Source organism: Bacteroidota bacterium (assembly GCA_016711505.1).
GTDB lineage: Bacteria > Bacteroidota > Bacteroidia > AKYH767-A > 2013-40CM-41-45 > JADKIH01.
Genome location: JADJSV010000020.1, coordinates 230,687 through 288,357, shown reverse-complemented (window position 1 = coordinate 288,357; position 57,671 = coordinate 230,687). Strand labels below are relative to the sequence as shown.

The following is a 57,671-nucleotide window of genomic DNA, read 5'->3' as shown; positions in this document are numbered from 1 at the left end:
TTCACTTTTCACTTTTCACTTTTCACTTTTCACTTTTCGCTATAAAGAAGATATTTCTTTCTGATCACCTTAAAAGCATCCAGATCACTTTTCCAACTTTCTCTGATCTGTTCCGGACTTAAATTATTTTTGATCTGCTCTTTCAACTCTGAATTTCCTGCAAGTTTATTGAAAAAATTATTGAAGAATTTTTCCTTATCAGGAAAACGCTGATACATGGCAATAAGAATATTCAGATCTATTTCAGGTTTGGCGAAAACAGTAAAACCTTTTCCACTCAGATCAATTCCGTTGCATAAGGTATCTTCATAGGGTGGATTAGCCGCTACACCTTTTATTTCTTTTGGAGTAAAGAAGGTGTCTTTTTCGTTTGCTTCCCCTTTATATCCGGGAAATCCTATCAAGCGGAATGGTTTTGAAGTGCCTCTTCCTAGGCTCACATGCGCTCCTTCAAGCAGACATGTACTGGGATAAAGATAAATTGCATCCATGTCAGGCAGATTTGGAGATGGAGAGATTCTGATCACAGCTTTTTTATAGTGGTCATAATTGATCAATGAAACAACTTTTAGATTGCATTTAACTTTATTAGTAAGCCAGCCTTCACCATTCAACATTAATGCATATTCTCCTATTGTCATTCCATAAACAATAGGCACGGGCTGCATTCCTACAAAACTTTTAAACTCTTTTTTTAAGACAGGACCATCAACATAAAAACCATTTGGATTTGGCCGATCCAGAACGATCAGTTGGATCTTTAATTCTGCACACGCTTCCATTACATATTGCAACGTTGATATATAAGTGTAAAAACGTACTCCCACGTCCTGAATGTCGAAGAGCACAATTTTAACACCTTCAAGATCTTTCGCAGTCGGTTTAAGATGCTTTCCGTACAATGAAATGATTGGAATCCCTGTCTTTGGGTCCTTTCCTCCTGCTACCTTGTCGCCATTACCGCTTTCACCTCTGAACCCATGCTCCGGAGCAAAAACACATTTAACTTTGAATCCACTGTTCTTTAACGAATCGACAAGATGATTGTGCCCAAGTATAGCGGTGTGATTTGCAACTACAGCAACCTTTTTCCCTTTTATCAACGGAAAATATTGCTCTGTGCTTTCCGCTCCGGAAACGATCCTGAATCTGTCTTTACCATTAACCGAAACTCCGGTAAGGGTTAAAAACATGCCTAGTAATATATAGCCTGCAACTCTCTTCATTTTAGGTTTATTCATTATCATTGCAAAAATACAATTTAGATTGAATCTCGAACTCTTCATAGCAAAACGACTGGCTTACAGTAAAGATAAAAAAACCTTTACTTCCCGTCCGATCATACGTATTGCTTTGGCAGGAGTTGCAATAGGTTTTTCTGTGATGATCATCGCTGTTGCAATCGTTACAGGATTTAAAAAAGAGATCAGGAATAAAGTTATCGGTTTTGGTTCTCACATTCAGATCAGCAATTACGATGATAATAATTCTTACGAGAGCAGGCCAATTGAAAAGGAACAGAAGTTTTTGAATGTTCTTAAATCAAACCCGGAAATAAAACACATACAAGTCTTTGCAACAAAACCTGCTATCGTAAAATCTTCGGATCAGATCGAAGGTGTGGTCTGCAAAGGAATTGGATCCGATTTTGACTGGACATATTTCAGAGATCATTTAAAAAGCGGAAAAATATTTTCTGCAAATGATTCGCTTGCTTCTGATTCAGTTGTGATAAGTGAAATGCTTGCAAAAAAACTTAAGCTGAAAGCAGGAGATGATCTGATAACTTTTTTCATTCAGCAACCTCCTCGCGCAAGGAGATTTCATATCGCCGGAATTTATAACAGAGGATTAGAAGAATTTGATAAGTTGTATATGTTCTGCGACATAGGACAAATTCAAAAACTTAACGATTGGGACAAATCACAGATCGGTGGATATGAAATTGCAATTAACAATTTCGACAACGTAGATTATGTTGGTGAAGAAGTATATCATCTGGTTCCTTCAGAGCTGAATGCCCGGACGATCAAAGAAATATATCCGCAAATTTTTGACTGGCTTGGATTACAAAACATCAATGCGATAATTATCATAACACTTATGATAGTTGTTTCAGGAATGAATATGATCTCTGCATTACTGATCATTATTCTTGAACGGGTAAATATGATTGGAATGCTGAAGGCTTTGGGAAGTCCGAATTTCAGTATCCGGAAGGTATTTATTTATCTCGCAGCTTTTCTGACAGGTAAAGGATTGCTTTGGGGAAACATTATCGGATTGAGTTGCATCTTTGTTCAAAGTCATTTCAAACCGATTCTGCTTGATGAACAATCATACTATATTTCATATGTCCCTATCGATTTTTCCTGGACGTATTTGGCGATTCTGAACCTGGGAACGCTATTGGTTTGTATCCTACTGATGACCATTCCGACCCTTATAATCACGAAAATCAAGCCTTTAAGTGCAATTCGATATTCTTGAGGTGATTCCACTGACTTTTGTAAATTTGCCCTCCATTTAATACCCTTAAACAAAGCTCATAATTATGGCAATGAATCCCAATAAAAAAACTTGCGACAACGTATTAGAATCAATCGGAAACACTCCAATGATCCGATTGAATAAAGTTGCCGAAAGTATTAAAGCTACTGTATATGCTAAAGTAGAAACTTTTAATCCTGGAAATTCTATCAAAGACCGGATGGCATTGAAGATGGTCGAAGATGCAGAGAAAGCCGGAATTCTAAAACCAGGCGGAACGATCATAGAAGGCACTTCCGGAAATACAGGAATGGGTCTTGCTATTGCTGCAATTGTTAAAGGTTACAAATGTATTTTTGCAACTACAGACAAACAATCAAAAGAAAAAGTTGATGCTCTTAAAGCATTTGGCGCTGAAGTTATCGTTTGTCCAACAAATGTTGAACCGGAAGATCCTCGTTCATATTATTCTGTAGCTGCCAGACTGAATAAAGAAACACCGAATTCATTCTATCCGAATCAATACGATAATCCGTCGAATGCAGTAGCGCATTACGAACAAACCGGTCCTGAGATCTGGGATCAGACAGATGGAAAGATCACGCATTTTGTTGTAGGTGTTGGTACAGGCGGAACAATTTGCGGTACTGCAAAATATCTGAAAGAGAAAAATCCAAACATCAAAGTCTGGGGTATCGATACTTATGGTTCCGTATTTAAAAAATATAAAGAAACCGGAATCTTTGATAAGAATGAAATCTATCCTTATGTAACTGAAGGAATCGGTGAAGATTTTCTTCCAAAAAATGTCAACTTCGATCTTATCGATCATTTCGAAAAAGTAACTGATAAAGATGCTGCTTTGATGACCAGAGAGATTGTTCAGAAAGAAGGTATCTGGGTTGGAAATTCAGCAGGTTCTGCATTGGCAGGATTGATTCAGATGAAAGATCAGTTAACAGAAAAAGATGTTGTGGTTATTGTATTCCATGATCATGGTACACGTTACCTTGCAAAGATCTTTAATGACGACTGGATGCGCAAGATGGGTTACATTGACAAAAAAGGAATGACTGCGAAAGATGTACTTGCAAACAGAAAGAATATTGAACTGGTAACATTGGATAAAAAAGAAAGTATTTCACATGCCTTGAAGATAATGAATGAAAATAATTTTTCTCAGATACCTGTTTCATCTGATGATAGAATTGTTGGCGCTCTTTATGAGAATCAGGTCTATGATTACGTTTTGAAAAATCCGCATTCTAAAGACGAACCAATTGAAAAGATCATGCGTGAAGCACTTCCTTTTGTAGACATCTCTACTCCACTTGATGAATTATCAGGAATGATCACGGGCGACAGAATGGCTGTACTTCTGAAAGACTTTAAAGCCGGCAGAACTTTCATTCTGACAAAAAGCGATATCGTTGATGCTTTAGTGAAATAAAATAAAAGCAAATTATCACAGAGACCTTCTTTCACAAATTCATTTTTGCTAAAGAAGGTCTTTTTTATTTTAGTTAGTTCTGCAATTTTATTAGAAATAAAATGATTTATTCTGATCAAATCGGTAACAAAATAGTTCTCGCGGAGCCCCCGACGAGAATTGTTTCTGTTGTTCCTTCTCAGACTGAATTACTTTATGATCTCGGACTGGATCAGGAAGTTGCAGGCATTACAAAATTTTGCATTCATCCCGATAAATGGTTTCGTACAAAAACAAGAGTTGGTGGAACAAAGAACCTGGATATTGAAAAAATTATCGGACTCAAGCCTGATATTATTTTTGCAAATAAAGAAGAAAACAATAAAGATCAGATATTAGAATTACAAAAATATTTTCCGGTATGGACTTCCGATATCAATAATTTGAAGAGTGCTCTGGAAATGATCAATAGTATTGGAGCGATCTGCAACAAAACTCCGGAAGCAAAACGAATCATCGAAACAATTGAGAAAAATTTTCAGTCGCTAAACAAATACAAGTATTTAAACTGCGTTTATCTGATCTGGAATAAGCCAATCATGACAGTTGGAGCTGATACATTCATAAGCGAAATGCTCGATCATGCAGGATTTAATAATCTGATGTCAGCATTAACCAGGTATCCGGTTCTTGATGAAAAAGATCTGACCGGGATGAAACCGGCTTATCTACTTCTCTCATCTGAACCATTTCCATTCAAAGAAGAGCATATTGAACATTTTCAAAAATTATTACCTGCTTCCACCATCTTAAAAGTGGATGGCGAGATGTTTTCGTGGTATGGTAGCAGGCTGATGAAGTCTGCCGGTTATTTTTCAGAATTGCGTTCAAAAATAGAAAATGCTTCGTAAATTAGCAGAATCCAACAACCATTTTATATTGTGATCAAAGACCTTTTCGTCAAGCTCTGTTTAACTTTAATACTGATTGCATTCTCACTTCATGCGCAAAGCCAGAAAGTTGGTCTGGTCTTAAGTGGTGGCGGTGCGCGGGGAATGGCACATATCGGTGTCATAAAAGCGATGGAGGAATACAATATTCCTATTGATTACATAGCAGGAACTTCGGCAGGTGCAATTGTTGCAAGTATGTATTCAATGGGATTTTCTCCCGAACAAATGGATTCTATAGTTCATACCGACGATTTTTTTAACTGGGCGAATGGTATCATCGATGAAAACTATTTGTACTACTTCAGAAAAAAAGAAGAAAATGCATCCTGGATAAGTTTAAAGTTCTCGCTCGACTCTATCATCTCCACCTCTCTTCCGACCAGTATCGTAAGTTCTGTTCCATACGATTATTCATTGATGGAAAATTCAGCAGGACCAATTGCTAAAGCAAATTACAATTTTGATTCTTTGTTCATACCATTTCGTTGCGTTGCTGCTGATATAGAAAATAAAAAAACAGTCGTATTCAAAGACGGTGACCTTGCAACTGCAGTAAGAGCTTCGTCAGCTTATCCTTTCTATTTCAAACCTGTTTTATACAATGGAACTATATTGTATGATGGTGGAATGTATAACAACTTCCCTGCAGACATTATGTTGAGTGAATTTCAACCTGATATTATCATCGGATCCAATGCATCGGGAACCACTACTCCTACCACTGAAGGAAATATAATTTCTCAGATCAGAGCGATGATGACGACACCTACCAGTTTTTCTGTTATCTGTGAAAATGGAATTTTAGTAGAATCCAATACTGACCGTTTTGGTTTGTTTGACTTCTCCAGGATAAGTGAAATTATCGAAGAAGGTTATGTTTCAGCCAAGCGCGAGATCGTTAGAATGAAATGGAATATTCAACGTCAACAGGATAAAACAGAATTGAATGAAAGAAGAAAAGCTTACAGAAATTCCTTTCCTGATGTGAAGATCGATAAGGTTCATATTGTTGGTTTGAATTCGGGACAATCTGAATACATTAAGAACATTCTCAAACCTGGAATTGATCCAATACCATTGAGCAGATTGAAATCACAATACTATCAGGTTGTTTCTGATCCAAATGTAAAGTCTATTTATCCCATGTTGCTTTTTAATAAAGAGACAGGATATTTCGACATGACAATTACGTTGAAAAGAGAAAAAGATTTTATCACTCAGTTTGGCGGGAATATTTCTACTAAGCCGGTAAGTATGGCTTTTGTCGGATTACAATATAACATCTGGAATAAAAACTCCTACAATTTCAATGGAAATTTTTACTTCGGGAAATTATATACCAGCGGACAAGTACGGATCAGATTGGATTCACCACGGAAATTTCCATTCTTTGTTGAAGCAGAAGCTACGATCAATCAGTACGATTTCTTCAAGAGTAGTAACAATTCTTTTTTCACTGAACAAAAGCCATCTTACATATTGAAATCAGATAATCTGTTTGGTTTGAATATTGGAATCCCTTCAAGAAATAAAGGAAAGGTTGTATTCAATGGTTCGTGGGCTACAATTTCTGACGACTATTATCAGACAAAAAATTTTTTGGCAACTGATACTGCTGATAATACATTCATGGAAGGACCCACGGGATCTGTATTATTTGAAGTAAATACTCTGAACAAAAAAGAATATCCCAATCAAGGAACCTTTTTTAGCATGAAAGCTCAATATGTGAACTTCAGTGAATTTACAATTCCCGGCTCAACATCAGTTGACCGTTCTGTTCAAAAAGATTATCACGACTGGTTTCAATTTAAATTGGTTTACGAAAATTATTTTAAGCGTTTCGGACGATTGAAACTCGGCTTCTATAGCGAACTAGCAATTTCAAATATGCGGTTTTTCGCCAATTACACCAGCACGGTTCTTAACAGTCCCGGGTTCACTCCTATTCAGGAATTGAAGACGATCTATTTGCCGGCTTTACATGCACACAACTTTGCTGCAATCGGAATGAGAAATGTATATACATTAAGAAACAACATTGATATACGCTTAGAAGGTTATATGTTCCAGCCATACCAGGAATTATATGAAACGGATGACAAGAAAACTGTTTATGGTAAAGAATTTCAGGACAGAAACTTTATTGCAAGTACTGGCATGGTATTTCATTCACCTCTTGGACCGATCGCTTTGATAGTAAATTATGCTGACATGAGAAAAGATTCGTTTTCATTTCTCTTTCATTTCGGGTATTTTATTTTTAATAAAAGTGCGGTGAATTAGTTTGGATCAATGGTGAAAAGTGAAAAGTGAAAAGTGAAAAGTGAAAAGTGAAAGGTGAAAAGTGAAAAGTGAAAGGTGAAAAGTGAAAAGTGAAAAGGGGGGAAAACTTTATTATTAAAAACAATATAAAAAATGAAACTAATAATGTTACTATTAACAATATCATTATTTGCGGATCTTAATGTATACGACTTTAAGTTAAAAAGTATCGACAATAAAGAAATTGATCTTTCTTCATATAAAGGAAAAAAGATCCTGATTGTAAATACAGCTTCTGAGTGCGGATATACATCACAGTATGCAGGGCTACAGGAACTTTCAGACAAATACAAAGACAAGTTAGTTGTCATTGGATTTCCTGCAAATAATTTCGGAGAGCAAGAGCCCGGAGATAATACAGAGATCAAAGGATTTTGCACTAATAATTATGGTGTAACATTCCCATTATCATCTAAAATTTCCGTTACCGGTGAAGATATCGATCCGCTTTTCAAATGGCTGACTGAACAACCGAATCCTGATTTCACAGGACCCATTAAATGGAATTTCGAGAAGATATTGATAGATGAAAATGGGAAGGTGATTCACAGATGGAAGAGTAAGACTACTCCTATGAGCAGTGAAATAACTTCTGCAATTGAAAAATAAATTCTGATTTAATTTGCCTTTGCTTTTTCAGATCATTGTTCGTTAGTTTGTTCCGGTTGAAATTAATCTGTTCGCAGAGAATCCATCCGACTTAAAAACATGAATAATGATAAATTCCCGAACAAGAAAAACTGAAAATTTCCATATCCTCCTCTGGCTCATTAAAGACTTGTGCTGGGCATCTCTTTCAAAGACCTTGGGAATGATCATGATCGTTCCTACAATTGGCTTGGCCTTTTATATAACCTATCTGAACAGATCAGAGAGATCTGAACTGGTTCACAACTTAGCTGTTTGTTTCTGGATCCTGGCGAATTCAGTCTGGATGATCGGTGAGTTTTATCTTGAAGATTCATTAAGACCCTATGCAATTGGTCTGTTTACGCTGGGATTGGCTATGATGGTGAGGTACTATGGCAAGGAAATTCTCAGACTTTTCTCCGGTCAAAAGAATGGGAAATCAGTTTAAACATTTCTGTAATTTCTTAGACGAAAAACGTGTCGAACCAGAAATAAGGATTTCAGCATGACTAAGACTCGCTCTTTCTTATTTTTAATATTAAGAAATAATAAAAAGTCAAAAAAATGATAGCAAAATCCAATTTTTCAACCTAATATTGTAATGGATCAGATCTTTTGACATTACTCTGACCAACTGCGGAACATCATGGAGCAAACTTATCTTTACTATCCGGCGAGAAAAGTGCACCGTATTTTATCTACTCTTGAAGTAGGTAAGAAAGGATTCCGTGTCGTCTTTTCAGACCCTGAAGAAATGAGTTTGATCTTTCGTAAAGAAAATCTTTTCAAGCGTAAAAAGTTTTTTGAAGTAAAAGTAACCAACACCGACCAAGATAATATTGCCTGCGTTCGTATTTCACAAATCTATACCGACAAACCAAGCAATGATGTGGAAGCGGATCTGATACAGGTAATTCTAAAAGTGTTTTAAGAACTAATAACGAATAGTTGATAACGAATAACGGGCAATCTGGAAAGTACTTTCTAAATTGCCCGTTATTCGTTATTCGTTATTCGTTAAGCTTGCGCTGTCGGTCCACCAAAATTCATCGGCAATCCCATTGATTCAGTTTGCTTAATTGCACCATGAACCGCTTCATACTTTTGAATATTTTCTGCTAATGCAGCCATCAAACGTTTTGCATGTTGTGGTGTAAGTAATATTCTTGATTTTACTTTTGCTTTCGGAACTCCGGGCATCACTTTTACAAAGTCAATTACAAATTCACTTGTGCTGTGTGTTATAATTGCAAGATTGGAATAGATACCATCTGCAATTTCTTCTGTCAGCTCGATATTAAGCTGGTTCTGATTTTGATTTTCGTCCATTGGATTGTTCTTCTTTTATACTACTAAATTACATAAAATATATTCGCCGTCAGATTGACTTGAAAAATAAAAAATCCGCCCCAATGGAGCGGATTTTTATTATTTCGATGAATGAACGATTAATGCTCACTCACTGCTTCTTGTTTTGAAGCCATCAACAGATCATATTCTTCCTGTGATCCAACGATCAAACGATCGTATTCACGCAAGCCTGTACCGGCAGGAATCAAGTGACCAACGATTACGTTCTCTTTCAATCCGAGAAGATCATCGATCTTACCATTCACTGCTGCCTCATTCAATACTTTAGTTGTTTCCTGGAACGATGCCGCAGAAATCCAGCTCTTAGTATGTAATGATGCCTGTGTGATTCCCTGAAGCACCGGTGACGATGTAGAAGGTATTGCATCACGAGCTTCGATAGGCTTAAGATCCTTACGTTTCAATACAGAATTTTCTTCACGCAACTTACGAAGCGTAATGATCTGTCCTGTTTTCATTTCCGCAGAATCACCCGGATCAAGTACTACTACTTTATCCATGATCATATCGTTCTCTTTAATGAAATCTACACGATCAACAAATTCTCTTTCAAGGAACATTGTATCACCCGGATCTTCGATAACAACTTTACGCATCATCTGACGAACGATTACCTCAAAGTGTTTATCATTGATCTTCACACCCTGTAAACGGTAAACTTCCTGCACCTCGTTAACAAGGTACTCCTGAACCATACTTGGTCCTTTGATAGAAAGGATATCGCTTGGAGTGATCGCACCATCTGATAACGGATCACCGGCTTTTGTAAAGTCATTATCCTGTACAAGGATGTGTTTCGAAAGTGGAACAAGATATTTTTTCACTTCACCATCACGTGATGTAATGATCACCTCTCTGTTACCACGTTTGATACCACCATAAGATACAATACCATCGATCTCAGATACTACAGCCGGGTTACTTGGATTACGTGCTTCGAATAATTCCGTTACACGAGGAAGACCACCGGTGATATCACCTGATTTACCTGTAGTACGAGGAATCTTAACCAGGATATCTCCTGACTGAAGTTTTTGTCCTTTGTTAACCATGACGTGAGCACCAACCGGAATGTTATATCCTTTGATCATCTCTTTCTTATCGTCTAAGATGCGGATAACAGGGTTCTTAGTTTTATCACGTGTTTCGATAATCACTTTCTCCTTGTAACCAGTTTGTTCATCGGACTCTTCACGGAAGGTAATACCTTCTTCGATATGTTCGAATTCAACTTTTCCAGGGAACTCAGTTAAGATAACGGCATTGAACGGATCCCAGTCACAAATGACATCACCCTTTTCAACCATTACTTTATCTATCAGATATAACTTCGCTCCATAAGGAATATTTGCAGTCATCAATACAACTCCGGTATTCGGATCAACGATTCTGAATTCACCTGAACGGCCAATTACAACTTCGTAAGTCTTGTTACCATCTTTGAAAGAAACTGTTTTTACTTCTTCTAATTCAAGACGACCACCGAATTTCGCTTTCAATTCTGATTCAGATGCACCTTTCTGAGCAACACCACCGACGTGGAACGTACGGAGTGTAAGCTGTGTTCCCGGCTCACCGATGGACTGTGCGGCAATTACACCAACAGCTTCACCTTTCTGAACCATTCTTCCTGATGCAAGGTTACGGCCATAACATTTAGCACATACTCCTCTTTCTGATTCACACGTCAACACTGAACGGATCTCTACTGTTTCAATAGGAGATTCTTCAATGATCGTTGCTTTTTCTTCTGTGATCTCTTTTCCGTTCTCAACGATCAATTCGTTTGTAAGCGGATGGTAAATATTGTGTAACGAGACACGACCCAAAATACGATCGTACAACGATTCAACAACTTCTTCATTATTCTTAAGTGCTGTCTCAGCAAGACCACGCAATGTTCCACAATCAGTATCAGTAATGATAACGTCCTGTGCAACGTCAACAAGACGACGTGTAAGATAACCAGCGTCAGCAGTCTTAAGAGCTGTATCGGCAAGACCTTTACGTGCACCGTGAGTAGAAATGAAATACTCAAGGATTGAAAGACCTTCCTTAAAGTTAGAAAGGATCGGGTTCTCGATGATCTCTCCACCTGAAGATCCACTCTTCTGAGGCTTGGCCATCAATCCACGCATTCCACCTAACTGACGGATCTGTTCTTTCGAACCACGGGCTCCGGAGTCAAGCATCATGAAGATGGAGTTGAAACCTTGTTTATCTGTTGACAATTGTTTCATCAACGTTTCTGTGATACGTGAACTTGTACGTGTCCAGATATCAATGATCTGATTGTAACGCTCGTTGTAAGTGATGAATCCCATGTTGTAGTTTGCCAACACTTCTTCCACTTCTGCATTTGCTTTACCAACCAATTCCTGTTTAACATCAGGGATCTTAACGTCTTCAAGATTGAACGATAACGCTCCTTTGAAGGCCATTTTAAATCCTAGATCTTTGATATCATCAAGGAACTTCGCTGTCTTAGCAACGCCACATTGTTTCAATACATCACCGATGATATCACGAAGAGCTTTCTTCGTCAACAAAGTATTGATGTAACCGGCTTCTTCAGGAACAACCTGATTGAAGAGGATACGACCAACAGTTGTTTTGATCATCGTAGGTTTGTATCCATCCGGAGTCCATAATTGAATACGCACTTCAATGGCAGCGTGTAATTCAACACGACCTTCGTTCAATGCGATAATTACTTCTTCAGGAGAATAGAACTTCATTCCTTCACCTTTTACAACCCGGTCTGCATCCGTTTTTCTTTCTTTCGTGATGTAGTATAATCCGAGTACCATGTCCTGAGAAGGAACTGTTACCGGAGCACCGTTTGCAGGGTTAAGGATATTATGTGATGCAAGCATCAACATCTGTGCTTCAAGGATAGCCGCATGTCCTAATGGAACGTGAACGGCCATTTGATCACCGTCGAAATCGGCGTTGAAGGCAGTACAAACCAATGGATGTAATTGAATCGCTTTTCCTTCGATCAGTTTAGGCTGGAATGCCTGAATACCTAATCTGTGGAGTGTCGGGGCACGATTCAGAAGAACAGGATGTCCTTTCAGAACGTTCTCTAAGATATCCCACACAAGAGGATCTTTACGGTCAACTATTTTCTTCGCAGATTTCACTGTCTTTACAACACCACGCTCGATCATCTTACGGATGATGAATGGTTTGAAAAGTTCAGCTGCCATATCTTTTGGCAATCCGCATTCGTGTAATTTTAATTCAGGCCCAACGACGATTACAGAACGAGCTGAATAATCGACACGTTTACCTAATAAGTTCTGACGGAAACGACCTTGTTTACCTTTCAATGAATCAGAAAGTGATTTCAAGGCACGGTTAGATTCAGTCTTAACTGCATTCACTTTACGTGAATTGTCAAACAATGAATCGACAGCTTCCTGCAACATACGCTTCTCATTACGAAGGATCACATCCGGCGCTTTGATCTCCAATAATCGTTTCAAACGATTGTTACGGATGATCACACGACGATAAAGATCGTTCAGATCTGAAGTTGCAAAACGACCACCATCCAGAGGAACGAGTGGACGAAGTTCAGGTGGAATTACAGGAACAACTTTTACGATCATCCACTCAGGACGATTTTCAATGTGCTCCACTGCCGAACGGAATGCTTCAACAACATTCAAACGTTTCAATGCTTCGTTCTTACGTTGCTGAGAAGTTTCATTGCTCGCCTGGTGACGAAGGTTATAAGATAATTCATCAAGATTCAATCTTGATAAAAGATCATACAATGCCTCTGCTCCCATCTTAGCGATGAAACGATTCGGATCGTTTTCATCAAGATGCTGATTATCTTTTGGAAGATTTTCAAGAATCGTTAAATATTCATCCTCTGTTAAGAAGTCAAGATAGTTGATTCCATCAGCTGCTTTTACACCTGCCTGAATAACTACATATCTTTCATAATAGATGATCATGTCAAGCTTCTTTGTAGGAAGTCCTAACAGATAACCGATCTTATTCGGCAATGAACGGAAGTACCAGATATGTGCAACGGGAACGGTAAGGGTAATATGACCCATACGCTCACGACGTACTTTTTTCTCTGTTACTTCTACTCCACAACGGTCACAAACAATTCCTTTGTAACGGATGCGTTTATATTTACCGCAATGACACTCCCAGTCTTTTACCGGTCCGAAGATACGCTCACAGAATAATCCGTCGCGCTCCGGTTTGTATGTCCGGTAATTGATGGTTTCAGGTTTCAACACCTCGCCGCTTGACTGCTCCAGAATATTTTCCGGAGAAGAAAGGCTGATGATTATCTTACTGAAATTCGATTTAATTTTTATTTCTTTTCTGCTTGCCATCTGTGTTAATTTTTTGGTTGATGATTAAAATGAATGATGAAAAAGTGTTCAACACTTTATTTTTTCATTCAACCTTATTCAAGTGTTATCTTCAGACAAAGTCCACGAAGTTCATGTAACAATACATTGAATGATTCAGGGATTCCCGGTACCGGAAGATTATCACCTTTAACAATTGCTTCATAAGTTTTCGCACGGCCAATAACATCATCAGACTTCACTGTGAGGATCTCTTGTAGGATATTTGCTGCACCGAATGCTTCGAGTGCCCAAACCTCCATCTCACCGAAACGCTGACCACCGAATTGTGCCTTACCACCCAACGGTTGCTGAGTAATGAGAGAGTATGGTCCGATTGAACGAGCGTGCATCTTATCATCAACCATGTGACCAAGTTTCAACATATAGATCACACCTACTGTTGCAGGTTGATCGAAACGATCACCGGTTCCACCGTCGTATAGATAAGTACTTCCGAATTTAGGAAGATTGGCTTTAGTTACATATTCATCGATCTGCTCAATTGAAGCACCATCAAAGATCGGAGTAGCGAACTTCACTCCTAATCTTAATCCTGCCCAACCTAAGATCGTTTCATAGATCTGTCCAAGGTTCATACGGGAAGGTACACCAAGTGGGTTAAGAACGATATCAACCGGTGTTCCGTCTTCAAGATATGGCATATCTTCATCGCGAACGATTCTGGCTACGATACCTTTATTTCCGTGACGACCGGCCATCTTATCACCAACTTTAAGCTTACGTTTTTTAGCGATATAAACTTTCGCTAACTGAACGATACCCGCAGGTAGTTCATCACCTACTGTTAAAGCAAATTTCTTACGCTTGAACAAACCGGAGATATCATTAAACTTAATAGTATAGTTATGCAGTAATTGCTTGATCTGATCGTTCTTCTCTTTATCAGTTGTCCACTTATCAGCATTAACGTTATCATAGTTAATTTCTGAAAGCATCTTCTGAGTGAACTTCGCACCTTTAGCAATGATCACTTCTTTGAAGATGTCAGTAACACCCTGAGAAGTTTTTCCGCTAACGAGTACGAATAATTTATCGATCAGTTTTTCTTTCAGATCAGCGATCTCAATTTGATATTCTTTATCGAGTTTTTCGATCAGAACTTTCTCATCGTTCTTCTGAGTCTTGTCTTTAGCAACAACACGTGAGAACAAACGCTTGTCGATAACTACACCTTTAACTGAAGGTGGAACTTTCAACGATGCATCTTTCACATCGCCTGCTTTGTCACCAAAGATCGCGCGAAGTAATTTCTCTTCCGGTGAAGGATCAGTTTCTCCTTTTGGAGTGATCTTACCGATTAGGATATCACCTTCTACAACATCAGCACCTACGCGGATCAAACCGTGTTCATCAAGTTCGCGGGTTGCTTCTTCACTTACGTTAGGAATATCAGCAGTCAATTCTTCCATTCCACGTTTTGTATCGCGCACTTCAAGACTGTATTCATCAACGTGAATTGATGTAAAGATATCTTCACGGATAACTCTCTCAGAGATCACGATTGCATCCTCAAAGTTATTTCCTTTCCAAGGCATGAATGCAACCTGTAGGTTACGTCCAAGTGCTAATTCACCATTTTGTGTTGCATAGCCCTCGCAAAGTACCTGACCTTTTTTCACCTTTTGTCCTTTGATGACAATTGGTTTTAAGTTGATACAAGTATTCTGATTTGTTTTCTGGAATTTGATAAGGTTGTATGTCTTCACATCATCTTCGAAGCTCACCAGTTTTTCGTTCTCCTTACGGCTGTAACGAATAGTGATCTCAAGTGCGTCAACATATTCAACCACGCCATCACCTTCTGCATTGATCAATACACGTGAGTCGCGGGCAACCAAACCTTCAAGACCTGTTCCTACGATTGGAGCTTCAGGACGAAGTAATGGTACAGCCTGACGTTGCATGTTCGATCCCATCAGGGCACGATTGGCATCATCATGTTCAAGGAATGGAATCAGTGAAGCGGCGATTGATGCGATCTGATTAGGAGCGACATCCATTAGGTTTACCTTCGATGGTTCAAGAACCGGGAAGTCACCTAATTCACGAGCTTTCACTTTAAGATCGATAAAGTTTCCTTTATCATCGATCTTAGCATTCGCCTGAGCAATTACTTTATTATCTTCTTCTTCTGCTGTCAGATAAATAACTCCTTTTTCAACATCTACTTTTCCTTCCGTAACAGTACGATAAGGAGTTTCAATGAAACCTAGGTTATTGATCTTAGCATAAACGCAAAGTGAGGAGATCAAACCGATGTTCGGACCTTCCGGAGTCTCAATTGTACACAAACGACCGTAGTGGGTATAGTGAACGTCACGAACCTCGAAACCTGCTCTTTCGCGAGAAAGACCGCCGGGCCCAAGTGCAGACAAACGACGCTTGTGAGTGATCTCAGCAAGTGGGTTGGTCTGATCCATGAATTGAGAAAGCTGATTGGTTCCGAAGAATGAATTGATAACCGAAGACAAAGTCTTCGCATTGATCAAATCTGCCGGAGTGAACACTTCATTGTCACGTACGTTCATTCTTTCACGAATAGTACGAGCCATACGTGCAAGTCCGACACCGAACTGAGAATATAATTGTTCTCCAACGGTACGTACACGACGGTTTGACAAGTGATCAATATCATCGACCTCCGCTTTAGAGTTGATCAACTGGATCAACTGGCGAATGATCTCAATGATATCTGATTTGGTAAGGACACGCGTATCTTCTGCGATCTCCAGACCTAATTTTTTATTGATTCTGTAACGACCTACGTCACCAAGATCATATCTTTTATCTGAGAAGAATAACTTGTCGATAATTCCACGAGCTGTTTCTTCATCAGGTGGCTCCGCATTACGAAGCTGACGATAGATATGTTCAACGGCTTCTTTCTCAGAATTCGATGTATCTTTCTGAAGCGTGTTGTAGATGATTGCGTAATCGTTTGTATTCACATCCTCTTTATGGAGGATGATCGACTTGACACCTGATTCGACGATAAGTTCTAAGTGATGATCTTCAACAACGGTTTCACGTTCGATGATCACTTCATTTCTTTCGATAGAAACTACTTCACCAGTATCCTCATCTACGAAATCTTCCACCCATGTTTTCAAAACACGTGCAGCTAGACGGCGATTAAGAGCATTTTTAATTCCGGATTTAGTCACTTTGAATTCATCGGCAAGACCGAAGATCTCAAGGATATCTTTATCCGTTTGGTAGCCAATGGCACGAAGCAAAGTCGTAACCGGGAATTTCTTCTTACGGTCGATGTATGCATACATGACATTGTTGATATCTGTAGCGAATTCGATCCAAGAACCCTTGAATGGAATTACACGAGCAGAATAAAGTTTAGTTCCGTTTGCATGGCGACTTTGTCCGAAGAACACGCCTGGAGAACGGTGAAGCTGAGAAACAACTACACGTTCAGCACCATTGATAACGAATGTACCTTTTGGTGTCATGTACGGAATAGTTCCCAGATACACATCTTGAACGATGGTTTCGAAATCCTCATGCTCAGGATCTGTACAATACAATTTCAACTTAGCTTTCAGCGGAACGCTGTAAGTTAGTCCACGCTCAATACATTCTTCAAGAGAATATCTTGGCGGATCGATAAAGTAATCGAGAAATTCCAGTACGAAATTATTTCTTGAATCAGTGATTGGAAAATTTTCACTGAAAACTTTGTACAAACCTTCTTTTTGTCGGTTGTCGGAAGTGGTTTCAAGCTGGAAAAAATCCTGGAAAGACTTTAGCTGTATATCCAGAAAATCCGGATAATCGATCGATTGTCCGATCGTTGCAAAGCTGATTCTATTTTTTTGAATAAGATTGTTGGACACGGGAGTTTTTTTGATTTAAAGTTAATTTCTAATGGAATTCAACACGTCTGAAGAATCACCTATTAAAAAAGGATATAGACCTTACCCGATTTTTGGTCCGGTAAGGTCTATAAATATTAGCAATTAGCAGCCGATACCTTATTTAACTTCAATCTCAGCTCCTGCTTCTTCTAACTGTTGTTTAATTGAATTTGCTTCTTCTTTAGAAACTCCTTCTTTAACTGCTTTTGGTGCACCATCAACCAGATCTTTAGCTTCTTTCAAGCCTAGACCAGTCATTTCTTTTACAAGCTTAACGATGTTAAGTTTTGCTCCACCCGGTGCTTTTAAGATCACATCAAAAGATGTTTTTTCAGCTGCAGCTTCTCCGCCACCGCCACCACCTGCAGCAACAGCTACAGCAGCAGCAGCAGGCTCGATGCCATACTCATCCTTCAGGATCTTTGCTAGTTCGTTAACTTCTTTAACAGTCAGGTTAACTAACTGATCTGCGAATGCTTTTAAATCTGCCATTTTTATAGAATTTAATTTGTTTGTTTTTTCGTTTGATTTGATTAATTGTTTATTGGGTACTGGAAGCATTAGGGTATTAACAGCTTATCCTTATGCAGGACGCTCAGATAATGTTTTAAGAATTCCTGCAAGTTTACCACCGCTGCTTTTAAGACCGGAGATAACATTTTTAGCAGGAGATTGTAACAGACCGATGATTTCACCGATGAGTTCATTTTTAGATTTGATGTTGGCTAGTGTCTCTAATTGATTGTCGCCTAAGAACACAGCTGTGTCGATATAAGCGCCTTTCAAAATAGGACGGTCACCTTTTTTGCGGAAGTCTTTGATCAGTTTCGCAGGACTGTTTCCAATTTCTGAAAACAACAATGCGCTGGTTCCTTTCAATGCAGCGAACATACCTTCGTATGCATCAGCATTGTTCTTCTCCATTGCTTTGCGGATCAGTTTATTTTTTGCAACCAGCATCTTTACGTCTTTGTTGAAACAAAGGCGGCGAAGGTCATTGATCTTCGATACCGGCAATGCTGATGTATCAGCAATGTATACGTTTGGATATTTATTGAGGAGTTCCGCAATCTCTCCAATGATTACGTCTTTTTCTTCTCTTTTCATTTTTGTAATGTGTTAAATGATTAAACCCTACGGGTGATTAAGAAATTGATTTTGTATCGATCATAACTGAAGGACTCATTGTGCTCGACAGGTATACACTTTTCATGTAAGTTCCTTTCGCAGCAGATGGTTTCAATTTGAGGATCGTGTTGAGTAATTCAGATGCATTCTCTTCAAGTTTTTTAGCATCAAAAGATACTTTTCCAACTGAAGCATGAATACTTCCCTGCTTGTCAACTTTGAAATCAATTTTACCGGCTTTCACTTCTTTAACTGCTTTACCAACATCTGTTGTAACAGTTCCGGTCTTCGGATTCGGCATCAAGTTACGTGGCCCAAGTACTTTACCCAGTTTACCCACTTTACCCATTACACTCGGCATAGTGATCACTACGTCGATGTCTGTCCAGCCTTGTTCAATTTTCTGAATGTAGTCGTCCAATCCAACGAAATCTGCTCCGGCTTCTTTCGCCTCAGCTTCTTTGTCAGGAGTACAAAGTACAAGTACTTTTTTCGTCTTTCCTGTTCCGTGTGGAAGTGTTACAACACCACGAACCATTTGATTGGCTTTCCGTGGATCTACGCCTAAACGAATGCTTAGGTCTACTGATGCATCAAACTTTGTATACGTTACGTCTTTGATGATCTTTGAAGCTTCTGCTAAAGAGTATGACTTTGTCTGGTCAACTTTTGCAATTGCTTGCTTTCTTTTTTTACTGACTTTTGCCATTGAATTAAAGTTTTGAAGTAGTAACGGGTTTGATAGGATCGCCCCCTCCTTCGGTGAGATTCCAGGTCTCTGACCCGGAATTAATATTTTTTATTTCAGAGGACTGTCACCTGTTACAGTAACACCCATACTCCGTGCAGTTCCTGCTACCATGCTCATTGCTGATTCAATTGTGAAACAGTTTAAGTCAGGCATTTTATTTTCAGCTACTGAACGAATTTGTTCCCATGTAACAGATCCAACCTTATTACGGTTTGATTCTTTCGAACCACTTTTGATCTTTGCAAGGTCCATGATCTGAACTGCTGCAGGTGGAGTTTTGATTACAAACTCAAATGATTTATCTGTATAAACAGTGATGATAACCGGAAGAACTTTTCCAGGTTGGTCCTGCGTACGAGCGTTGAACTGCTTGCAGAATTCCATGATGTTTACACCCTTTGCACCTAAAGCCGGTCCGATCGGAGGTGCAGGATTTGCTGCTCCACCTTTTACCTGCAATTTTATGTATGTGCCTATTTCTTTTGCCATTGGAATATTAAATTCTGTATGATGATCGGATCTCTCTTTTCATCAGTACATATTTGTTTAACTGATTATATACCGAAATTGGATCCATCTCTTATGACTTGCGGGGAAGGATTGGAAGCAATCCGCCGATCATGAAGTAATGAATCAATTCATTTACTCTTTTTCTACTTGCATATAGCTAAGTTCAAGTGGAGTTTTTCTTCCAAAGATCTTAACCATTACTTTCAATTTCTTTTTCTCTTCGTTGATCTCTTCAATAACTCCTGAGAAGCTGTTGAATGGACCATCTATTACTTTCACTGTTTCACCAACTACATAAGGAACTGACATTACCGCTTCACTATCGGCCAATTCATCCATTTTACCCAGTATGCGATTTACTTCAGACTGACGTAGCGGAGCAGGTGGTTCGCCTTTGGCACCAAGGAAAGAGATCACACCTGTGATATTTTCAATGATGTGAGGGATCTCACCGGTAAGAGCAGCTTCTACTAATACATATCCGGGAAGGATATTTCTTTCTTTGCTAACTTTCTTTCCGTTTCTGATCTGATAGAACTTTTCAGTCGGTATTAAAACCTGAGCGACATAATCGGTCAGTTTTAAGCGGCTGATCTCAGATTCGATATACTGTTTTACCTTCTTTTCTTTTCCACTGATGGCGCGAACAACATACCATTTGCGAACCAGTTCCTTTTGTGATTGTGCTTCTGCCATGGTAATTGGTATTATCCGATCATTTTATAGAATAGATTCATGATTGCCTGAAACCCGGCGTCCATGAGAAAGATCATTACACCGATGATTACAGTAGAGACCATTACGATGATTACACTGCTTTGCAGTTCTTCACGTGTCGGCCAGCTGACTTTCTCAACCAGTTCAGTATAACTATCTTTTATATAAGCGGTTATTTTGCTCATTTGAAGTTTTTTCGAGCTCCTATGGAGTTCTTGGTTTAGCACGGGTGGAGAGACTCGAACTCCCAGCCAACGGTTTTGGAGACCGCTACTCTACCAATTGAGCTACACCCGTTTACTATTGTTCCTAATTGGCAGTAAACCACAGACGGTTTCCCGCCTGTGGTTTATTGGAATTATTTCAATTATTTAAGTACTTCAGTAACCTGACCTGCACCTACGGTACGACCACCTTCGCGAATCGCGAAACGCAGACCTTTATCCATAGCTACCGGTTGGATCAACACAACAGTAATCGTTACGTTATCACCAGGCATTACCATCTCACGTCCTTCAGGTAGAGTGATCTCACCTGTTACGTCTGTTGTACGCAGGTAAAATTGTGGACGGTATTTGTTGTGGAATGGAGTGTGACGTCCACCTTCTTCTTTTTTCAATACATAGATCTCAGCTTTGAAATCGGTGTGAGGAGTAATTGAACCTGGTTTTGCGACAACCATACCACGACGGATATCAGTTTTCTCAATACCACGTAACAAGATACCTACGTTATCACCAGCTTCTCCACGATCAAGGATCTTACGGAACATCTCAACACCTGTACAAACAGACTTGATAGTTTTTTCCTGCATACCGATGATATCAACCTCATCACCTGTGTTGATCACACCGCGCTCGATACGACCAGTTGCAACTGTACCACGACCTGTGATCGAGAATACATCTTCTACTGGCATAAGGAATGGCTTGTCAACTTCACGTGGAGGAATTGGAATAAATGTATCAACAGCTTCCATTAATTCAAGAATTTTTGGAACCCATTTTTCATCTAAGTTTAATCCACCTAATGCAGAACCACGGATTACCGGAGTTGCAGCACCATCAAATTGATAGAAACTAAGTAGGTCACGGATTTCCATCTCTACTAAGTCAAGTAATTCAGGATCGTCAACCATATCCACTTTGTTCATGAATACAACGATCTTTGGAACACCAACCTGACGAGCAAGAAGGATATGTTCACGAGTTTGTGGCATCGGACCATCAGTCGCAGCCACAACTAAAATAGCACCGTCCATCTGGGCAGCACCTGTAACCATGTTTTTCACATAATCCGCGTGACCTGGACAGTCAACGTGAGCATAGTGACGATTCGCAGTCGCATATTCAACGTGCGCTGTATTGATAGTAATACCACGCTCTTTTTCTTCCGGAGCGTTATCGATTGAATCAAATGAACGAAGCTCGGCCCAACCTTTAGAAGCCAAAACGGTTGTGATGGCTGCTGTTAATGTTGTTTTACCGTGATCAACGTGACCGATAGTCCCAATGTTTACATGGGGCTTGGAACGGTCGAATTTTTCTTTTGCCATTGCAATGAGTTATTAGAGGTTAATGTTTTTTTGAGTTTATTTAAAGTTGTACTTAATATCGTAAAACTGCTGAAGAGGGAAGCTCATTTCCACAGTATCCGGTATCCTATTCATTTCTCCCGGCAAAAAGATCTTACAAACTATTTACCGAAAATATATTAAGAATCCGTCGAGATCGCTCTATCAGGATTTTAATTCTGTTTAAGATAGCAGGAGTAAATTTGAATTACGTCCGGAAAATCCTTTTGTAATTACCGGATCCTGCACTAAAATATCAGCGATCAGTAGTTAAATACCTTTCACATTCTGTTCAAACCCTGAGCCAATGACCAGGATCGAACTGGTGACCTCATCCTTACCATGGATGTGCTCTACCGACTGAGCTACATTGGCTTGTAGTCAAAGCCAACAGAGACTTTTGAGCGGAAGACCGGGCTCGAACCGGCCACCCTCAGCTTGGAAGGCTGATGCTCTACCAAATGAGCTACTTCCGCTTGTTGTTTAAATCCAATCAGTTGCCTGATCAAACCCAAACATTTCAGAGTGGGGAGAGAAGGATTCGAACCTTCGAAGCTTTCGCAACGGATTTACAGTCCGTCCCATTTGGCCACTCTGGTATCTCCCCTTCTCAATGGTCCTAAAACCAGTGCTGATAAAGAACTGGAGCCGATGGAGGGATTCGAACCCCCGACCCACTGATTACAAATCAGTAGCTCTGGCCAACTGAGCTACATCGGCAAATTTAATTTCAATGAACAATTCTTGTCCCCCTTAAAATTTGGGATTGCAAATGTAGATAATCGAATTCAAAATACAAATTTTCTTGAAAAAAAAATTAAAAAAAAGCAATAAAAAAGGTCTCGTTGGAGAGACCTTGGATTTGTTTTAACGTAAACTTTTGCTAGTCAGCACTCAGGCTATCACTTTAGCAAGCGGATAACGCTTTTTCCACATCTTAAATGCGGCCATACTGTGAACAACCATGAGGGTTTTATGATCTAATTGCACTTTAATGCGGGTTACTGCATCGGCAACGGGTTGTTGTACTGACTTGATTTTGCGTTTTGAATTGTTAATCATAACTAGATAATTTTTGAATACTAAATTGAATTCATCTGAACAAAGCCTCCCAAATACTGTACCATTCGGAAAAGTAGGGCTGCTGAATTCATTGATCTATTACTAAACAACTCTACTATACTTTCTGTTCAAATAAACGATTAATAAGAATCTAAATTGTTTAATTTTATATTAATTCTTTAATAAAATTCTTTAATCCTGATTTTTGAGGGAATAATCAACATTAATTTTCGACCAAACTTGGTATATTTAAATATACGAATGAAATTAATCTTCCGGATTTGATATTAACCGATAAACCGATAATCAGTAAAAATGAATAAAATTCGTGGTATTCAGCTTAGCTTAAGCAAGATAAGCGTCTGTTCGATATAAACAAATCCAAAATAGAAAAAGAAAAAGATTTTCTAATACGACTATTTGTCTATCATTTTTCCAACTTTTTCAGCCAATTCGACAAGTCGGTTGCTGTATCCTGCCTCATTATCATACCAGCCCACAACTTTTACCATTTTATCAAGTACAGTAGTTAATTGCGAATCAAAAATGCATGAATTAGGGTTGCCGACAATATCTATCGAAACGATCGGATCTTCGGTATACTCCATGATTCCTTTCATCTCACCTTCCGCATACTTTTTAAAAGTGGAATTGATCAATTCCAGCGTAACTTTCTTTTTAAGAATACATGTAATATCAGTCAGTGATCCATCAGGTGCCGGAATCCGGATACCTGCTCCACCAAGTTTACCATTCAGGTGCGGTAAAACATCTCCTAATGCTTTTGCAGCACCTGTTGTTGTGGGAATAATTGAAACTGCTGCTGCACGTGCACGACGAAGATCTTTGTGTGGTGCATCATGAATATTCTGATCTCCGGTATACGAATGGACAGTTGTAACAAATGCATTCTCTACTTCCCATAGCGAATCAAGGATCTTAAGCATCGGTGCTGCATTGTTTGTTGTACAACTTGCATTCGAAATGATAATGTCCTGCGCAGTCAGTATCTCATCATTTACACCCAATACAATTGTCTTGATATCACTTTTTCCTTTTGTAGGTCCTGAAATAATTACCCGCTTCGCTCCTGCTTTGATATGCTGCTCCGCTCCTTCTTTATTCGTAAAATGACCGGTACATTCTAATACTATATCCACTCCTAATTTACTCCATGGAAGATCACCCGGATTTTTTTCTGAATAAACAGGAATTTTATTCCCATCAATTATAATTGTCTTTTCTTCTGAAGAAACTGTCCCTTTGTACTTACGATGAATTGAATCATACTTGAAAAGATGAGCCAATGTCGCAGCATCAGCAAGGTCATTGATCGCTACTAATTCCAGATTACTGTTCTGTAAAAGTACTCTCGTAGAAATTCTTCCAATTCTTCCAAAACCGTTGATAGCAATTTTTATTCGTTTCATTTTTTAGTAGGTAGTAAATGGTGAGTAGTAAGTGGCGAGTAACACTGCATAGATAACTGGAGAGACTTAACCTAACTGGAAAATTCAAACTCCCGGCTTTCATTTTTCGTTCCGATAGCTATCGGGATTCATTCTTCATTCTTCATTCTTAACTATTCACGGTTCATTATTAGTTCTTAATTATTCGTTACAAAAGGTGTTTCTCCGCATGATAACTCGACCGAACCAAAGGTCCACTCTCCACATAACGGAAACCCATTTTTATCCCGGCTTCTTTTAGTTCTGCAAAAAGATCAGGATGTATAAATTCATTCACTGGTAAATGATCTTTTGTTGGCTGCAGATATTGTCCCAGCGTGAGAATCGAAACATCTGAATTTCGCAGATCCTGCATTGCTTCAAGAACTTCTTCTTTTGTTTCTCCCAAGCCTAACATTATTCCGGATTTTGCCGCAACCCCGGATGCTGCTATTCTTTTTAATACTTCAAGACTCCGGTCATACTTAGCTTGCACGCGAACTAGCTTCGTTAATCTGCGAACTGTTTCCAGATTATGCGAGATAACTTCCGGTCTTTCATCGATCACTCTCTGAAGATTTTCCCATATACCCTGAAAATCCGGAATCAGAGTTTCCATCGTTGTTCCCGGTGAAAGCTCTCTGATCTTTCTGATCGTTTCTACCCACACGTTCGAGCCACCGTCTTTAAGATCATCGCGATCAACTGATGTGACAACACAATGCTTAACACTCATTAGTTTTACCGACTTGGCAACACGGAGAGGTTCAAATGGATCTACGGCTTCAGGACGACCGGTTGCAACAGAACAAAAACCACAACTTCTTGTGCACACATTTCCGAGGATCATGAAAGTCGCTGTTCCTGCACCCCAACATTCGCCCATATTAGGACAGTTACCACTTTGACAAATGGTATGTAATTTATGTTCGCTGACAATATTTCTAACCTTGGTGAACTCTTCTCCAATGGGAAGTTTCACTTTTAACCACGACGGTTTAGAAGGTTTACTTTGTGCTGTTGAATTCTCTTGAATCATATTCTATCTCTTACCACTTTCCACCCCACACTAATGTAAGGTATAAGTTTAAGAGTACTTTATTGTTAAAAATTCCCTGTGTAGGGTTTTGAGACATAATTGGTATTGCTGTAGGATGAGCATCTGCTACAACCCCAACTTCTATTGCAGTAATTTTATCATGCCATCCGGCATACTCAAATGAAAATCCAAATTTACCATAAGCTCCCGGATATAATTTCAATTGATCGAAGCCTTCAAAATAAGGACCGGGTCCATAGATATATGTAGGTAATTGCATAAGCGGATCGTTTGGATCATACTTCCTTGTTACCACATATGGTATAGAATCTGATGTAACAATTACATCCAGAAAAACGGGCTTCGTTATTCCAAGAGAAAATCCGATGTAATAATTGTATCTGACTTCAACTCCACTTCTTTCACCTTTGCTGAAAATAATATTTTGTCTGCCATATCCGCCTCGGAGCATATATGCGAAATTCAACTTGCCATAAAAAAATGGTTTTGAATTATCGAAATAAGGATTTGCTAATTTATATTGCTTAGGATGACGCATAGAAACAAATTCTATATCAAGCATGTCTTTCTTATAACCTGTCCTGTGCCAACCCTTTTTAAAATTCAATCCGAAACCATTTGAATGAATTGTCAGACCGCCTTCAGCTTCTCTTCTATAAAGTACGGGAATGTCTTCTTTGTAAGTAATATTATCTTCCGTCTGCGCAGATACTGACAGATGGTTCATAAACAGAAAAATGAAAAGCAGACGTCTCATAGAGTTCTACAAAAATAGCATTTTTTTATTTAAAAGTTATAAAATGGGGTATTTGATAGTTTGGTGACAGTCCTTCGCTTAATTAATAGCTTTACTCTTAAACTCTTTTTACACCATTCGTTTAAGTTTACGTTTAAGCGATATGTAAGTTAAAAACTAAAGGTAACAGTTTGTTTGAGGTCGGGATGTAAGCTCAAAGCTACCGGACATGTATGCGCCGCATTGGTAAGAATGGCCTTCTGTTTATCTGTGTATGAAAAATTACCCATATCAAATTCAACTACTATTTCTCCAACTCTTCTTGGATTTGCCACCATGATCTTAGTGACTTTACATGAAATATTTTCGAAAGGTATATCATGAGTTCTTGCCGCAATTCCCATTATTGTTAACATACAACTTGATAAAGAGGCTGTCATCAGGTCACTGGGCGAAAATGCTTCTCCTTTTCCTTGATTGTCCAGAGGTGCATCAGTAATCACTTTTTGACCCGACTTTACATGTTCTGCTTCAGTCCTAAGTCCACCCAGGTATTTTGTACGAATTGTTTCCACTAATTGCTTCTTTGAAATTTTTGTAAAAATAAAAAAAGCGAATCGGTTTTGACGATTCGCTTTGGGATTTCTTTTTAGCAGAAGAATTAACCTCTGATCTCAGAATGATGGCGCGGTTTCCCGATTTGTCCATAAGCAGGACATTTTTCATGTGATTTGCATGATGCAAATAACAGGGTTACTGCAGCTAATACTAGGGAAATACGTGCTATTTTTTTCATCTTTTAAGTTGTTGCCTTTATTCCAACGCAATATACGTTAGTATGTTTTACGAAATTTAAAGTTCTGCAAAATTATCAATTTTCGAATATGTTGAAAATTAAGTTTTCAACAAAGATAATCTACCCATACCATTACATTTCTTTAATTTTATTACAATTCTTACCGTCCATCTTAGTAATTTCACCACCTATGAGTACTATTGATCCGAAATTACACGAAAGCTGGAAAAATGTCCTTTCTGAGGAATTTTCAAAACCTTATTTTAAATCACTAAAGACATTTCTAGAAGAAGAAAGGAAATCAGGTCAGATTATTTACCCTCCCGGACCATTGATCTTTTCCGCTTTGGATTCAACCCCATTTGATGAAGTTAAGGTGATTATTCTGGGACAGGATCCATACCATAACCCGGGACAGGCAGAAGGTCTTTCTTTTTCGGTTCCAAAAGGTCAAAAACTTCCACCCAGTCTGCAGAATATTTTCAAAGAACTTAAAACAGATCTTGGTATTGAAACTCCTAATCATGGAAATTTAAAAAGTGGGCAAAGCAAGGAGTTCTTCTTCTGAATGCAACTTTGACAGTAAGAGAAAATCAACCGGGTTCGCATCAGAAAAAAGGATGGGAAAATTTTACGGATAGTATTATCCGTGAACTTTCATTCAGAAAAAACGGACTGATTTTTATTCTCTGGGGAAAATATGCTCAAGCAAAGATAAATCTGATCGATACTACAAAGCATTTCATTCTGCAAGCTCCGCATCCTTCACCATTTTCAGTTGAAAGAGGATTTTATGGCTGCAAACATTTTTCAAAAACAAATGAACTTCTTACTGAACAAGGACTAACTCCTATTGACTGGAATACATCTTCAGACGAATTCAATGTATTGCTTTCCGATTCGTTATGTAATCCGAACTAAAACCAAGCAGGTGCCGGGTAAAAATAATATTTTATTAAAATTTTTTCTGTTTCTGATGATCATTTCATACAGCAAAAGTTCCATTGCACAGATTAAAAAAAATGTCAGATTTGAATTGAATGATACAACGAACACAACATTATTCAATGAAGAACTAAATTCATTTGATCTGTCAAAAAAATATACTGACACTCTACAACTAAAGGAAGACATCGGACAATTTGTCGAGAAAATCCGTTCACACGGATTTCTGGCTGCTTCATGTGATAGTATAATTACAAAAGAAGAATCAATATTGATTTATTTTTTTCTTGGAGAAAGATATTTGTGGACTAATGTCAATCCCGTGAATATTGATGAATCATTTTTATCCGGCACAGGAATAAAAAACAAAAAGAAGAAAAGTATTCCATTCAATTATGTGAAGATAAGTTCATGGATGGAAACAATTTTGAAAAATTGCGAAAACAATGGCTATCCTTTTGCCAATGTGAGATTAACCAATGTACAACAAGTAAACAATGAATATGCTGCTGATCTCGAATTAAACAAAAACAAACTCGTCAGGATCGATAGTATTATCATAAAAGGAAATGCAACAATTGCTCCTGTATATATCTATAATTATATTGACATTAAAGAAGGATCGATTTATGATGAATCAAAACTGATCAGGATTTCAACCAGACTAAAAGAACTTGCTTTTGTAACAGAACTGAAACCAAATCAGCTCTTATTCACGGAAAATATTACTAAGCTCTACATCTATCTGGATAATAAAAAAGCAAGTCAGTTTGATGGTGTCATTGGTTTTTTACCTGATGAAAACAATGAAGGGAAATTAAATCTCACCGGCGAGGTTCATCTTAAACTTCAGAACTCCTTGCAGCGAGGCGAAGTAATTGAATTTAACTGGAAGCAATTACCCAACAAAACGCAGGATCTGAAGATCCATTTACTTTATCCTTTCTTATTAAATACACCATTTGGTATAGATGGAAATTTATCAATTTACCGGAGAGATTCTACCTATACTGACGTGATCAAAAATTTAGGGATTCAATATTCTATTTCGGGAAATAATTATTTAAAAGCATTTATTAACGACAAGCAAAGCGACCTTCAATCTTCAAAGGGCCTTGAAAATATTACTGTCCTTCCCGATTATGCTGACATTTCAATCCTAAGTTACGGTGCAACATTTCATTTTGAAAAACTTGACTACAGATTGAATCCAAAGAAAGGTTATGCTGTTGAATTCACGGGAAGCACAGGAAACAGAAAAATAAAAAAGAACACAGATATAAATCCAATCGCATACGACAGTTTGAAATTGCAAAGCGTGACGTATGAAGGAGCTATTTCTGCGGATTTCTATTTATCACTTGGTGGGAAAAGTGTTCTGAATCTCGGGACAAAATCAGGCATTGTGTATAATGACAGGTTATTCACAAATGAACTCTTCCGTATCGGCGGATTAAAATCTCTGCGAGGATTTGATGAAGAGTCCATCTATGCGAGCACCTTTTCCATTGGCAAAATTGAATACAGATTTTTACTTGAGCAAAACTCCTTTCTCTTCGCTTTCATTAATGGCGCCTACTATGAAAACAAAAGCCGCAACTTCAATTTGAAAGACACACCATTCGGCTTCGGTGCCGGAATGAATTTTGAAACCCGGATCGGAATTATGTCCATCAGTTATGCCTTAGGAAAACAATTCAGTAATCCGGTATATTTTAGAAATGCTAAGGTACATTTTGGGATTGTCAACTACTTTTAAAATTAATAATGAATAATTAATTCCATTTATTGTTACTTTTGGGCCGATGAAATTACAAAACGATTTATTACTTCGTGCAGCAAGAGGAGAAAAGACTGAACGGACTCCGATATGGTTAATGCGTCAGGCAGGAAGGATTTTACCGGAATACAGAGTGGTGCGGGAAAGTTGCGGAGGATTTAAACAATTAGTTGAAACACCTGAACTTGCATCTGAAGTTTCAATACAACCTGTTGACATTTTAGGTGTTGACGCTGCAATAATTTTTTCAGACATACTTGTCATTCCTGAAGCAATGGGTTTATCATATCAAATGGTTGAAAGCAAAGGCCCTTGGTTTGAAAAGACTATTGAGAATTCAAGTGATATCGACAAACTGAAAATTGCAGAAGCCAGCGACATTCAATATACAACAGATGCTATTAGTCTGACGAAAAAAACTCTGAATGGCCGCGTTCCCGTAATCGGATTTGCCGGAGCTCCATGGACTATTCTATCTTACATGATAGAAGGCAAAGGAAGTAAGACTTTCAGCAAAGCAAAAAAGTTTCTTTATACAGAGCCAAAACTCGCACATAAGCTTCTTGACAAAATTACAAAGAGCACTATCAATTATCTGAAAGGTCAGATAAGTGCCGGCGCTGATATTGTACAGGTCTTTGATTCATGGGCAGGTGTGCTTTCTCCCGAACAATACAGCGAATTTTCATCGCGGTATATTTCTGAGATTTCTGATTCAATCAAAGAAGTTCCTGTCATTGTTTTCGCTAAAGGTGCGTACTTTGCCCGCGAAGAATTCAGCAAAAGTTCCTGTTCAGTGATCGGTTTGGATTGGAATATGAATATTGAAGAATCCAGAAAAATTATCGGTCCCGGAAAAACTCTTCAGGGAAATATGGATCCGTGTTTACTCTATTCTGATCTCGAGACTATTAAAGCAGAGACTATAAAAATGCTGAAGGCTTTTGGTCCGGACAGACATATTGCCAATCTGGGACATGGATTGTATCCTGATACTGAAAAAGACAAAGTAAAATTCTATATTGACACGGTAAAAAAATTCAGATTTTAGTCGATGATCAAAGGAGATAAAAAAACAATCAATGCATGGGCCATTTATGATTGGGCAAATTCATCGTATTCTTTAGTTATCTCCTCTGCTCTCTTTCCAATCTATTTCCATGCAATTACCACTACTGAGAGTTCAAGTAATGTGAAATTCCTGGGGCATGTCTGGAATAGCGAATCATTACAACTTTACTGCATCTCCCTCGCTTTTCTTTTTATAGCTGCTCTCAATCCGATCTTATCTTCCATTGCAGATGTCAGTGGCAGAAAAAAAAGATTCATGTACTTCTTCAGTACATTAGGAGCTATTTCCTGCGCATCACTCTTTTTCTTTGATTCATTGAATACTCTTTGGGTCGGCATTGTCGGATCGATTCTGGCTGCAATCGGGTATGCAGGTAGTATTGTTTTTTACAATGCATTTCTTCCTGAGATTGCGGAGGAAAAGGATCAGGATAAAGTTAGCGCAAAAGGATTTGCATTAGGATATTTAGGAAGTTCATTGCTTCTGATCTTTTCATTGACAATGATATTATTTCCGCAATGGTATGGAAATATCAGTTCCGGATTAGCTACACGTCTGGCTTTTGTATTAGTTGGTATCTGGTGGTTTGTGTTTGCACAATACACTTTCTCAAAATTAAAAGATAGTAAAGCTTCTAATGAAGCTAAAGAACATTATATTTTCAATGGTTATCTGGAATTAAAAAAAGTGTGGAAAGAATTGAAAAACTCATCCCTGCTCCCATCCTATCTCGTCTCCTTCTTCTTTTTTAATATGGGTGTACAGACAGTAATGTATGCTGCATCATTGTTCGGACAATCAGAACTTCATCTTGATTCATCGGTACTGATCATGATCATTCTGATTATTCAATTCGTAGCAATCTTTGGAGCTTTTGTTTTCAGTTCCTTGTCAAAAAGGTATGGTAATTTAATAGCACTTTCCATTGCAATAATTATCTGGGTCTTTGTCTGTGTAGGAGCATTTCTATGTAATAAAGAATACGGAGTAGATGAGAAAACAATGTTCATGGGACTTGCTGCCGTTGTTGGATTTGTAATGGGCGGAATTCAGTCATTGGCACGGTCAACTTATTCTAAGATGCTTCCGGAAACATTAGATCATGCTTCATATTTCAGTTTTTATGATGTATGTGATAAACTTGGAACAGTAATCGGTACTTTTGCATTTGGTCTCATAAATGAAATTACAGGAAGTATGCGAAGCAGTATCATTGTTCTCGCCATCTTCTTTATTATCGGATTGATATTATTATTCCGTGTCAGAAGAATTAAATCCGAAGTATCAGTTTAGTTTAATCTTAATCAGAAATTATGTTAGTCGATATATTTATTCCTTGTTTCATTGATCAGATGTTTCCGCAAACAGCGTTTAACATGATCAAGGTACTTGAGAAAGTTGGATGCACTGTCAATTATAATCCCAATCAAACTTGTTGCGGGCAGCCTGCCTTTAATGGCGGATATTGGGATCAATGTAAAGAAGTGGGTGAAAAATTCATTCATGACTTCCCGAATGACAGATACATCGTTTCTCCTTCGGCATCTTGTGTAGGCATGGTTAAAAATTATTATCCGGAATTATTTCACAATACAGTTTTGCATAATGAATATAAAACTGTACAAAAAAACATTTTTGAGCTGAGTGACTTTTTAGTGAATATCCTTAAAGTAACCGATGTCGGTGCAAAGCTTGACGGAATTTGCTGAATCAACTCAGGCAGAAATTATGATCTCAACAGATGTTTCATGTTTAATGCACTTAGATGGTTACATCAAAAAAGAAGGCAAGAAACTGAAAGTAATGCATCTTGCAGATGTACTCGCATCAGGCTGGTAAAAAATTAAATCAGCTTGTAATTTTTATATTCACCGATTCTCCAACCGGTCATTTTTTCCAATGACAATTTAAACTTCGATTTGAAAGACAGTTTCTTTTGAGTCGGATCAAAATCAAATTTCCAGTTAGACGACAATATTCTTTTTTCCATTACTACCGGATGAGTCCCATTAAAATGAGCAAGTGAGTCTATTTGAGAGTAGTCAAACTTTTCAGCCGGAATAATATTTTTCTCAACCCATTCATCATTGTGCCAGAGCTTATGGAAATATTTAAGCTTCTCCATTTGCTTTTCAGGAGGTTTGACCCAGCCATAGTGATAAACAAATGCATCAACTGCTTTCACTTTTAAAGGGCGGCCATTCTTTTGAAAACCCTGGGCATCACGAAAAGAATAGATCTTAGAATCTTTTCTGATTATACGCACTTCTTTTCTGTACCACTTAGTTGAATCACCTATAAAATCGTAGCTGCCATAGAAATGTGTGTAGTTCAAAAGCAAGCCTTCAACCTTAACATCATACTTATACAATTCCATAGCATCATGAATCGTCTGATGATATTTTTCATGAATCACTTCATCACCTTGAATATAAAAAGCCCAGGTTGTATCGTCAGGCAGATATTGCATTGCCTTGTTTGTTTCTTCTGCTAAAACCTTTCCTCCTTCTCTTAGTGAATCGTCCCAAACGCTATCATAGATCCTGATCTTATCGGAACCAATTCGTTCAATCAGGTTTCTTGTATTATCATCCGAATTCCCAACAAGCACTATGAATTCATTACACATTGGCAATACAGAAGTGATCGCTTCAACGATTGGGTAGTCGAATCGCACTGCATTACGAATGAATGTAAATCCGCAGACTTTCATTGTTAAATTCCGGTATAATTTGATGGAGAAATGGCAAGCAATTCTTTTTTTATAGAATCTGATACAGCTAAAGAATTAATGAACTGATGCATGACTTTCTGATCCACTACTGAATTAGTTCTTGTCAACTCTTTCAATTGCTCATAAGGGTTTTCAAAATTCTCCCGACGCAAAATAGTTTGTATTGCTTCTGCAACAACTGTCCAGTTTGCTTCCAGATCTTTTTCAAGAGCTGATTTATTCAGGATAAGTTTATTCGCACCTTTCAGAAATGATTTCAATGCAATTAATGTATGTGAAAAAGGGACACCAACATTTCTGAGTACAGTTGAATCTGTCAGATCACGTTGAAGTCTTGAGATCGGCAACTTTGCCGACAAATGTTCAAACAGAGAATTTGCAATTCCAAGATTCCCTTCTGAATTTTCGAAATCTATCGGATTAACTTTATGCGGCATCGCTGATGATCCTATTTCACCGGCTTTGATCTGCTGTTTAAAGTAATCCATTGAAATATATGTCCAGATATCTCTGTTAAGATCGATCAGGATATTGTTGATCCGTTTTATTACATCAAACAATGCGCACAGCTGATCATAATGTTCAATTTGTGTAGTGTATTGTTGTCTTTGAAGCGACAATTTCTCAAAGCAAAATTTATTTGCAAAAGCCATCCAGTCAATTTCGGGATAAGCTACATGATGAGCATTGAAATTTCCAGTTGCTCCACCGAACGTTGCAGAGAAAGGAATAACAGATAATTGCGAAAGTTGATTTGCAATTCTTTCGATGAATACCAGAAACTCTTTCCCTAAACGTGTAGGAGATGCCGGTTGACCATGTGTTCGTGACAGCATTGGCACCTTACTCCACTCTTCACTGAATAACGTCAACTTTTGAAGTACTTCACGCATTTTCGGCAAATATACTTTTGAAACTGCATCTTTAATTGCTAATGGGAATGCTGTATTATTGATATCCTGTGATGTAAGACCAAAATGTACGAACTCTTTGAAATCGCCATAGCCAAATTCAACTAATTTGTCTTTCAAAAAATACTCAAGTGCCTTAACATCGTGATTCGTTATTTTCTCACGTACTTTTATATTTTCTGCATCTGCATCGGTGAAATTTCTGTAGACATCCCGCAATTTCTCGAAGCCCTCTGATGGTGCATTTTTCAATTGCGGCAACGGTAACTGACATAATGAAATAAAATATTCAACTTCAACTATCAGTCTGTAACGCATTAATGCAGCTTCAGAAAAGTAAGCAGACATTTCTTCAGTCTGATTCCGATACCGGCCGTCGATCGGAGATATTGAATTTAGAGGATTGCTTTCCATTATTGGCTTAGAATAAAGTGCGAATTTAAGACGATTTTAAGATATTCTTTTATGAATTACTTTATTATTTGTATTTTTCTTCAACATTTTCAATAAAGGGCAATCCAATGAAATTCAGCCTATATTAAAATACTATATTTGGAAATCAGAAGCTTTTTAATCAAAACTCAATCAACACCCCATGCAGGACACTTCTTTTAAAGAATTAAGTTATGAAAAACATTCTGAATTCTACAAAGACCTGAATAGTGAAGCGCAGCTAAAAAAAACATCAAACTTTTTTTGAAGTAAAAACCGTTGATCTCTGGAGGCATACCCGTCAACTTGAACTTATAAAAATCTATTGTGCATTATATAAGAATTCCGACTGGCTTACTGTCGGTGATGGCGGATTCGGGTCTTCAGCTACGTATATTGAAATGCATGGCGGCACAGCAGTTTCTACTGATCTTGATACTTCCTTTCTCAAAATTGCAGCTGAGAATAATCTGATATCAAATTATCAGTTTGCTAATGCAGAGAATTTACCGTTTAAAGATGCACAATTTGATTTTACCTTTTGCAAACAAAGCTACCATCATTTTCCAAGACCATTTATCGCAGTCTATGAAATGGTACGTGTTTCAAAAAAAGCAGTAATATTAGTAGAACCTGCCGACTGGATTCCCAGTCCTTTTGTATTTTCTACTCTGCAAAAAATAAAAAGAAAGCTTAAACAAATTGCAGGTTTAAAAAATCCACACCATGAAGAAGGTTCGTTTGAAACTGTGGCAATTACATTTACACCATTTCAGAACGTGAAATCGAAAAACTTGCAATGGGAATAGCATTGCCGTGCATTGCCTTCAAAAGGTTTGACGATTTTTTATTATGAAGGTGTAGAAACAGAAATGATGGAAAAAAATGGCCCTCTCAGAAAGAAGATCAACAGAATGCTTTTATTAAATACGATTAAAAGGTTTTTAGGGCTGGCCAGACAAAACAATATAATGTGCATATTGTTTAAAAGTACTCCTGATTTAAATGAGCAGGCATTATTAAGAATAAATGGGTTTGATGTTATTGAATTACCGAAAAATCCTTACGCCTAGGAAATAAAATTGCGACCATCAGTAGAAAACCGCCCCCTGAGCGCCCATTTGTTCAGATGAAATTAATTGCAAAGCTGGCTCTTTTTAATAGTATTTACCATAAATAGTGTCATTTTAAAACAAATTCCACATCAATTCAACCCCGCTTTCAATCATTTCAATCTTACTTTTCAACGGTTGAGCATATTTTCCAAAAAAAAGTGCCCGGAAACTTTGGACATGAAAATAGTTTCCATAGTTTTGCAGCGCAAATGAAACTTACAAGCACAGAAGACCGGATTTTGAATGGGGCCCGCGAATTGTTTTTTAAACAAGGCATTCGCACTATTACGATGGATGATATTGCCGGACATCTGGCGATTTCAAAAAAAACGATATATACACATTATAAAGACAAGGACTTAATAGTAAAGTCGATGTTCCAGATCGTTTTGCATCAGCAAATGCAACATATGAATCACATAAAAAAGATGAGTGCAGATCCGATTGATGAGATCCTGAAGCTAATGGAACATTTGGGAAGCTTTATTTCACAGTTTAATCCGGCAGTATTTTATGATCTTCAGAAGTATTATCCTCTTGTTTGGGCTGAATTCAGAGTTTTCAGGGAAAAAGAACTGATCGGTTTTGTGGAAGACAATTTAAAAAGAGGGATCAAACTTGAACTTTACAGAAAAGAAATAAAAGTAAAGATCATTGCGCGCCTAAGGATTGAAATGGTTAACCTGGGATTTAATACGGATGTCTTTCCGATCAACCAGTTTAACCATGCTGAAGTCCATGTCGCAATGCTTGAACATTTTCTTCATGGTATAGTAACATTGAAAGGCAATAAAATGATTGCTAAATATCTAAATCACTCAAAATAAAATTCACTTTTCAAAAATATAAATCTCAGCTAAGCGTCAATAACATTATGAAAAAACCACTCATCGCACTGCTCATACTCATTTCTCTGGGTGCACACTCCCAAGGGCCTGATAACGTAATGCAATTTTCAATTAAGGAAGCCATCGATTTTTCTTTCCAGCATCAGAAGGATGTTCTTAATTCTCAACTGGATGTTGAAATTGCAAATTCACAAGTAAAAGAAACCATAGGAATGGGACTTCCGCAGATTTCTGCAAGTTTCGATGTAAAGGATTATGTAAAAATTCCGGTATCACTTATCCCGGCTGAATTTTTCGGAGGAGAAGCAGGAACATATGAGGCTGTCCAATTCGGAACTCAATGGAATGCAACTGCAGGCTTAAGCGCTTCCCAATTGATCTTTGAACCATCATACTTAGTAGGAGTTCAGGCTGCAAAAACCTTTAAGGAACTTTCCATAAAAAATCACGACCGGACGAAACTTGAAACTGCTGTAAGTGTTACCAAAGCATATTATATGGTATTACTGATGCGTGACAGGAAAAATGTAATTGATGCAAATGTAAGTCGTTTGCAAAAATACAATTCCGATATCAAAGCAATGTTTGAAAATGGCTTTGTAGAAAAGGTTGATGTGGACAGAATTCAGGTAACCTATAACAATGTTCTTTCTGAACAGGAAAAATTTCAACGTCTTATTGAAATTACAGAGGGAAATCTGAAATTACAAATGGGGCTTCCTCAAGCATCAACTATCAATTTAACCGATAGTTTAAATGCAGAAGAAATAAAAACAATAGGAGTTTCAATAGATAAGGCTTCTCCGGAAAAAAGAATTGAATATGCTTTACTGAAGACTCAGGAAAAAATACAGGAATATAACGTTAAGAGATATAAAGCTCAATACCTGCCAAGTCTTGTTGCTTATGGAAATTTAAGTTCAAGTGCACAAAGAACTGAATTCAATATTTTCGATCCTGCATATAAATGGTATCCGGTAGGAATTATCGGTGCAACACTTAGCCTGAATCTTTTTGACGGTTTGCAGAGAGAAAATAAGATCAGACATGAGAAATTAAGTTTGAGAAAAATCAAAAATGAGATAACTTATTTTGAAGATGCTATTGAATTACAAGTTTCATCATCACGTTCTTCACTTGCCAATGCAATTTCAGCTTTGAAGATTCAGGAACAAAATCTTGAACTGGCAAATAGTGTAACTAATACCAGCAAGATAAAATATGATCAGGGGGTTGGATCTAACCTGGAAGTCCTCAATGCAGAAACTTCTTTGAAAGAAGCGCAATCAAATTACTACAATGCTCTGTATGATGCCATCATTGCCAAAATTGATCTTGACCAGTCATTAGGAAATTTTAAATATTAAAAAAATCACAACTACACATAACCATTATAATATGAAAAAGATAATCACTTTCTCTTTACTTACAATTGCACTTTTTGCGTGCGCGCCTAAAGGCGACGATAAGAAAGCCAAATTAGAGCAACTGAAAAAAGATCAGGCTGCATTAAAAGCTGAGATCACTAAACTTGAAGCAGAATTGTCTGCTAATGACAGTACCGCTAATAAATCAAAGTTAGTCGCAACTACAGAAATGAAACCATCAACATTCAAGCACTTCATTGAAGTCCAGGCTAAGGTCGATGGTGATGAAGATGTAATGTTAAGCGCTGAAAGTGCAGGTAGTATAACATCTATTTCTGTTGAAGTTGGAGATGAGGTTTCGAAAGGCCAGGTATTGGCGACTATTGACGACAGAATACTTCGTCAGAGTATCTCCGAAGTTCAGACTCAATTGGATCTTGCAATGACTGTATATAACAGACAGAAAAACCTTTGGGACCAGAAAATAGGAAGTGAAATTCAGTTTATCCAGGCTAAAAGTGGTAAAGAAGCTGCTGAAAGAAGAATGGCAACTTTGAACCAGCAACTTGACATGACTAGAATTAAATCACCTATCAATGGTGTGGTTGATATTGTGAATGTAAAGATTGGTCAGACGGTTGCACCGGGTGTTCCTGTGATAAGAGTTATTAATCTTAGATCACTGAAAGTTAAAGCTGAGATCGCTGAAAGTTATATCAGCAGGGTTTCTAAAGGTGATGAAGCAATCATATATTTCCCTGATGAGAAGAAAGAAGTGAATGTAAAAATTGATTACTCAGGAAATCGTATTGATCCATTGAACAGGACATTTAACGTAGAAGTTAAACTGAATGATAAATCCGGATCATTTCGTCCTAACATGATCGCTATTCTTAAAATTGTAGATTATAAAAACAATAATGCATTTATTGTTCCTATCGCTGCAGTTCAGAAATCAGGTGATGGACAATATGTATTTGTGAAAAGCGTAGAAGGCGGTAAAACGATTGCAAAACGAAAAGTTGTAGAAGTTGGGACAATATACAATGGTGTGGCAGAAATAACATCAGGACTGGCTACCGGTGATGAAGTGATCACTTCGGGTTATGCGAATATTATTGAAGGTGATGAGATCACGCTTTAATAACATCCATAAAAACATAATCTAATTTTTCATCATTAAACCAAAGCAAAGTCATGTCTCAAAAACATAAAGAATTTAAACCATCGAGTTGGGTAATTGATAATAAGATCGCAGCATTTGTAATGACGCTGATCTTATTCATTGCCGGTATTCAAGGATACCAGAGTTTACCAAAGGAAAGTTTCCCTGATATTTCATTACCTAACATTTATGTGAGCGTAATCTATCCCGGAACTTCTCCTAAAGATATGGAGAACCTTATCGTTCGTCCAATCGAAAAAGAATGTAAAAGTATTGCCGGAGTAAAGAAGATCAAAAGTAATTCACTACAGGATTATTGTAATGTCATTGTTGAATTCAATTCGAATGTGAACATTGATGTTGCAAAACAAAAAGTGAAGGATGCTGTTGACAGGGCAAAGACCGATCTTCCAAAAGATCTTCCGAAAGATCCTGAGATCATTGATATCAACTTTTCTGATCTTCCTGTCATGCAGGTTAATATCAGTGGAGATTATGATCTGAATAAATTGAAAAAATATGCTGACGATGCTAAAGAAAAGCTCGAGAGCATGAAGGAGATCAAAAAAGTTGATATCATAGGTGCTCTTGAAAGAGAGATTCAGATCAATGTCGACATGTTAAAGATGCAGTCAGCACAGATCTCAATGACTGACATCATGCGTGCGATCCAAAGTGAGAACCTTACAATTCCCGGAGGTTCAGTGAATATGAATGGTATCCGCCGATCAATAAAAGTTACCGGTGAATTTAAAAATGCTGAACAGATAAGCAATATCGTTGTACAAAGTATAAACGGAAGTCCTATTTATCTGAAAAATATCGCTGATGTTGTAGATAGCTATAAAGAACAGGAAAGTTTTGCACGTCTTGACAAGAAGAATGTAATCACTCTCAACATCATCAAAAGAAAGGGAGAGAACCTGATTGAAGCATCTGATAAGATCGTTGCTTTGATGGACGATTATCAGAAAAATCACTGGCCGAAAGACCTGAGGGTAACCCTTACCGGTGACCAGAGTGAGCAGACAAGGATGACCTTACATGACCTTATCAATACGATCATCATAGGTTTCATTCTCGTATTATTAGTGTTGATGTTTTTCATGGGTCCGGTCAATGCATTCTTTGTGGCTTTATCAGTTCCACTTTCAATGTGTCTTGCATTCCTTGTAATGCCGGCAATTGGTTTCTCGTTGAACATGATCGTATTATTCTCGTTCCTGCTCGCACTTGGAATTGTTGTTGATGATGCCATTGTAGTAATTGAAAATACGCACAGGATATTTGCAAATGGAAAGCGAAGTATAGTTGAAGCAGCAAAATTAGCCGCAGGCGAAGTATTTCTTCCTGTACTTTCAGGAACACTTACTACACTTGCTCCCTTCTTCCCGCTCCTATTCTGGCAAGGTGTTATTGGTAAGTTCATGTTCTTTCTTCCTGTTACCCTCATTTTAACATTGATCGCATCCTTACTTGTTGCATATTTGATCAATCCTGTCTTCGCCGTACAGTTCATGAAACCGCATATTGAAAATGCACCAAAGAAAAGTCTTAAAACGACTTACTTGTTTTTTGGTGCGGCAGTTTTAGTCGGATATATGATAGATTTCGGTATGGGAAATCTTGCTGTTGTATTGTTTCTTTCATGGTTAGTGAATCACTTATGGTTAAGACATAAATTGAAAAAATTCCAGGAAGTTACATGGCCAAATTTCCAGAACAAATACAGAAACTTTCTTGTATGGTGCTTACATCGTCCATGGAAAATGCTTCTGGGTGTAGTTCTTCTGTTCGCAATTTCGCTTGTAATGCTAGTGGTGAGAAATGGCGGAGTCAGTTTCTTCCCGGTTGCTGATCCTAACTTCGTTTATGTTTATACAAGTTTACCTGTAGGAACTGACCAGAGTTTGACAGACTCTGTCACTAAGGTTATTGAAGAGAAAGTTTACAAAGCTATTAACTGGCCTAATCCAATTGTAAAATCTGTAATTACAAATGTTACAGTTGGTGTAACTGATCCTCAGGATGAAGACCAGGGTAATTATCCCAACAAGAGTAAGATCTCTGTAGCCTTTGTAGAATTTGGAAAGAGAAATGGAGTTTCTTCATTGGCTTATCTTGATTCAATACGAATGGCTATCAAAGGTATTCCCGGAGCTGAAATAACTGTTGCACAGGAACAAGGTGGCCCACCTGTTGGAAAACCGGTGAGTATTGAAATCACAGGTGACGACTATGAACAATTAGTTATCACAAGTAAAGAACTGAAACGTACGCTCGATTCACTGAAAATTGATGGTGTCGAAGAATTGAGAAGCGATTTACAAGATTCAAAACCTCAGATCGTATTTGACATAAACAGAGAACGTGCAAACCGTGAGGGCATCTCTACATATTCAATAGGTAATGAAATTTATCTGGGTGTACTTGGAACGGATATTTCTAAATACCGCGATATTGATGATGATTACAACATCGTCATCAAGTATAAAGATGAGCAACGTTACAATGTTGACATGTTACGGAACCTGAAAATCGTTTACAGAGATATGAGTATGGGTGGAATGGTTCGTAATGTTCCATTGGCATCATTTGCTGATGTTAAATATTCAGATACATATGGTGTGATCAAAAGAAAAAACCAGAAACGTGTAGTAACAATTTCATCTAATGTACTTTCCGGTTATAATGAGAATGAAGTTGTAGCAGATGTACAGAAAGCACTTAATGGTTTTACTGCACCTGAAGAAGTAAGCGTAAAGATGACAGGTTCACAGGAAGAACAAGCTGAAACAGGAGCATTCCTTGGCTGGGCCGGAGGAACTGCCCTTATGCTTATCATTATCATTCTTGTATTACAATTCAATTCAGTGAGCAAGCCGCTTATAATTATAACCGAGATCGGATTCAGTATCATAGGTGTGTTCATCGGTTTCTCTCTGTTCAAAATGGAATTCTCAATCGTAATGAGCGGTGTGGGTATTATAGCGCTCGCCGGAATTGTGGTCAGGAATGGAATCTTACTTGTAGAATTTACAGATCTCCTGATAGCCAATGGTGCTCCTACTTTCGATGCCATTGTTGAAGCCGGAAAGACAAGGATGACTCCGGTTGTTCTTACTGCTGCTGCAACAACGCTAGGATTGATACCTCTTGCCGTTGGATTGAATATGGATTTTGTTACATTGTTTCAGGAAGGTAATCCGCATATTTATTTTGGTGGTGACAATACAGCATTCTGGGGTCCTCTTTCATGGACTATGATCTTCGGATTAATATTTGCAACTTTCCTTACTTTGATTTTAGTTCCTGTAATGTATCTACTTGCTGCCAGAATTAAGAACAGAGTTCGTAAATACACAAAGAAACCTTTAGATACAGGTGTTGCAGCAAAAAGAGTCGAAGACCTTATAGAAGTTGAAATTTAATTTACTGATACCGGCTTTACATCTGCATCAAAAATAAATGATGCAGATGTAAAGCTGTTTTATTTGAAGAAGGCTATTATAAAATGATCAAAATTTCAGTAGTTTCTTATCTGAACAGCAAACCATTTATTTATGGTTTCAATAAAACTAGATTTAATTCTGTTGCGGAAATAGAATTGGATATACCCTCTGTTTGTGCTGAGAAATTATTGAATGGAAAGGTTGACATCGGATTAGTTCCGGTCGCCATACTTCCTGAATTAAAAAACTACTCCATTATTTCTGATTATTGTATTGGTGCGAATGGTCCTGTTGATTCAGTATTGCTCCTCAGCAATGAACCGCTGGAGTCTGTGAAAACAATTTTACTCGACTATCAATCCCGCACTTCAGTTTTACTCAGCAGAGTTCTGGCTAAAAAATTCTGGAATATTTCACCTGAATTTCTACCATCTGAGCCGGGCTACGAAAATGATATTAGCGGTAGTGTTGCGGGTGTTGTAATCGGCGACAGAGCACTGATATTAAAAAATAAATTCAAGTATTGCTATGATCTGGCTGGCGAATGGAAAAAGTTCACAGGACTGCCATTTGTGTTTGCGACATGGACAGCTATCACTCCTCCAGACGACGCATTCATGCTGGAATTCAATTCTGCTTTAGGCGAAGGCATGAAACTTATCAGAGAAATTTCAAAAAATGAAAGCACTCATGAGCTTTCTGAAAATGTCATCTTCAATTATCTGACAAAATCTATCGATTTTAATTATGATAAAGATAAAAAAAGCGCTCTTGAACTTTTTCTCAGATATGCTTCTGAATTAAAATAAGAATTATAAAATATAAGTCAAAAAAAAATCCTGCAGTTCATGCAGGATTTTTTTTTGACTTTTCAATATCAATTATTTTTTACAAACTGAACAGTTCTTTTATAAGACTGGCTATATACAGTTACGAAGTAAGATCCACTTTCAAGTTTTGTAAGATCGATCTGGTGAACACGACCATTTGGCTGGCCTATCTCCTGCTCTGCTACTATTTTTCCGATTGCATCAGTAACACGAACTTTCATACTCTCATTTGTGTTTTTTGAAGTGTACATATCGATATTCAAAATTCCATCTGTTGGATTTGGGTAGATTGAGAATTGGAGATCGTTTATTGATTCAACACTTTTAATAATATCGTCACATGCTACTGATGTTGTTAATGAAGGATAGTAGCCATTTAAAGAGACAAACATTCTCGTAGCCTGGTTTGAAGTGAACATATTCAGACAATCGTCGTCACTGTAATCCATATAATTCATAAACATGATACCATTTCCTGTTGATGTACAATTATCTAAACGAGGAAATGTATAACAGCCATATGTTTCTTCAGTTTGATTTGGCGTATCAGCTATATTGTCTGTGCCTGAACACAAACCATTATCATCACCCCAGATATGAAACAACCGGAAACAGTGACCAATTTCATGAGTAAGTGTACGTCCTTCATCAAACGGCCAACTTACATTTCCTACCCTGCCAAAAGAATCGAACTGAATAACGACTCCATATGTATTTGTATGTGCGGTTGCAGGAAATTCTCCATATCCTAAAATTCCACCATTAAGATTACATACCCAGATATTGAAATAGTTTTCTACATCCCAGGCGTCTAATCCACCGGTAGCAAAAGATTTCACATCGTCATTTGTAGTAAACGAAGTGACAGTAGTCTGCCGTCTTTCAATACCATTTGTAGTCATACCACTAGGGTCTCTTTGGGCAAGACAAAACTGAAATTGCGTTGCTGATGCTGCTGTTCTGAATGCAACAGGTGTATTATTTGTATCAGCATTTAAACGAGCAAAATCTTCATTCAATGCATCTATCTGCGACATGATCTGAGCGTCAGAGATATTTTGTGGTGCTTGTTTGTATACGACGTGAACAACAACAGGTATTACAATAACAGCATTTGAATTTGAAGAACGTGAAGCAGTATAATTTTGCAGCCAATGCTGTAATTTTATCTCGTCGATTTCATTTTGAACCTTCAGATTTGGATTTTGTGATTGAAGCCACGCAGTGTGCTCAGTTGTATAACAACGTTTTTTTCCTGTAGGTGAATTCTGTGCACTAATAACTAAGGCTATCAGGCCGAATGCAACAGTTAATAGTAATTGTTTTTTCATTTTAGGTTATAGATTTCCGTCAACAAATTTAAGATAAATTAACAATGTAAATACAATCGAATTTTACCTGACAATATGATGATAATCAGATTGACTAACGAAGTCCTAGTTTTGAATAAAAAACTGCTCTTTCAACATTTTCAATTGCCCCGGGAACCATTGCTTTCATAGAAAACTCATGAATAGACTCCCGAATTAAACGCAGGGTCGGAAAGCCTACTTTTGCAGTCATCTTACGAACCTGCCGATTTTTGCCTTCTACTAAACTCAATCGGATCCATGAGGTCGGAATATTTTTTCTGAATCGTACCGGTGGATTTCTCTCAGGTATTTCGGGCATTTCTTCAATTATTTCCGCTTTCGCAGGACGGGTAATAAATGATTTTCCATCAATACTTAATTCAAGGCCTTTGCGAAGAGAATCTAAAGCCTCCTCTGTAATCTCCCCTTCTACCTGCACAAGATATGTTCGCTCATGTCCGGTTGTCGGGTCAAGCAATCTGCTATTGACTCTTTTGTCGTTAGTTAATAAAAGTAGTCCTTCGCTATCGGCATCTAATCTACCCACCGGATAAACATCAATAGGAAATTTCTCAGAAAGATCTGCTAAAGTTTGATGTTCGCCTTCCTTTGTAAACTGGGAAAGCATGCCGAAAGGCTTATAAATTGCGTAGTATGAAAACACTATTGGGGATTTGTGTGTAAATGACGTAAGAAATGACGGAATTCATACTATTTCGGATAAATAAATGTTTATTTTTGTTATAAATCAAATAAATGATGCGGTTAAAAATTCAAATGCCCGGAAAATTAATCTTTTTCAGCCTGCTTATTATTTCAGTTTTTGCCTGCAAGAAAAAGGAAGCTGATGAACCGGTTGTATGTACTGCCGGAACGGGTGGGTCTACGACATTGATTGTCGAACTCAGACACCACGATCTGCTTATTCCGAATGATTCAGTAAAACCTGATACAGTGTGGATAAAATATAATGCCGTTAATGCAGGAGCAGGTTACGATGTACGGAAAATAGGAATCGTAGGTGATTCAAATGTTATATTCAATAACCTGAAATGCGGAAACTATTTCCTTACGGCTTCCGGTTATGACCGGAGCATTGGATTTGATGTTACCGGTGGACTTGGAATTACTATTGCAGAGAATGCTGATACGGTTTTGGCCACGGTTCCGGTGGTTGAATAACGAAGAATGAAAAGTGAAAAGTGAAAAGTGAAAAGTGAAAAGTGATCCGGTAAAAAATTAAAATAAGCTTATTACACAAAATGAGTAGTATCAAATATGTAATTTTATTTGTTGGGGTTTTGGTTTTGTATTCCTGCAGGAAAGAAAATGAAGTTCCGGTGGTGAATGGGAATGTGGTTTTGAATGTTCATGCTGTGCATCATTCGTGGGATGTGAGTAATGTGAAAATATATCTGGAAGCAAATACATTGGTTTTTCCCGGAAGAGATTCAACTGTGTATGATAAAAGCCTGACGACGGATGGCTCCGGAAGAGTGACTTTCACGCAATTGTTTCCGGGTAACTATTACATATATGCTTCCGGATTTGATTCTACCTGGGGCGCGAATGTGATTGGTTATAAGCTTATCTATCTGACAGAAGAAAATCTGATAAATAACGAAATGTCGGTTACACTGAATGTGAGCGAATAATAATACTCTATGAAACAACTACTCTTTCTTATTTCACTAACATTTTTTGCAAGTTGTAAATACGACAAACTGGAAGTTCCAATTGATCCTGTTGCTGCATCTAATTTTCCTGAAGAGGTTGGTAAAATTTTAGTTAACAAATGTGCTACTTCCGGTTGTCATAATTCTTTGAGTCGTGGAATTGCCGGCGGACTGGATTTTTCTACCTGGGACTTGATGTTTGATGGTGGTAGAAACGGAACATCAGTTATTCCATATTCGGTTGACAATAGCTACATGCTTTACTCTATCAATACAGACAGCACACAAGGTCCGGTATTGCTTCCTACAATGCCCTATTTACAGACACCTCTTTCACAACAGGAATATGAACTACTAGTAAACTGGATCGCCAACGGGGCACCTAACAAAGACAATTTTGTAAAATTCTCTGATAATCCGAACCGGAAGAAATTGTATATAGTAATGCAAGGTTGCGATAAAGTTGCTGTAGTTGATGAAGCGACGAAGGTAATTATGCGGTATGTCGAAGTTGGTAACAATCCCAACATTATTGAATCACCACATCAGGTACGTGTTTCACCGGATGGACAATATTGGTATGTTGTATTTATTAATGGAGACATCCTGCAAAAATTCAGTTCAAGTGATGACCAATTAGTAGGCGAAGTTAATATTGGTCTGGGTGACTGGAATACTTTGGTTTTTAATAATGCAGGAGATACAGGTTTTGTGAATGCCACTCAGGCAGGATTTTTTGCTGTTGTTCCTTTGAACACTATGGCAAATTATCAGATCCGGACATCTGTATTTCCACATGGAGGGATTGTTACTCCTGATGGTCGTTTTTTATATCTTACAAATCAGAATGGTAACACAGTAACAAAAATTGATCTTTCAACTTTTGATGATGAACAAATTCAACTCGATCCGATTATTACAAATCCACCCTTCCCATATTCTCCACATGAAATTACATTGACTCCGGATGGTACACGTTATATGGTATCATGTCAGAAAACGAACGAAGTCAGAGTGTTTCAATTAAGTAATGATAGTTTAATTACTATTATAAACGTTGGTGCATATCCACAAGAGTTTACAACGATGGCCTCACTCAATAAAATTTATGTAACATGTACGGAGGCACAAGTTGATGCGAATAAAAAGGGGTTGGTCTATTCAATTGATTGCGATACTTATGAAACAGACAGTATTTACGTCGGTTTTCAACCCCATGGAATAGCCGCCGATGAAAATTCAAAACTTGTATATGTTGCAAATCTGAATATTGATCCAAACGGACCTGCTCCTCATCATGTATCCTCTTGCAGCGGAAGAAATGGAAACCTTACAATTATCGATGCAACAACTTTCAGCATGTACAGAAAACAACTTTCAGATGGAAGTTCATTTCAGTATAAATGTGAATTGCTTGCGGCTCCGTATTTTATTTCTCTGAGAGAATAAAATTTATAGCAACAACGAATCAATCTGAATTGGTTTAATTCAAAATATTTTCACTAAAAATTTAAGTCCAAGTAATAACATTCAGAATAAAATTGAAACCATAATAAGTTTAGAAATCAGCATCCGTTATCCGCCCAGCTAGGATTTTTCATTTTTCATCCCGATAGCTATCGCATATGCATCAACTTAATTATATAAATATCTATTGAAATTGAGTGAGTTCTCTTCTACTATTCTGCCATCAACTTTAGATCAAATTCATTAAGCTAAACTCAACAATTCATAATAAGGATATGTATTTAGAATTGACAGGCCCGTTAGGGCCATACTTTTGGTAATACCAGACTACACGAGAAAGTCAAGCCCCTTTAGGGGCGTACTCTTTCTACAATGGATGTGTCCATTAATTCATCTGCATAAAAGTTCCAGAACACAGTAGTGGCATTCGGCATGTTCCTGATATCCAATGGTGCTTTCGTTGTCAAAATAAGCGATCTATTTTAGAGTACGCCCCTAAGGGGGCTTCGCGCTCTTATCTGGTCTTGTATTACCAAAAGTATGGCCCTAACGGGCCTGATAATTTATTAAGAACAACGAATATTTCATTCGTCTTAACCAAATGACATTAAGCATTTGCTGACGGCAATAAAGGCTAACTTGAAAAAATACTTTTTTATAAATAATCTCACGCTAATAGATTGAAATACTATTCATTTGTTTTTTCTCTTAAGTTGACGCCTATGTGATAGCTATCGGAATCACTTTTCATTTAAAGTCAAACGCTTTTTCTTATAATCAATTACCGCATGATATTTATTCATAACATCACTACCAAGAACTCCATCGATAGGACTGAATCCCATTTTTTCATAGCTGGAATTGACATGTGTAAGGTCAAGAAGTATTGCATGAAAATTTTTGATCCTGATCTTTCCAATTTTAAATTGATTCAAATTTGTCGAACTTGTCGGCATACTATCTGTACCTAAGCCTGTAGAAAGTTTGTCGTGATCTTCGCGTTCCACTTCTTCGACATAATTAAAAATTCGTGTTCTGTCAAAAACAGTTCGTGAAGCACCGGTATCTATGAGCAGCCGGCATTTGCGGTCATTGACTTCCGTTTCAATGATAAGATGCAATCCATCATCTTCGATCGTGATCATTTCGATATCGATGATCGTTTTACTTGAAAACATTTCTGTCAGTTAGTGGAGTTTCGTCTTTCGACATAAATAAAAATAAAAAGTCCCGCAATTTACGGGACTTTCTTCAATAACTTATCTATAAATTATTTTACAGCCGGTTGATTCATGTTATCTAAAACATCCATCACTTCTTCTACTGACTTAGCAGATGAATGAAGCAATTTCATTTCATCATCATTCAGTTTCAATTCGATGATCTCTTCGATTCCATTCTTTCCTAATTTAACAGGAACACCAAGATAAATATCTTTCAGTCCATACTGTCCATTCAACAATGCGCAACAAGGGAAAATACGTTGAGAATCTTTGATGATCGCTTCTACCATCTGAGCTGCAGCAGCTCCGGGTGCATACCATGCAGAAGTTCCCATCAGGTTAACAAGTTCGCCTCCGCCTTTTTTAGTACGGTCAACTATTGCATCTAATTTATCTTTGTCGATTAATTCTGTAACAGGAATTCCGGCAACAGTTGTATAACGTGGCAACGGCACCATTGTATCGCCATGTCCGCCCATAAGAACAGCTTGAATATCTTTCGGTGATGTATTCAACGCTTCTGCAAGGAATGCACGGTAACGAGCTGTATCAAGTATGCCAGCCATACCGAATACTTTCTTCGAATCTACTTTAGCGGTAAGGAATGCACAGTATGTCATTACATCCAGCGGATTTGAAACCACTATGATGATTGCATCCGGAGAATATTTAATGATGTTCTCAGTAACAGAACGAACAATACCTGCATTGGTAGCAATAAGATCATCACGACTCATTCCCGGTTTACGGGGAAGTCCTGAAGTGATCACAACAACATCCGATTTTGCAGTCTTAGAATAATCGTTCGTTGAACCAATGATCCTGGTATCGTAAAGGTTGATCGGGGCAGTCTGCCACATATCTAACGATTTACCTTCGGCAATCCCTTCTTTAATATCTAGAAGAACTACTTCGTGAACGAAGTCTTTGTGTGCGATTACATCAGCACAAGTGGCACCAACGTTTCCGGCACCTACAACTGTTACTTTCATGAGGGTCTATTGTTTGTTTAAAATTGATGGGCGAAATTAGATACTCCTTTTCGATTTTGGAAATATAATCTTTCTGAACAGGTAAAAATCGACATTAAAACCATATTCACCTCTTTCAACAGAAAAAGCAGGAAAAAAGTTGGAATTTTTAGTTAATATTTTTAGCTTTCGGTTTGGGGATTCGACTTTATGATAAAAGTCTCCTTAAAAATGATCGATCTGAACTCAGGACCGATCTGAGCCCGGGATAAATTAAATTGATCCCTAGTGTAGACAAAATAACCTAACTCTCTCATTGTGTTTTGAATGATTAAAAAATTACTCTGTTTTAGCATCATATTTTTCTTTACCACGCAAACTGAGTTGTTCGCCCAAAATTATTTAATGAGCAACAGTTCTGTAACAACATGTGGAGGGAGTTTCTATGACAGCGGTGGAAGCGGTGGCGATTATTCTAATAATGAAAATTACACAATGACATTTTGTTCAGCAAATTCAGGTCAGTGTGTACGTTTAACATTTACTTCATTTTTCACAGAAGCTGGGTTCGATACATTATTCTTATATAACGGGCCAACAACAGGAAGTCCATTAATTGGTTTTTATACGGGTGCAACGGGGCCAAGTATTATAACTGCGAACACCGGTTGTTTGACAGTCAGATTTACCAGCGACGGAAGTTTTACTGAATCAGGATGGGAAGCTACTGTAAGTTGTGTTCCTTGTCCTGGTACCTGTGCAGTTACCTGTACCGGTGGACCTCCTCCAGCTAATGATGATTGTTCCGGGGCGCTAGCTGTGAATCTTCCTGCTCCTACTCCTTGTCCGGCAAATTTATTTACTCCGGTTGTGATCAACGGCACAACTACTTGTGCTACTTCAGATCCAAATCTTGGTACACTGCAAAGTTGCAGCCCGTCATCAAATGCACTTGCTAATCCAACTGCTGATGTATGGTATAGAATTACGATCACTGCACCTGTGTTGAACATTGATATTACCGGTGGAATTCAAACTCCTCAGATTGCATTATACAATGGAAATAGTTGCGGTACGATGTCAGGTGTTGATTGTTTTATCGGTGGTGGAGGAACGCTTACAACTTCAATAAACGGATTACAAGCAGGAAGTTACTGGCTTCAAGTTGGCGGTAGCAGTTTATCTGATCAATGTAATTTTACAATGACATTAAGTAACGCATATGATTGTTCAGGATGTGTAATTGCAAGTTCTCTTGTTGCTAATCCGCCGCCGGTAAATGGTGTTTATATGGCAGGACAAACGGTGAATTTTTGTTATACAATTAATTCTTACGACCAGACATCACAAAACTGGCTTCATGGTGTGAGCCCGGATTTCGGAAACGGTTGGGATATGTCTACACTGACGACTACTCCTGCTGCTGATTGTTCTGACTTTGATCCGTTAGGTCCTGTAACATTAATTCCAGGAACATGGATCTGGAATTCCGATACAGTTAGAAGTTCAGCAACCAATGCAATATTCCCTCCGGGATTTTATTTTGAAACTGCTGCCGGAACTTTAAGCAGTAATCCAGACAATAATGCAGGAAATAATTACGGTGATTTTAATGATGGAAATACCTGCAGCTGGACATTTTGCTGGAGTATAAGAACGCTTCCTCCCGGATCATGTATACCTGGTGCAAGTCTGAATGTTGATGTAGATACTTATGGTGATGGTGAATCAGGTGTATGGGGATCTTTAGCGTGCACATCAGATCCGATCACACATTTTTTTGCTGAGCTTGCTTGTTGTCAGTTGCCTGTTGTAAGTGTTTCAAATATTAACTGCTCAAATGGAACGGCAACTGCAACCGCTACCGGACAAGGAACAAGTCCATGGGATTACGTCTGGAAAAATAGTGGCGGTACAACAATTCAGACGGCTATGAATATTGCCGGATCAAACTCAATGTCTGGATTAGCTGCAGGTACATATACAGTAACTGTTACTGATGACATCGGTTGTACTTCCACCCAAAGTATAACTGTAATTATTCCTACAGCAATAAATCCTCAGGTTGTTGCTACGAATGTAAATTGTAACGGCGGAACGAATGGAGCAGTTAATACAAATCCATCAGGTGGAACCGGACCTTACACCTATTCATGGAATCCGGGAGGAGCTACTACACAAAATATTACGAACCTTTCTGCCGGTAATTATACTGTCACTGTAACAGACGCAAATGGTTGTACTTCTACTTCATTAGCAAATGTTACTCAACCGACAGCAATCACGGGTGCTATCAATCCAACTCAACCTTCATGCGGTGCAAATAATGGTTCCGCTACTGTTGTACCTTCAGGTGGAACCGGTCCATATACGTATGCATGGTCACCTTCCGGCGGTACAGCCGCAACAGCTTCCGGTCTGGGAGCCGGAAATTTTTCAGTGATAATTACTGATAGCCGTGGATGCACCGGCAGTTCAAATATTATTCTTGCTGCACCATCATCACCTGTCGTATTTGTTGCAGGAATAACTAACTCAAGCTGTCAGAGTCCTACAGGAAATATAACTGTATCTGTAAGTGGTGGAACAGGTCCTTATAATTATGCATGGTCTCCATCAGGAGGATCCGGTGCTACTGCAAGCAATTTGCAACCCGGTGTTTATACTTGTATCATTACTGATGCTATGGGATGTAGTTCTTCAGCAACAGCAACTATTGGTGCTCCTGCTACAGTGATTGCATCAATATCCGCATCAACAGACGAAACATGTCCGGGTAATCTTGATGGTACTGCTACAGCTTCTGAAGCCGGCGGAACTCCCGGTTATACTTATTTATGGACCCCCTCGGGGAATACTGCTGCTACTGCGACAGGTTTGACCGCCGGGCAATATACAGTTCTGGTAACAGATGCTGTTGGTTGTACAAGTTCAGCATCAGTTGTTATTAGTACTTCCCCAGCTATAAATGCTGCTATCAGTTCTACTCCGGTATTATGTAATGGAAGTACTACCGGATCTCTTTCAGTTGTTGCAAGTGGTGGAAATGGAACATTGACTTACTCATGGTCGCCTTCTGGTGGTACAAATACTACAGCGAATAATTTAAGTGCGGGTACATACACGGTTACAGTCACAGACGCTAACGGTTGTACATTGACCACAACATCTACTCTGGCAGACCCTGCTCTGTTATCAAATAGTATTTCATCAACGGGATCTATCTGCGGACAAGCAACCGGATCAGCAACTGTTGTTGCTTCCGGTGGAACTTCGCCTTATTCGTATGCATGGACTCCGGCTGCGACAAACACAGCGACATTAAATAATCTTGCGACCGGACAATATTCTGTTGTAATTACGGATGCAAACAATTGTACTTCTACTGCAACGATTGCAGTTGCTGATCTACCGGGTCCTGTTGTTTCTTTGTCTACTGTTTCTGATGTCAGTTGCAATGGTGGAACAAATGGAAGTGCAACTGTACAAGTTACAGGCGGAAGCGCTCCGCTAACTTATTCATGGTCACCATCAGGTGGAACCGCAACCTCTGCTTCATCGTTGAGTGCCGGCAATTATACTGTACTTGTTACCGATGTGAATGGATGTACATCAACAACACCGGTCGTGATTGCAGAACCTGCATTGCTTACAACTACTCTTACTGCTTCAATTGATCTTTCTTGTTTCGGTTCAAATGATGGCAGTATTGCAGTTTCGGTAAATGGTGGAACACCTGGATACAATTATGTCTGGACACCAATAGCACCAAACTCAACAACGATTTCCAATCTTAGCGCAGGAAATTATTCAGTAGTAGTTACTGATCTGAATGGATGCACCAGTACCTTTGCAACAACCATTAATGAACCAACCCAGCTTTCAGCAAATATTATTTCTACGCCAGCAACTTGCGGCGCAATCAATGGAAGTGCAATCGCAAATGCTTCCGGTGGAGCGGGAACATATACTTATTTGTGGTCGCCATCAGGTGGAACAAATTCAACTGCTACCGGCTTGGCTGCAGGTGCTTACAGCGTTGCTGTCACTGATGCAAATGGATGTACAACCTCTGCAGTTGCAAATATTTCCAATATCGGTGGACCAACGATCAATGCATTTGCAACTGCTGATGTAAGTTGTTTTAATGGAAACGATGGAACTGCAAATTCAAGTGTTGCAAATGGAACAGGACCATTTACTTATTTGTGGTCACCATCAGGCGGTACTGATTCAACTGCAACAAATCTTTCAGCAGGAAATTATTCTGTATCGGTAACTGATGGAAACGGCTGTACTTCTGTTGCGAATATTTTAATTTCTGAACCAACAGCCATGGTTGCTCAAGCAACTTCCTCACCTACTCTTTGTTTTGGTGATGCTACCGGTTCTGCTTCTGTTAACATTGCAGGAGGAACGTCCGGTTATACTTACCTATGGTCACCGGGAAATTCAAATTCGATTTCGCCTACGGGATTAACAGCAGGAAATTATTCAGTCTTGATAACCGATGTGAATGGTTGTACTACCAGTGCAAGTACAACAGTAAATCAGCCTACGCAATTAAATGTTACCATAACTCCAACAGATGCATTGTGCAATGGATCAGCAAATGGATCAGCACAAGCAAATGCAAGCGGTGGTACATCAGGATATAATTATTCGTGGTTTCCATCAGGGGGAACAAGTTCAATTGCATTGAATTTATCTGCGGGAAATTATACTGTAATAGCAACAGATGCAAATGGCTGTACGTTTTCAAGAACAACTGCTGTTGCTGAACCTGCTCCTATCAATCTGGCAACCTCATCTACACCGGCGACATGTGGATCTGCAAATGGTACGGCAAATGTTGTTGCTGCAGGAGGTGCATTTCCGTATTCTTATTTATGGTCGGCGGGTGGTGGTACAAATGCCACTGCATCGAACCTCAATGCAATCACTTATACAGTCGTAGTAACTGATGCCAATGGTTGTACTTCTTCTGCAAGTGAAAGTGTTTCTAATACAGGTGGTCCAACAATAGCTACAAATGTGCTGAGTAATGTTTCCTGTTTTGGGATCAATGACGGTAGCGCAAGTGTTGCTGTTTCTGCAGGGACTGCACCATTTAACTATCAGTGGTCACCAAGTGGCGGGAACGGACAAAATGCCAGCAATCTTACTTCAGGAAATTATTCTATCACAGTTACAGATGCAAATGGTTGTATCACTAATGACAATGTCATCATTACCGAACCGACTGCATTGCTTACTCAAATTTCTTCCACCGATGCAAATTGCGCAGGTGTTGGTGGGTCTGCAAGTGTTATTGTTGCGGGTGGTACAGTTCCATATTCTTATTCATGGACAGGCAGCACATCCACTTCTGCAACTGCGAGTACATTAACCGGTGGAAATTATACAGTGACTGTTTCTGACGGAAATGGATGTACAACTTCTCAATCAACGACAGTCAATCAGCCTGGAGGAATAGCAACTGTGATCAACGCAACTCCTGTTACTTGTAATGGCGGAAACAATGGTAGCGCATCTGTTGTAGCCAATGGTGGTTCCGGTGCACTTACCTACTCATGGTCGCCTTCAGGTGGAAACAATTCTTCAGCCACTAATCTAATAGCAGGGAATTATTCTGTGACCGTCAGTGATGCCGGTGGTTGTGTTTCAACAGCCTCTATTCAGGTTACTCAACCTTTAGCAATTAATTTAGCAACAAACGTTACTCCTTCAGCGTGTGGTGCTGCAAATGGCAGTGCAGATGTTGTTGCCAGTGGCGGCACAGGGCCGTATCAATATTCGTGGAGTCCATCAGGAGGTAGTTCTGCTACAGCAAGTAATCTTGTCGCAGGAAATTATATTGTTACCGTTACTGATGCAGGCAACTGTATATCCACTGCAAGTGCATTAGTAATTAATACGGGTGGACCAACTGTTACTTTAAATGCTGTCAACGATGTTAGCTGCTTCGGAGGAAATGACGGTAATGCAAGTGTAAATGCATCAGGAGGAAACGGACCTTATACTTATTCATGGTCACCTTACGGCGGAACATCTTCAACAGCAACAAATCTTGCCAATGGCAATTTCACAGTAACAACAATTGATGCAAATGGATGTGCGACTGCAGTAAGTGTTTCAGTAAGTGAACCGACTCAAGTATCTAGTACTACAACTTCCACTCCATCTGCTTGCGGTAGTCCTACCGGAAGCGCTACTGTTATTGGTTCCGGAGGAGTTGGAAATTATTCTTATTCATGGACAGGCTCTACGACTTCAGATTCTACCCTATACAATCTTACAAATGGACATTATTCTGTTCTGATCACTGACCAGAATGGATGTACATCAACAGCTTCTATCAATGTTGCTCTCAGCAATGGTGCAAATGCAATATTGCAATCATCAACAGATGTTTCATGTGATGGTGGTTCTGATGGCAGTGCTGTTGTTTCTATCAGTGGTGGGACTCCACCTTATTCTTATTCATGGGCTCCTTATGGGGGAACGAATGCAAATGCTTCAGGATTGTCTGCGGGTAATTATGTTGTGTCTGTAAGCGATGCGAACAATTGTTCATCGACCGTAAATGTCATTATCAATGATGGCGCAATTCTCATTCTGCAAACTGCAAGTACTCCGGCGTCATGTAATGGCGGATTAGATGGAAGTGCAAGTGTTGTTGTCAATGGCGGCGCAAGTCCATTTAGTTATCAATGGATAGGCTCTTCAAGTTCAACTTCTGTTGCAAATAATCTCGGCATCGGAAATTATACAGTGACGGTTACTGATGCAAACGGATGTGCTGAAGCAGAAGTTGCAACAGTAAATTCTGCAACAGCAATTGCATTGAATCCTATATCTACTGATTTAACTTGTAATGGTGATCTGTCAGGAACTGCTTCAGTAAGTCCGGTTGGTGGTACGCCACCGTATTCATATCAGTGGACAGGAAATATTTCATCTTCTGGTTCTGCTGCAAATTTATCAGGCGGTATGTATTCTGTCACGGTAACAGACATCAACGGTTGTGCAGCAATTACTAATTTCAATATCAATGAACCAACTGCTGTTGTG

General features: G+C 38.4%; 42 protein-coding genes, 5 tRNA genes and 2 pseudogenes (1 of these 49 cut by a window edge). 23 read left to right on the top strand and 26 right to left on the bottom strand.

Going from position 1 to position 57,671, the window contains the following annotated elements:
- Positions 1-29: 29 nt before the first annotated feature.
- Positions 30-1,226 carry a DUF1343 domain-containing protein gene (locus tag IPL24_19670; protein ID MBK8365794.1) on the bottom strand — a complete coding sequence of 399 codons (1,197 nt, stop codon included), beginning with the start codon at positions 1,224-1,226 and terminating at the stop codon, positions 30-32.
- Positions 1,227-1,266: 40 nt separating this feature from the next.
- Here IPL24_19670 and IPL24_19665 point away from each other — a divergent pair, with 40 nt between their 5' ends.
- From IPL24_19665 to IPL24_19635, 7 genes are all read left to right on the top strand, one after another.
- The gene (locus IPL24_19665) at positions 1,267-2,490 is read left to right on the top strand and encodes an ABC transporter permease (protein ID MBK8365793.1); all 1,224 of its coding nucleotides are present in this window, start codon (positions 1,267-1,269) and stop codon (positions 2,488-2,490) included.
- 70 nt (positions 2,491-2,560) lie between these two features.
- Complete coding sequence (locus IPL24_19660; GenBank protein ID MBK8365792.1) at positions 2,561-3,940, top strand: pyridoxal-phosphate dependent enzyme; 1,380 nt, start codon at positions 2,561-2,563, stop codon at positions 3,938-3,940.
- 101 nt (positions 3,941-4,041) lie between these two features.
- Entirely contained in the window at positions 4,042-4,830 is a 789-nt protein-coding gene (locus IPL24_19655; protein MBK8365791.1) for an ABC transporter substrate-binding protein, read from the top strand.
- A gap of 30 nt (positions 4,831-4,860) precedes the next feature.
- Complete coding sequence (locus IPL24_19650) at positions 4,861-7,158, top strand: patatin-like phospholipase family protein (GenBank protein ID MBK8365790.1); 2,298 nt, start codon at positions 4,861-4,863, stop codon at positions 7,156-7,158.
- A 132-nt stretch (positions 7,159-7,290) separates the two neighbouring features.
- The gene (locus tag IPL24_19645; GenBank protein MBK8365789.1) at positions 7,291-7,806 is read left to right on the top strand and encodes a glutathione peroxidase; all 516 of its coding nucleotides are present in this window, start codon (positions 7,291-7,293) and stop codon (positions 7,804-7,806) included.
- Positions 7,807-7,912: 106 nt separating this feature from the next.
- Positions 7,913-8,275: a hypothetical protein gene (locus IPL24_19640; protein MBK8365788.1), complete on the top strand. Its 363-nt coding sequence runs from the start codon at positions 7,913-7,915 to the stop codon at positions 8,273-8,275.
- A gap of 198 nt (positions 8,276-8,473) precedes the next feature.
- Positions 8,474-8,758: a hypothetical protein gene (locus IPL24_19635; protein ID MBK8365787.1), complete on the top strand. Its 285-nt coding sequence runs from the start codon at positions 8,474-8,476 to the stop codon at positions 8,756-8,758.
- Between the two features lie 86 nt (positions 8,759-8,844).
- Here IPL24_19635 and IPL24_19630 read toward each other — a convergent pair whose 3' ends face one another.
- From IPL24_19630 to IPL24_19540, 19 genes are all read right to left on the bottom strand, one after another.
- Entirely contained in the window at positions 8,845-9,156 is a 312-nt protein-coding gene (locus IPL24_19630; protein MBK8365786.1) for a DUF3467 domain-containing protein, read from the bottom strand.
- A 119-nt stretch (positions 9,157-9,275) separates the two neighbouring features.
- On the bottom strand, positions 9,276-13,565 hold the full coding sequence (gene rpoC, locus IPL24_19625; protein MBK8365785.1) for a DNA-directed RNA polymerase subunit beta': 4,290 nt from the start codon (positions 13,563-13,565) through the stop codon (positions 9,276-9,278).
- Positions 13,566-13,639: 74 nt separating this feature from the next.
- Positions 13,640-17,455 (bottom strand): DNA-directed RNA polymerase subunit beta, encoded by a 3,816-nt coding sequence (rpoB, locus tag IPL24_19620; GenBank protein MBK8365784.1) that lies wholly within the window; start codon positions 17,453-17,455, stop codon positions 13,640-13,642.
- 138 nt (positions 17,456-17,593) lie between these two features.
- Positions 17,594-17,968 (bottom strand): 50S ribosomal protein L7/L12, encoded by a 375-nt coding sequence (gene rplL, locus IPL24_19615; protein ID MBK8365783.1) that lies wholly within the window; start codon positions 17,966-17,968, stop codon positions 17,594-17,596.
- A gap of 90 nt (positions 17,969-18,058) precedes the next feature.
- The gene (locus IPL24_19610; protein MBK8365782.1) at positions 18,059-18,583 is read right to left on the bottom strand and encodes a 50S ribosomal protein L10; all 525 of its coding nucleotides are present in this window, start codon (positions 18,581-18,583) and stop codon (positions 18,059-18,061) included.
- A 37-nt stretch (positions 18,584-18,620) separates the two neighbouring features.
- The gene (locus tag IPL24_19605) at positions 18,621-19,313 is read right to left on the bottom strand and encodes a 50S ribosomal protein L1 (protein MBK8365781.1); all 693 of its coding nucleotides are present in this window, start codon (positions 19,311-19,313) and stop codon (positions 18,621-18,623) included.
- Between the two features lie 90 nt (positions 19,314-19,403).
- Positions 19,404-19,844 carry a 50S ribosomal protein L11 gene (gene rplK / locus IPL24_19600; protein MBK8365780.1) on the bottom strand — a complete coding sequence of 147 codons (441 nt, stop codon included), beginning with the start codon at positions 19,842-19,844 and terminating at the stop codon, positions 19,404-19,406.
- A gap of 153 nt (positions 19,845-19,997) precedes the next feature.
- On the bottom strand, positions 19,998-20,561 hold the full coding sequence (nusG, locus tag IPL24_19595; protein MBK8365779.1) for a transcription termination/antitermination factor NusG: 564 nt from the start codon (positions 20,559-20,561) through the stop codon (positions 19,998-20,000).
- Between the two features lie 11 nt (positions 20,562-20,572).
- On the bottom strand, positions 20,573-20,767 hold the full coding sequence (gene secE / locus IPL24_19590) for a preprotein translocase subunit SecE (protein ID MBK8365778.1): 195 nt from the start codon (positions 20,765-20,767) through the stop codon (positions 20,573-20,575).
- 39 nt (positions 20,768-20,806) lie between these two features.
- A tRNA-Trp gene (locus tag IPL24_19585) sits at positions 20,807-20,879 on the bottom strand.
- A 70-nt stretch (positions 20,880-20,949) separates the two neighbouring features.
- Positions 20,950-22,137: an elongation factor Tu gene (gene tuf, locus IPL24_19580; protein ID MBK8365777.1), complete on the bottom strand. Its 1,188-nt coding sequence runs from the start codon at positions 22,135-22,137 to the stop codon at positions 20,950-20,952.
- Between the two features lie 320 nt (positions 22,138-22,457).
- Positions 22,458-22,530, bottom strand: a tRNA-Thr gene (locus IPL24_19575).
- 28 nt (positions 22,531-22,558) lie between these two features.
- Positions 22,559-22,631 (bottom strand) — tRNA-Gly (locus tag IPL24_19570).
- Between the two features lie 50 nt (positions 22,632-22,681).
- A tRNA-Tyr gene (locus IPL24_19565) sits at positions 22,682-22,762 on the bottom strand.
- Positions 22,763-22,798: 36 nt separating this feature from the next.
- A tRNA-Thr gene (locus tag IPL24_19560) sits at positions 22,799-22,875 on the bottom strand.
- Positions 22,876-23,633: 758 nt separating this feature from the next.
- On the bottom strand, positions 23,634-24,647 hold the full coding sequence (gene gap / locus IPL24_19555) for a type I glyceraldehyde-3-phosphate dehydrogenase (GenBank protein ID MBK8365776.1): 1,014 nt from the start codon (positions 24,645-24,647) through the stop codon (positions 23,634-23,636).
- A 187-nt stretch (positions 24,648-24,834) separates the two neighbouring features.
- A complete protein-coding gene (gene lipA / locus IPL24_19550; GenBank protein ID MBK8365775.1) occupies positions 24,835-25,704 on the bottom strand; it encodes a lipoyl synthase in 870 nt (289 codons plus the stop codon).
- A 10-nt stretch (positions 25,705-25,714) separates the two neighbouring features.
- Positions 25,715-26,482 carry a hypothetical protein gene (locus IPL24_19545; protein MBK8365774.1) on the bottom strand — a complete coding sequence of 256 codons (768 nt, stop codon included), beginning with the start codon at positions 26,480-26,482 and terminating at the stop codon, positions 25,715-25,717.
- A 149-nt stretch (positions 26,483-26,631) separates the two neighbouring features.
- Complete coding sequence (locus IPL24_19540; protein MBK8365773.1) at positions 26,632-27,036, bottom strand: OsmC family protein; 405 nt, start codon at positions 27,034-27,036, stop codon at positions 26,632-26,634.
- Positions 27,037-27,447: 411 nt separating this feature from the next.
- Here IPL24_19540 and ung point away from each other — a divergent pair.
- The 5 genes and pseudogenes from ung (at position 27,448) to IPL24_19515 (ending at position 32,893) form a co-directional block, all read left to right on the top strand.
- Positions 27,448-28,178, top strand: a pseudogene (ung, locus tag IPL24_19535) (uracil-DNA glycosylase).
- Positions 28,179-28,188: 10 nt separating this feature from the next.
- A complete protein-coding gene (locus tag IPL24_19530) occupies positions 28,189-29,961 on the top strand; it encodes a BamA/TamA family outer membrane protein (protein ID MBK8365772.1) in 1,773 nt (590 codons plus the stop codon).
- A gap of 46 nt (positions 29,962-30,007) precedes the next feature.
- The gene (gene hemE / locus IPL24_19525; GenBank protein MBK8365771.1) at positions 30,008-31,033 is read left to right on the top strand and encodes a uroporphyrinogen decarboxylase; all 1,026 of its coding nucleotides are present in this window, start codon (positions 30,008-30,010) and stop codon (positions 31,031-31,033) included.
- A gap of 3 nt (positions 31,034-31,036) precedes the next feature.
- The gene (locus tag IPL24_19520) at positions 31,037-32,347 is read left to right on the top strand and encodes an MFS transporter (protein MBK8365770.1); all 1,311 of its coding nucleotides are present in this window, start codon (positions 31,037-31,039) and stop codon (positions 32,345-32,347) included.
- Positions 32,348-32,367: 20 nt separating this feature from the next.
- Positions 32,368-32,893, top strand: a pseudogene (locus tag IPL24_19515) ((Fe-S)-binding protein).
- Positions 32,894-32,897: 4 nt separating this feature from the next.
- Here IPL24_19515 and IPL24_19510 read toward each other — a convergent pair.
- Together IPL24_19510 and purB are read right to left on the bottom strand one after the other, a co-directional pair.
- Positions 32,898-33,767 carry a glycosyltransferase family 2 protein gene (locus IPL24_19510; GenBank protein MBK8365769.1) on the bottom strand — a complete coding sequence of 290 codons (870 nt, stop codon included), beginning with the start codon at positions 33,765-33,767 and terminating at the stop codon, positions 32,898-32,900.
- A gap of 2 nt (positions 33,768-33,769) precedes the next feature.
- On the bottom strand, positions 33,770-35,113 hold the full coding sequence (gene purB / locus IPL24_19505) for an adenylosuccinate lyase (GenBank protein ID MBK8365768.1): 1,344 nt from the start codon (positions 35,111-35,113) through the stop codon (positions 33,770-33,772).
- 419 nt (positions 35,114-35,532) lie between these two features.
- Between purB and IPL24_19500 the strand changes: the two genes are divergently transcribed.
- The 7 genes from IPL24_19500 (at position 35,533) to IPL24_19470 (ending at position 43,887) form a co-directional block, all read left to right on the top strand.
- Positions 35,533-35,940: a class I SAM-dependent methyltransferase gene (locus tag IPL24_19500; GenBank protein ID MBK8365767.1), complete on the top strand. Its 408-nt coding sequence runs from the start codon at positions 35,533-35,535 to the stop codon at positions 35,938-35,940.
- Between the two features lie 12 nt (positions 35,941-35,952).
- Complete coding sequence (locus IPL24_19495; protein MBK8365766.1) at positions 35,953-36,204, top strand: hypothetical protein; 252 nt, start codon at positions 35,953-35,955, stop codon at positions 36,202-36,204.
- 200 nt (positions 36,205-36,404) lie between these two features.
- The gene (locus IPL24_19490) at positions 36,405-37,073 is read left to right on the top strand and encodes a TetR/AcrR family transcriptional regulator (protein ID MBK8365765.1); all 669 of its coding nucleotides are present in this window, start codon (positions 36,405-36,407) and stop codon (positions 37,071-37,073) included.
- A 47-nt stretch (positions 37,074-37,120) separates the two neighbouring features.
- On the top strand, positions 37,121-38,461 hold the full coding sequence (locus IPL24_19485; GenBank protein MBK8365764.1) for a TolC family protein: 1,341 nt from the start codon (positions 37,121-37,123) through the stop codon (positions 38,459-38,461).
- A gap of 31 nt (positions 38,462-38,492) precedes the next feature.
- The gene (locus IPL24_19480) at positions 38,493-39,605 is read left to right on the top strand and encodes an efflux RND transporter periplasmic adaptor subunit (protein MBK8365763.1); all 1,113 of its coding nucleotides are present in this window, start codon (positions 38,493-38,495) and stop codon (positions 39,603-39,605) included.
- Positions 39,606-39,658: 53 nt separating this feature from the next.
- Entirely contained in the window at positions 39,659-43,057 is a 3,399-nt protein-coding gene (locus IPL24_19475; protein ID MBK8365762.1) for an efflux RND transporter permease subunit, read from the top strand.
- Between the two features lie 83 nt (positions 43,058-43,140).
- Positions 43,141-43,887: a menaquinone biosynthesis protein gene (locus IPL24_19470; GenBank protein ID MBK8365761.1), complete on the top strand. Its 747-nt coding sequence runs from the start codon at positions 43,141-43,143 to the stop codon at positions 43,885-43,887.
- A 68-nt stretch (positions 43,888-43,955) separates the two neighbouring features.
- On the opposite strand, the gene IPL24_19465 is transcribed toward IPL24_19470, so the two are convergent.
- Positions 43,956-45,239, bottom strand: a complete 1,284-nt coding sequence (locus IPL24_19465; protein ID MBK8365760.1) for a T9SS type A sorting domain-containing protein — start codon at positions 45,237-45,239, stop codon at positions 43,956-43,958.
- 94 nt (positions 45,240-45,333) lie between these two features.
- A complete protein-coding gene (locus IPL24_19460; protein MBK8365759.1) occupies positions 45,334-45,924 on the bottom strand; it encodes a pseudouridine synthase in 591 nt (196 codons plus the stop codon).
- Positions 45,925-46,037: 113 nt separating this feature from the next.
- Here IPL24_19460 and IPL24_19455 point away from each other — a divergent pair, with 113 nt between their 5' ends.
- The 3 genes from IPL24_19455 (at position 46,038) to IPL24_19445 (ending at position 48,385) form a co-directional block, all read left to right on the top strand.
- Positions 46,038-46,442 (top strand): hypothetical protein, encoded by a 405-nt coding sequence (locus IPL24_19455; protein ID MBK8365758.1) that lies wholly within the window; start codon positions 46,038-46,040, stop codon positions 46,440-46,442.
- 80 nt (positions 46,443-46,522) lie between these two features.
- The gene (locus IPL24_19450; protein MBK8365757.1) at positions 46,523-46,915 is read left to right on the top strand and encodes a hypothetical protein; all 393 of its coding nucleotides are present in this window, start codon (positions 46,523-46,525) and stop codon (positions 46,913-46,915) included.
- Positions 46,916-46,924: 9 nt separating this feature from the next.
- A complete protein-coding gene (locus tag IPL24_19445) occupies positions 46,925-48,385 on the top strand; it encodes a hypothetical protein (protein MBK8365756.1) in 1,461 nt (486 codons plus the stop codon).
- 758 nt (positions 48,386-49,143) lie between these two features.
- Here IPL24_19445 and IPL24_19440 read toward each other — a convergent pair.
- Positions 49,144-49,581, bottom strand: a complete 438-nt coding sequence (locus tag IPL24_19440) for a clan AA aspartic protease (protein MBK8365755.1) — start codon at positions 49,579-49,581, stop codon at positions 49,144-49,146.
- Between the two features lie 92 nt (positions 49,582-49,673).
- On the bottom strand, positions 49,674-50,618 hold the full coding sequence (gene mdh / locus IPL24_19435; GenBank protein MBK8365754.1) for a malate dehydrogenase: 945 nt from the start codon (positions 50,616-50,618) through the stop codon (positions 49,674-49,676).
- Between the two features lie 384 nt (positions 50,619-51,002).
- Here mdh and IPL24_19430 point away from each other — a divergent pair, with 384 nt between their 5' ends.
- On the top strand, positions 51,003-57,671 hold the 5' portion of the coding sequence (locus IPL24_19430) for a gliding motility-associated C-terminal domain-containing protein (protein ID MBK8365753.1). Its footprint extends 1,236 nt past the window's final position; only the first 6,669 of its 7,905 coding nucleotides appear in the window; it begins with the start codon at positions 51,003-51,005; its stop codon lies off the right edge, out of view.

Excerpts from the sequence above, each read along its gene's own strand:
- IPL24_19670 (MBK8365794.1), bottom strand. The coding sequence starts at position 1,226 with ATGAAGAGAGTTGCAGGCTATATATTACTAGGCATGTTTTTAACCCTT.
- IPL24_19660 (MBK8365792.1), top strand. The coding sequence starts at position 2,561 with ATGAATCCCAATAAAAAAACTTGCGACAACGTATTAGAATCAATCGGA.
- IPL24_19655 (MBK8365791.1), top strand. The coding sequence starts at position 4,042 with ATGATTTATTCTGATCAAATCGGTAACAAAATAGTTCTCGCGGAGCCC.
- IPL24_19645 (MBK8365789.1), top strand. The coding sequence starts at position 7,291 with ATGAAACTAATAATGTTACTATTAACAATATCATTATTTGCGGATCTT.
- IPL24_19640 (MBK8365788.1), top strand. The coding sequence starts at position 7,913 with ATGATAAATTCCCGAACAAGAAAAACTGAAAATTTCCATATCCTCCTC.
- IPL24_19635 (MBK8365787.1), top strand. The coding sequence starts at position 8,474 with ATGGAGCAAACTTATCTTTACTATCCGGCGAGAAAAGTGCACCGTATT.
- IPL24_19630 (MBK8365786.1), bottom strand. The coding sequence starts at position 9,156 with ATGGACGAAAATCAAAATCAGAACCAGCTTAATATCGAGCTGACAGAA.
- rpoC (MBK8365785.1), bottom strand. The coding sequence starts at position 13,565 with ATGGCAAGCAGAAAAGAAATAAAAATTAAATCGAATTTCAGTAAGATA.
- rplL (MBK8365783.1), bottom strand. The coding sequence starts at position 17,968 with ATGGCAGATTTAAAAGCATTCGCAGATCAGTTAGTTAACCTGACTGTT.
- IPL24_19610 (MBK8365782.1), bottom strand. The coding sequence starts at position 18,583 with ATGAAAAGAGAAGAAAAAGACGTAATCATTGGAGAGATTGCGGAACTC.
- IPL24_19605 (MBK8365781.1), bottom strand. The coding sequence starts at position 19,313 with ATGGCAAAAGTCAGTAAAAAAAGAAAGCAAGCAATTGCAAAAGTTGAC.
- rplK (MBK8365780.1), bottom strand. The coding sequence starts at position 19,844 with ATGGCAAAAGAAATAGGCACATACATAAAATTGCAGGTAAAAGGTGGA.
- nusG (MBK8365779.1), bottom strand. The coding sequence starts at position 20,561 with ATGGCAGAAGCACAATCACAAAAGGAACTGGTTCGCAAATGGTATGTT.
- secE (MBK8365778.1), bottom strand. The coding sequence starts at position 20,767 with ATGAGCAAAATAACCGCTTATATAAAAGATAGTTATACTGAACTGGTT.
- tuf (MBK8365777.1), bottom strand. The coding sequence starts at position 22,137 with ATGGCAAAAGAAAAATTCGACCGTTCCAAGCCCCATGTAAACATTGGG.
- gap (MBK8365776.1), bottom strand. The coding sequence starts at position 24,647 with ATGAAACGAATAAAAATTGCTATCAACGGTTTTGGAAGAATTGGAAGA.
- lipA (MBK8365775.1), bottom strand. The coding sequence starts at position 25,704 with ATGATTCAAGAGAATTCAACAGCACAAAGTAAACCTTCTAAACCGTCG.
- IPL24_19545 (MBK8365774.1), bottom strand. The coding sequence starts at position 26,482 with ATGAGACGTCTGCTTTTCATTTTTCTGTTTATGAACCATCTGTCAGTA.
- hemE (MBK8365771.1), top strand. The coding sequence starts at position 30,008 with ATGAAATTACAAAACGATTTATTACTTCGTGCAGCAAGAGGAGAAAAG.
- IPL24_19520 (MBK8365770.1), top strand. The coding sequence starts at position 31,037 with ATGATCAAAGGAGATAAAAAAACAATCAATGCATGGGCCATTTATGAT.
- IPL24_19510 (MBK8365769.1), bottom strand. The coding sequence starts at position 33,767 with ATGAAAGTCTGCGGATTTACATTCATTCGTAATGCAGTGCGATTCGAC.
- purB (MBK8365768.1), bottom strand. The coding sequence starts at position 35,113 with ATGGAAAGCAATCCTCTAAATTCAATATCTCCGATCGACGGCCGGTAT.
- IPL24_19500 (MBK8365767.1), top strand. The coding sequence starts at position 35,533 with ATGCATGGCGGCACAGCAGTTTCTACTGATCTTGATACTTCCTTTCTC.
- IPL24_19485 (MBK8365764.1), top strand. The coding sequence starts at position 37,121 with ATGAAAAAACCACTCATCGCACTGCTCATACTCATTTCTCTGGGTGCA.
- IPL24_19480 (MBK8365763.1), top strand. The coding sequence starts at position 38,493 with ATGAAAAAGATAATCACTTTCTCTTTACTTACAATTGCACTTTTTGCG.
- IPL24_19475 (MBK8365762.1), top strand. The coding sequence starts at position 39,659 with ATGTCTCAAAAACATAAAGAATTTAAACCATCGAGTTGGGTAATTGAT.
- IPL24_19470 (MBK8365761.1), top strand. The coding sequence starts at position 43,141 with ATGATCAAAATTTCAGTAGTTTCTTATCTGAACAGCAAACCATTTATT.
- IPL24_19465 (MBK8365760.1), bottom strand. The coding sequence starts at position 45,239 with ATGAAAAAACAATTACTATTAACTGTTGCATTCGGCCTGATAGCCTTA.
- IPL24_19455 (MBK8365758.1), top strand. The coding sequence starts at position 46,038 with ATGCCCGGAAAATTAATCTTTTTCAGCCTGCTTATTATTTCAGTTTTT.
- IPL24_19450 (MBK8365757.1), top strand. The coding sequence starts at position 46,523 with ATGAGTAGTATCAAATATGTAATTTTATTTGTTGGGGTTTTGGTTTTG.
- IPL24_19445 (MBK8365756.1), top strand. The coding sequence starts at position 46,925 with ATGAAACAACTACTCTTTCTTATTTCACTAACATTTTTTGCAAGTTGT.
- IPL24_19440 (MBK8365755.1), bottom strand. The coding sequence starts at position 49,581 with ATGTTTTCAAGTAAAACGATCATCGATATCGAAATGATCACGATCGAA.
- mdh (MBK8365754.1), bottom strand. The coding sequence starts at position 50,618 with ATGAAAGTAACAGTTGTAGGTGCCGGAAACGTTGGTGCCACTTGTGCT.